Here is a 57671-nt window from a genome sequence, read left to right on the forward strand (position 1 = left end):
GCCCGTGCCCGCGTACAGCATCTTGTCCGGGCCGAACGCGATCCGGCCGCCGTTGTGGTTGGAGCCCTTGGGGATGCCCCGGAACACCGTGTCGGGCGCGCCCAGTTGCTGCCCGGCGGGGCGCTTCTCGTCGTACGTCATACGGGCGATGCGGTTGTCGGACGCGGTGGTGAAGTAGGCGTAGACCTGGTGGTCCTTGGCGTACGAGGGGGACAGGGCCAGGCCCATCAGGCCGCCCTCGCCGCCGGGGGACGCGCCGGCCACCCGGCCGACCGGGGTGAGCCTGCCGGTCCCGGCGTCGACGCGGGTGACGGTGCCCTCGTCGCGGGAGGAGACCAGGACGTCGCCGTCGGGGAGGGCGGCCAGGCCCCAGGGGGACTTCAGGCCCTTCGCCAGCGTGCCGGTCACGGTGGCGGCACCCTTGGCGGGAGCGCCCTGGGCGGTGGGGGAGGGGCTCGCGCCCGGCCCCGGCCGGGTGGCGGAACCGCCCTGCGGGGAGGGGGGCCGGGGGGACTCGCCGGAGCAGCCCGTCGCCAGCAGGAGGGCCGCGCCGGCGAGAGCGGTGGTGGTCACTGCGGGGCGTCGCACGATCGGGTGTCCCTCCGTCGGTGAAGACTGCTACTCGTTCATACACCGCCCACCCCCCTTCCGGATCCCGTCCGCCCCCCTTTCGGGCCCCGTCCGCCCCCCTTCCGCGCCCCGGCAGCCGCTCCGTACGCCCGGCTCAGTCCCAGGAGCCCAGGGCCGCCGGCAGGGCCGAGATCTCGGCCAGGTCCGCCGCCGAGAGGGTGAGGGCGGCGGCGGCCGCGTTCTCCTCCACCCAGCGGGCCCGCTTCGCACCCGGCACCGGGATCACGTGGCGGCCCTGGGCGAGCGTCCAGGCCAGGGCCGTCTGGGCCGGGGTCGCCGCCGGGCCGTGGCGGGCCGCCACCCGGCGCAGGCCCGCCACCACCGGCTGGTTCGCGGCCATCATCTCCGCCGTGAAGCGGGGGTGCCGGGCGCGGACGTCGTCCGGTTCGAAGCCCGAGCCGGGCGTGAGCGTGCCCGTGAGGAAGCCGTTGCCCAGCGGCATCGCGGCCAGGAAGCCCACGCCGCGCGCCTCGCACCAGGGCAGCAGGTCCGCCAGCGCCTCGGGGGACCAGACGGACAGCTCCGCCTGGACCGCCGCCACCGGGAACACCTGCTGCACGCGCTCCAGTTGGCGGACCGTCCCCTCGTGCAGGCCCCCGGCGACCGGACGCCCCACCCCGGTGCCCGAGCGGCGCGACGCCCGGGCGCCCACCGCGCACAGCCCCAGGGCCCGCACCTTTCCGGCCCGTACCAGGTCCGCCATCGCCCCCCAGGTCTCCTCGATCGGGATCTCCGGGTCGGCGCGGTGCAGTTGGTAGAGGTCGATGACGTCCGTCTGCAGGCGGCGCAGCGAGGCGTCGCACGCCCTGCGGATGTACGAGGGACGGCCGTTGGCGACGATGTGCTGGTCGCCGACGAGCAGTCCTGCCTTGGTGGAGACGAAGGCCTCCGCCCGGCGCTCCCGCAGGACGCGGCCGATGAGGAGTTCATTGGTGAAGGGGCCGTACATGTCGGCCGTGTCCAGCAGGTTGGCGCCCAGGTCCAGCGCCCGGTGCAGGGCCCGGACCGACTCCTCGCCGCGCTGGCGCGAACTCGTGTAGGCCCAGCTCATCGGCATGCATCCGAGCCCGACGGCCCCCGTTTCGAGCGCTGTCGCCCCGATTGTCCTGCGCTCCACCGTGCCGCACCCCTCCGTCTTGCCGCGCCCCCAAACTAACCGTTGCAGGTCAGGCGAGTTCGCATAGCCTCCAGGGCATGAATGCGTACGACATCCCCCACCGCCCCGCCGACGTCTGGCTGCCGTTCGACCCGGCCGGGATCGACGGACTTCCCGACCCTTCGGCGCACGGCCTCGCCTACCGCGTGTGGGACGGGGAGGAGGAGTTCCCCGCCGATCCCGCCGACTGCGCGTTCTACGTCGTGCCGTACATGAAGGGGACCGCGGTCTCCCTGCGGCCGGTCGGGCAGATGACCTCCCTGAGGGTCATGCAGACCCTCACCGCCGGCGTCGACGACGTCCGCGCCGGGGTGCCGCGGGGGGTGCGGCTGTGCAACGCCCGAGGGGTGCACGAGGCGAGCACCGCCGAGCTGGCGCTCACCCTCGTCCTCGCCTCGCTGCGCGGAATTCCCGGATTCGTCGAGGGGCAGCGGCGCCAGGAGTGGCGGTCGGGGTTCTATCCCGCGCTCGCCGACAAGTCGGTGCTCATCGTCGGGCACGGGTCGGTGGGCGCCGCCGTCGAGGACCGGCTCGCCCCCTTCGAGTGCGCGCGGGTGGTGCGCGTCGCGCGCTCCGCCCGCACCACGGAGCGCGGCGACGTGCACGCGTTCACCGAACTTCCCCGGCTCCTGCCGCAGGCGGACGTGGTGATCCTGTCCGTGCCGCTCACCGAGGACACCGCCGGCCTGGTGGACGCCGCGTTCCTGGGGCGGATGCGGGACGGGGCGCTCCTGGTGAACGTGGCGCGCGGGCCCGTCGTCGACACCGGGGCCCTCCTCGCCGAGCTCGCCTCCGGGCGGCTGCGCGCCGCGCTCGACGTCACGGACCCGGAGCCGCTGCCCGCCGGGCACCCCTTGTGGGACGCCCCGAACACCTTGATCAGCCCGCACGTCGGGGGCAGCTCCTCCGCCTTCCTGCCCCGCGCCAAGCGGTTGATCGCACGGCAGCTCAGCCGGTTCGCGGCCGGGGAGGCGCTCGACAACGTGGTCGCGGGCCCGCGCTGACACCCTGCCCCGGCCGCCCGAAAAGTCCGCCCGTGAACACGCTCCGGAGCCGGGTAGGCGCACCCAGTTCCCGTAACGCCGCTGGTAGTTACGGAGCGTAGAGGAACTATGTCCCTGAGTGACGGGACTGGTGTATCGTCCCGACCTAGGGGCTGCGCCACGCACCACACCCACGGCGCTGGGGAGCACGACGGACACGGCAAGGGGGGCGACGGGCCATGCACTGCCAATGGAGAGACGATCCGACGCGGTGGAGTCGACCGGGCCACCGGCAGCGGACCGGCAGGCCCGGCCGCCACGGGGTGTCCGGCAGGCCCGGCCGCCCGAAGCCGCCCGCCCGCCGCACGGGGGCGAGGACGCCGGGCGGGACCGGCCGCCCGAGGTCCCCCCGCCACCCGGAACCGCCGTGCCGGGAGGCCCGATGAGCGCCCCGGGGGCCGTACTGGCCCAGCATCCGACCTCCGGCCGCGGCGGGACGGGGCTGCTGCCCCAGCTCCTGCTGGCGCTCGTCTGCGGCGGCTACGCGGCGGGCTCCGCGCTCGGCTGGGGGTCCCGGCAGCTCGCGCTGTTCATGGGCGACTTCGGACTCGCCGTCGCCGCGTTCATCGCCGCCGTCTCCTGTTACTTCTACGCGCGGACGCGGGAGAGCGGCTTCCGGCCCGCCTGGCTGCTGTTCTCCCTCTCCTCGCTGATGGCGGCGGGCGGGAACGCGGTCTGGGGCTGGTACGAGGTGGTGCTGCGGCGCCCGGTGCCGGCCCCTTCGCTTGCCGACTTCTTCTTCCTCTGCTTCGGGCCGCCCGCCATCATCGGCCTGCTGGTCCTCGCTAAACGGCCCGTCACCCGGGCCGGCTGGGTGTGCCTGGTGCTCGACGCGTGGCTGATCGCCGGCTCGCTGCTCACCCTCTCCTGGAGCCTGGCGCTCGCCCACACCACGGAACTCAAGGGCACGAGCACGGCGCACGCCGCGCTCTCGCTCGCCTACCCGCTGCTCGACATCGCGCTCGTCAGCATGGTCCTGGCCCTGCACTTCCGCCGCTCGTCGGCCAACCGGGCCGCGATCAACACCGCGATCGCGGCCCTCGCCATGACCGTCCTGTGCGACGCGCTGTTCACCTCGCCGCTGCTGCGGGACAACTACCACTCCGGGCAGATCCTCGACGCGGGCTGGTTCGCCGGCTCGCTGCTCCTCGCGTACGCGCCCTGGGGGGTGAGCCGGGCCTCGCAACGGGCTCCGCACGGACTGCCGCAGGGGGCCCCGCCCCAGCCCCCCGGGCGCAGCGGGCCGCAGGCGCGCGCCCTCCGGGCGGGCTCCAGCCGGCCGATCGCCGGCTCGCTGGCCGCCCTCACCCCGTACCTCGCGGCCGCCGTCTGCGTGCTCGGCATCCTCTACAACGTCATGGACGGCCACACGCTGGACCGGGTGGTCCTCACCACCGGCTGCACGGTCGTGCTGGCCCTGGTCGTGCGCCAGGGCATCATGCTGGTCGACAACATCTCCCTCACCCAGGAACTGGCCCAGAAGGAGAACCACTTCCGCTCCCTGGTGCAGGGCTCCAGCGACGTCATCATGATCGCCGCCCCCACCGGGATACTGCGCTACGTCAGCCCCGCCGCGTCCGGCGTCTACGGGCGCGACGCGGAGGAACTGGTCGGCTCCGAGCTGGCCTCGATCATCCACCCCGCCGACCTCGGTGCGGTCGTCCACGAGGTGCGGCGCTTCCTCGCCGCGTCCCCGCAGGAGGAGCCGACCACCCGCATCGAGTGCCGTTTCAAATCCGGGACGGGGGACTGGCTCAACGTCGAGTCCACCGTCAACCGCCACCAGGGCGGCCTGATCTTCAACAGCCGCGACGTCACCGAACGGGTCCGGCTCCAGGCCCAGTTGCAGCACAACGCCGAACACGACCCGCTCACCGAACTGCCCAACCGCGCCCTGTTCACCAAGCGGGTGCGCCAGGCCCTCGCCGGACGCCGGACCACCGACCTCGGCACCGCCGTCCTCTTCATCGACCTGGACGGCTTCAAGGCGGTCAACGACCGCCTCGGCCACCAGGCGGGCGACGAACTGCTCGTCCAGGCCGCCCGCCGCCTCCAGGACTCCGTCCGGGTCGGCGACACCGCCGCCCGCCTCGGCGGCGACGAGTTCGCCGCCCTCATCCTCGGCGACGGCACCCGCGACCGGGCCGCCCGCGAGTATCAGGTCCGCGAGATCGCCGACCGGCTCCGCCTCACCCTCTCCCAGCCGTACACCGTGGACGGCAACGATGTCCGTGTCGCCGCCTCCATCGGCGTCGCCTTCGCCGAACCCGGCATCACCCCCACCGACCTCATGCGCAACGCCGACCTCGCCATGTACCGGGCCAAGGCCGCCGGCAAGGACCGCGTCGAGCTGTACGCCCCGCAGATGCAGGCCGAGGTCGTCCGCCGCACCGAACTGGCCACCCGGCTGCGCACCGCCCTGCACGACGGCGAGTTCGCCCTGCTGCACCAGCCGGTGGTCGACCTCACCACCGGCCGGGTCGCCGCCGTCGCCGCCCAGGCCCGCTGGCGCTCCGCGCAGGGCATCCTCTTCACCCCGGCCGAGTTCCTGCGGGTCGCCGACGACAGCGACCGCACCGCCGAACTGGGCCGCTGGCTCCTGCAGGAGGCCGTCGAGCAGGCCGCCGAACGCGGCAGGGCTGGGCACGCCGTCCCCGTCACCGTCCGCCTCACCGCCCGCCGCCTCCTCGACCGGTCCCTGCCGCTCGGCTCCGTGGAGGCCCTCCTGACCCGGCACGGGCTGCCGTCCGGAGCGCTCGTCATCGAGATGGCCGACAGCGACCCCCGGGTCTCCTACGACGACCTGGAGCAGCGCCTGACCGCGCTGCGCCGGCTCGGCGTACGGATCGCCCTCGACGGCTTCGGCAGCGGCCACGCGGCGATCAACGCGCTGCGCCGGCTCCCGGTGGACGTGCTGAAGCTGGACCGCGGGCTCGTCGAGGGCGTCGTCGAGTCCCCCCGGCTGTACAAGATCACCAGCGGGCTGCTCAGGATCGCCACCGACCTCGGCATGCAGTCCGTGGCCGACGGCGTCGACCTGCCCGAGCAGGTGCAGGCCCTGCGCGCGATGGGCTGCACGCACGGACTCGGCATGGCCTTCTCCGGGCCGCTGGACGAGTACCGGCTGCGCCGCGCGCTGGTGCGCGGGGACTACCCGGTGCCCGGTGGAACGGGCGGCGCGCTGCCCGTCCTGGCCGGGGGCCCGCCGGGCGGGCCCCTTCCCGTACGGCACCCGAACTCACCTGCGACGGACTCGTTCACGCATCCACCGCTGCGCTCACATACTGAGACGTCCATCCCACCCACTTGACACACCCAGTGGGCCGGAGGGAGGGTCAGTGCCATGCGCACCCGAATTCTCGTACTTGGAAAGCGCGTCGGCTGAAGCACGGTTCACCGCTGAACCTGCTTGTCTCCCCCCGACGCGCTCCCCTCGCTTGCCTGACGGCACGGGGGGTTTTTTGTTGCACCGGCACGTTGCAGAACCACACGAAACCCTCAGCTCACACCCTCAGCTCCGAGAAGAGAACGCCGATGACCGAGCAGGCCACCGGGGCCCACCATCCGCAGCCCCGGCCCCGTCACCACGGATCCCCGTCCAGCGCGATCGAGCACGTCACGGGCGCGCAGTCGCTCATCCGGGCGCTCGAAGAGGTCGGGGCCGACACGGTGTTCGGCATTCCCGGTGGCACGATCCTGCCGGCGTACGACCCGATGATGGACTCCACCCGGGTGCGCCACGTCCTGGTCCGCCACGAGCAGGGCGCGGGCCACGCGGCCACCGGTTACGCCCAGGCCACCGGCAAGGTCGGGGTGTGCATGGCGACCAGCGGCCCCGGTGCGACGAACCTGGTCACCCCGATCGCGGACGCGATGATGGACTCGGTGCCGCTGGTGGCGATCACCGGCCAGGTCGTCTCCAAGGCGATCGGCACGGACGCCTTCCAGGAGGCGGACATCTGCGGCATCACGATGCCGATCACCAAGCACAACTTCCTGGTCACCGACCCGGCCGACATCCCGCGCGCCATCGCCGAGGCCTTCCACATCGCCTCCACCGGCCGCCCGGGCCCCGTCCTCGTCGACATCCCCAAGGACCTGCTCCAGGCGCAGACCACCTTCTCCTGGCCGCCCACCAACGACCTGCCCGGCTACCGGCCCGTCACCAAGCCGCACGCCAAGCAGATCCGCGAGGCCGCCAAGCTGATCACCGCCGCCAGGCGGCCCGTCCTGTACGTCGGCGGCGGCGTCCTCAAGGCACGCGCCACCGCCGAGCTGAAGGTCCTCGCGGAACTCACCGGAGCGCCCGTCACCACCACCCTGATGGCGCTCGGCGCATTCCCCGACAGCCACCCGCTGCACGTCGGAATGCCGGGCATGCACGGTGCGGTCACCGCCGTCACCGCGCTCCAGAAGGCCGACCTGATCGTCGCCCTCGGCGCCCGCTTCGACGACCGCGTCACCGGCAAGCTGGACAGCTTCGCCCCCTTCGCGAAGATCGTCCACGCCGACATCGACCCCGCCGAGATCGGCAAGAACCGCGCCGCCGACGTGCCCATCGTCGGGGACGCCCGCGAGGTCATCGCCGACTTGGTGCAGGCCGTCCAGGCCGAGCACACCGAGGGCAACAAGGGCGACTACAGCGCCTGGTGGAAGGACCTCAGCCGCTGGCGCGAGACCTACCCGCTGGGCTACGACCTCCCCGACGACGGCTCGCTCTCCCCCCAGCAGGTCATCCAGCGCATCGGCGAACTCGCCCCCGAGGACACCATCTACGCGGCGGGCGTCGGCCAGCACCAGATGTGGGCCTCGCACTTCATCCAGTACGAGAAGCCCGCCACCTGGCTCAACTCCGGCGGCGCCGGGACGATGGGCTACGCGGTCCCCGCCGCGATGGGCGCCAAGGCCGGCATGCCGGACCGCACCGTCTGGGCGATCGACGGCGACGGCTGCTTCCAGATGACCAACCAGGAACTCACCACCTGCGCCCTGAACAACATCCCGATCAAGGTCGCCATCATCAACAACGGCGCCCTCGGCATGGTCCGCCAGTGGCAGACGCTGTTCTACAACCAGCGCTACTCCAACACCGTCCTGCACAGCGGCCAGGACTGCGAGGGCAACGAGGCCAAGGGCACCCGCGTCCCCGACTTCGTGAAGCTCTCCGAGGCGATGGGCTGCCACGCGATCCGCTGCGAGCGCCCCGAGGACCTCGACAAGTGCATCGAGGAGGCCAACGCCGTCAACGACCGTCCGGTCGTCGTCGACTTCATCGTCCACGAGGACGCCATGGTGTGGCCGATGGTGGCCGCCGGCACCTCCAACGACGAGGTCATGGCCGCCCGGGGCGTCCGCCCCGACTTCGGCGACAACGAAGACGACTAGAGCCAGACAAGAGCAGAGAGAGAATCATGTCCAAGCACACGCTCTCCGTCCTGGTGGAGAACAAGCCCGGCGTCCTCGCCCGCATCACCGCCCTCTTCTCCCGGCGCGGCTTCAACATCGACTCGCTCGCCGTGGGGACCACCGAGCACCCCGAGATCTCGCGCATCACCATCGTGGTGAACGTGATCGAGGCCCTGCCGCTGGAGCAGGTGACGAAACAGCTCAACAAGCTGGTCAACGTCCTGAAGATCGTCGAACTGGAGCCCGCCGCCGCGATCGCGCGCGAGCTGGTGCTGGTGAAGGTCCGCGCCGACAACGAGACCCGCTCCCAGATCGTCGAGATCGTCCAGCTGTTCCGCGCCAAGACCGTGGACGTCTCGCCGGACGCCGTGACCATCGAGGCCACCGGCGGCGCGGACAAGCTGGAAGCGATGCTCAAGATGCTGGAGCAGTTCGGCATCAAGGAGCTCGTGCAGTCCGGCACGATCGCCATAGGGCGGGGCGCGCGGTCCATCACGGACCGTTCGCTGCGGGCCCTGGACCGCAGCGCGTAGCACGCCGTCCGCAGAGCAAGACCCGAGAACGCATCCCTTCACGCCCGCCGTACGGTGGGTCGCACAACCCGCACACATAGGAGAAACCCAGTGGCCGAGCTGTTCTACGACGCCGACGCAGACCTTTCCGTCATCCAGGGCCGCAAGGTCGCGGTTCTCGGTTACGGCAGCCAGGGCCACGCCCACGCGCTGTCGCTCCGTGACTCGGGCGTCGACGTGCGCGTCGGTCTGCACGAGGGTTCGAAGTCCAAGGCCAAGGCCGAGGAGCAGGGCCTGCGCGTCGTCACCCCCGCCGAGGCGGCGGCCGAGGCCGACGTCATCATGATCCTCGTCCCGGACCCGATCCAGGCGAAGGTCTACGAGGAGTCCGTCAAGGACAACCTCAAGGACGGCGACGCCCTCTTCTTCGGCCACGGCCTGAACATCCGCTACGGCTTCATCAAGCCGCCGGCCGGTGTCGACGTCGCCATGGTCGCCCCCAAGGGCCCGGGCCACCTGGTCCGCCGTCAGTACGAGGAGGGACGCGGCGTCCCCTGCATCGCGGCCGTCGAGCAGGACGCCACGGGCAAGGGCTTCGAGCTGGCCCTGTCGTACGCCAAGGCCATCGGCGGCACCCGGGCCGGCGTCATCAAGACGACCTTCACCGAGGAGACCGAGACCGACCTGTTCGGTGAGCAGGCCGTCCTCTGCGGTGGCACCGCCGCCCTGGTCAAGGCCGGTTTCGAGACGCTGACCGAGGCCGGCTACCAGCCGGAGATCGCCTACTTCGAGTGCCTCCACGAGCTGAAGCTCATCGTCGACCTGATGTACGAGGGCGGCCTGGAGAAGATGCGCTGGTCGGTCTCCGAGACCGCCGAGTGGGGCGACTACATCACCGGCCCCCGCATCATCACCGACGCCACCAAGGCCGAGATGAAGAAGGTCCTGGCCGAGATCCAGGACGGCACCTTCGCCCAGCAGTGGATGGACGAGTACCACGGCGGCCTGAAGAAGTACAACGAGTACAAGAAGGCCGACGAGAACCACCTGCTGGAGACCACCGGCAAGGAGCTCCGCAAGCTCATGAGCTGGGTGAACGACGACGAGGCGTAAGCCGCGAGGAGTGAGGGGCCGCAGCCGCGGGCTGCGGCCCCTCACTTGCACACTCCGGGACTCGACACAACGTCCAGCCACGGACGGGTGATCCTGCCGAACGGGCGAAGAATCACCCGGTCGGCACCACTACACTTCAGAACCACATCTACGCGTCAGGCCCACAGCGTCGTGCGTCTTCCACGCGGCAAGCCCCTCCACCGCCTGCGGCCGTCGGGACGGCCGTCCGCAAAGGACCAGTGAGGACTCACGTGAGCACTGCCAAGCCTGTCGTACTCATCGCTGAAGAGCTGTCGCCCGCCACCGTCGACGCCCTGGGGCCGGACTTCGAGATCCGGCACTGCAACGGAGCCGACCGCGCGGAACTCCTGCCCGCCATTGCCGACGTGGACGCGATCCTCGTGCGCTCGGCGACCAAGGTCGACGCGGAGGCCATCGCCGCCGCGAAGAAACTGCGGGTCGTCGCCCGCGCCGGCGTCGGTCTCGACAACGTCGACGTCTCCGCCGCCACCAAGTCGGGCGTGATGGTCGTCAACGCGCCGACCTCCAACATCGTGACCGCCGCCGAGCTCGCCTGCGGCCTCATCCTCGCCACCGCCCGCAACATCCCGCAGGCCAACTCCGCCCTGAAGAACGGCGAGTGGAAGCGCTCCAAGTACAGCGGCGTCGAGCTGGCCGAGAAGACCCTCGGCGTCGTCGGCCTCGGCCGCATCGGCGCGCTGGTCGCCCAGCGGATGTCGGCCTTCGGCATGAAGGTCGTCGCGTACGACCCGTACGTGCAGCCCGCGCGGGCCGCCCAGATGGGCGTGAAGGTCCTCACCCTGGACGAACTGCTCGAGGTCTCGGACTTCATCACCGTCCACCTCCCCAAGACCCCGGAGACGCTCGGCCTGATCGGCGACGAGGCCCTGCACAAGGTCAAGCCCGCCGTGCGGATCGTCAACGCGGCCCGCGGCGGCATCGTCGACGAGGCCGCGCTGTACTCGGCGCTCAAGGAGGGCCGCGTCGCGGGCGCCGGCCTGGACGTCTACGCCAAGGAGCCGTGCACGGACTCCCCGCTCTTCGAGCTCGACCAGGTCGTCTGCACCCCGCACCTGGGCGCCTCGACCGACGAGGCCCAGGAGAAGGCCGGCATCGCCGTCGCCAAGTCGGTGCGGCTCGCGCTCGCCGGTGAGCTGGTCCCCGACGCGGTCAACGTCCAGGGCGGCGTCATCGCCGAGGACGTCCGTCCGGGCCTGCCGCTCGCCGAGAAGCTCGGCCGGATCTTCACCGCGCTCGCGGGCGAGGTCGCGGCCCGGCTCGACGTCGAGGTGTACGGCGAGATCACCCAGCACGACGTGAAGGTGCTCGAACTGTCCGCGCTCAAGGGCGTGTTCGAGGACGTCGTGGACGAGACCGTCAGTTACGTCAACGCCCCGCTGTTCGCGCAGGAGCGCGGCGTCGAGGTCCGGCTCACCACCTCGTCCGAGTCGCCCGAGCACCGCAACGTGGTGACCGTGCGCGGCACCCTCACCGGCGGCGAGGAGGTCTCGGTCTCCGGCACGCTGGCCGGCCCGAAGAACCTCAAGAAGATCGTCGCCATCGGCGAGTACGACGTGGACCTCGCGCTCGCCGACCACATGGTCGTCCTGCGCTACCAGGACCGTCCGGGCGTCGTCGGCACGGTGGGCCGCGTGCTGGGCGAGGCCGGGCTGAACATCGCGGGCATGCAGGTCGCCCGCGCCGACGCCGGCGGCGAGGCCCTCGCGGTCCTCACCGTCGACGACACGGTCCCGCAGTCGGTGCTGACCGAGCTGGCGGAGGAGATCGGCGCGGCGTCGGCCCGGTCGGTCAACCTGGCCGACTAGCAGGCCCGTCGGGTCTCACGCACCCCCGTTCCCGGCGTTCGTCCTCCACGAGCGCCGGGGGCGGGGGTCCGTCGTGTCCGGGGCCGGTCCGGGCGCCGGCCGGGTACGGCGGGGTGGGCCCGGAGTGGGGTCCTGGGGCCCATGACGGGCCGGGCGGGCCCACCTAGCGTGGGCCACCCGCCCCGCGCCGCGTTCCGCTTGCGGGGCAAGGCAGTCGGGGTGACGCATGACGGCGCACGGAGGCATACCCGCGGAGCCGGTTCCGGTACGCGCCGGGCCGGCCCCTTCCCCGCCTCCGCTGCCGTTTCCCGTGGCGGCGGTGCGGGCGCTGGCACACCTCCTCTTCGCGTGCAGTCTGCTCGGCGGGCTCGGGCTGCTCGGGTCCGGGCTCGCGGTGGACGGGCCGTTGGCCGCGCTCTTCGGACTGGTGCTGTACGGGGCCGCGCCCGGGGTGGCGGGGATGCTGCTGGCGCGCCGGGTGCGCACCGGCGGGCGGCGGGTGCGGGGCGGGCTGGTCGCCGTACAGCTGTGGCTGGTCGTGGGGGCCGTCGGCAATGCGGGGGGCGGGTCGGGGCGCGGGTTCGCGCAGTTGGTGCTGCCGCTGTTGACGCTGTGGTTCCTGACGCGGGCGGAGAGCCGGGAGTGGTTCCGGCGGCCGGGGCGCGGGGAGGTACGGCGGCCTCGGGGGTGGCGGTTCTCGCTGCCCCGGATGATCCGGTGGCGGCGGGACCGGGGGCAGTCGACCGTCGAGTACGCCGGGCTGGTCGTCGTCATCGCGGGCATCGTGCTCGCCCTCACCCTGACCGGCTTCGGCGGCCGGATCGTGGACGGGCTCCGTACGGCCGTCTGCTCCATCACGAGCGGCGCCGACTGCGGGGGCGGCGGGGGCGGCGATGTGCCACAGGCCCGGCCGCCCCGGGGCGGCGCGGCCGGCGGCTCGGGCGGGGCGGACGCGTGGGGTGCGGTGGGCGGGGCCGGGGCCGGGGGCGGTGGTCCCGGGGGCGGTGCGGGTGGCATCGGGGGCACGGGTGGTGCCGGGGAGACCGGGGGTGCGGGCGGCGTCGATGAGGACGTGGCGCCCGTCGACGGTCTCGGACCGGAGGGCGGGGAGAGCGGGGAGGGCGCTCCGGGCGAGGAGCAGGAGCCCGAGGCCCGGTACGACGTGCCCGAGGCCGATCCGGACGACCCCCAGCAGCAGGTCGACGACAAGCAGCCGCAGGAGGAACCCGAGAAGGAACAGAAGGAACAGAAGGAAGAAGAGGAGGACTGCTCCGGGTGGGGCGTGCTCGGGTGCGCCGCCGACAAGGTCGGGCAGGTCTTCCAGGGCGTCGTCGTCGACGGGATCGGCGGTGACGTCAGCGGCTTCTTCGGACTGTTCAGCGCCGACACCTGGACGGGCATCGGCGAGTGGGGCGAGCAGATCGGCGGCGAATGGGCCGAGAACGCCAAGGACGCGCCGGGGAAGTGGGCGGACGGCGACTACCTGGGAGCCGTGGGGGACTGGGCCGGGGCCACCGGTGAGTCCGCCCTGGGGATCGCCGACGACCTCTTCGTCGGCGACGAGGTCCGCGAGCGCTGGAACAACGGCCAAAAGACGCGCGCCGTCGCCAACGTCGCCTGGAACATCGGCTCGCTCTTCATCCCCGGTTACGACGTCGCCAAGGTCGCCGGGAAGTTCACCCACCTGGGCAGGGCCGCCAAGGGCGCCGCCGAGGCGGCGGAGGCGGCCGGGGACGCCGGCGCCGCCGCCCAGCGGGCCCGCAGGGCGGCCGAGGCGGGTGACGTGGAGGGGGCGCGGAAGGCCGCCAGGGAGGCCGACGAGGCGGCCGACAGGGCGGAGGACCGGGCACGGCGGACGGGCTGCCCGATCGCCCTGCCGTACGCCCCCGGCGTGTCCGGCATGTCCGGCGTGCCCGGCTCCGGTACGGGCCTCGTCGCGGCCGCAGCCGCGCCCCGCGTCCGCCACCTCGCCGACGAGGGCTGCGACACGGCCGCCAGGAAGCAGGCGGAGGAGGCCCGCAAGCAGGAGCGGGCCGCCTACCTGGCGCAGAAGCGCGCGGAGGAGCCGGCCCGTGCGGCCCAGGCGGTGAAGGACGCGAAGAAGTGGCCCGAGCCGAAGCACGGGGACAAGAAGGACCCCCGCAACTATCAGCCGGGCGCCTTCGCCAAGAACCTGAAGACGCCTGCTTTCGGTGATGCCGACCTCGGCGACGGCTACTGGGCCGGCCGGGACCGCAACCCCGCGCCCACCTTCAAGAACGAGTCCTGGCTCCGCTATCAGGAGCAGATCACGGGCACCGTGCGGGGCCGGGAGTACGTCGTACCGCATCCGGAGAAGGGCAAGAGGGCGGTGGAGTTCGACGGCTGGGACTCCGGGCGTCAGGTGTTCCTGGAGGCCAAGAACGGATACGACAGCTACCTCTCCCGGCCCGGCAAGAAGAAGCTCACCACATCCGGCGCGGACAAGTTCGTGGCCGAGGCGCAGGGGCAGCTCGCCGCCGCGAACGGCAAGACCGTCGAGTGGCACTTCTCCAACAAGGAAGTGGCCGCCGCCGCCCGGAAGTTGTTCGCGAGCAAGGACATGCCGATCGTGGTGAAGACCACCAAGCGGGAGCCCGGAGGTCCCAGGAAGCCGGACGCCTTTGACTAACCTTCCCCGGAGACGGGTGACGTGGGGCGGCGCACGGCGTGCGCGGGAGCTGATGGAGGCCGGAGATGGAATGCACGGTGCGGGGTCTGTGGGGGCCCCGGAAGGAATCGGCGGAAGCCCTGGCGTCCCGCTGGAAGGCGACGCTGGACAGACTTGCCGAACTGCTTCCCGAGGCCGTGCCGGGCGGCGGGGAGGGCTGGCACCGCATCCGTGCGAACGGGCCCGCGCTGCCCGTGCGCCCCGATGTGCCCTCGCTCCTGGCCGTCCTCGAGGAAGAGCTGGCGGAGGACGACTGGTCGGACCAGACCGGCGTCGCGCCCCACCTCGTGTGCGAAGGGGCGCCGGGCCGGGAGGTCTCGGTGTCCGGCCGGACCGGCGGTGTCTCCGGGCACCTGACGCAAGCGGTCTTCGTCACCGTCGAGTGGCCGGACGGAAGTGAACTCCCGGAAGCCGGACTCCTCGCAGCGCTCGCCGAGCTGTGGGACCCGGACTACGGGAACGTGGTCGACCACGACCTTCTGGACGCGCTGGGCGAGGCAGGGGCCCGGGTCGGTGAACCCGGTGTCGGCCGCCTGAGCTACCTCTCCCCGGCCCGCGCCGCCCTCGTCCCCGACGACCTGGAGGCCGTCCGCACCCCGCTCTCCACCGGCGGCGTCCTCCTGGACATCGCCCCGCCCGGCGAACACGAAGCCGTACTCGCCGCCTATCTGCGCCTGCGCGAGTCCGGCGCGCTCCAGCCGCTGCCCAAGCCGATGGACCGGAGCAAGCTGTGAACGCGCGCGGCGGCGAGACCTTCGAGGCCGCGCGGGCCCGGGCCGAGATCGAGGCGCTCCTCGCCGGAGAGGTCCCGGCGTCCGGGCCGACCACGGACGAGCGGCAGAAGTACACCGGGAACTGGCTGTCCTCCCGGGGCGAGGGCTTCGTGATCGCCGAACTCTGGGCGGGGGAGGACCTGCACGGGGTGCACGGCCGGGAATGGGACGCCGCCGAGGAGCAGGCGTCCGGTCATCTCGACGCGCTGGCGGCGGAGTTGGACGCCCGCTGGGGCGGGCACGAGGAGGTCGGCATGGCGGTCGCCGTCTTCCGGGCGACGGCCGACGAGCCCGTGCCGCCGCTGTACACCGAGCTGCGCCGCCTCGACGCCTTCGGGGACCTGCGGGTCTGGGGCCCGGTGCGGGCGCCCGACGGCGACGCCGACCGCTGGGTCGGGATCTCCGCCAACCAGATCGACGGCGACACCGCGCACTTCCTGATCGCCGTGGTGACGGACCGGCCGATCAGGGAACTGGAGGAGTAGGCGCCCGCAGCGCGCTCCGAGCGGGGCCCGTTCAGAGCCTGGCGGCCTTCAGGGACATGTGCAGCAGGAGGCGGTCCTCGCCCTCGTGCAGGTCCAGGCCGGTGAGCTGCTCGACCCGGGAGAGCCGGTAGTAGAGGGTCTGGCGGTGGATGTTGAGGGCGGTCGCGGTGCGGCCCGCCTGGCCCGCGCAGTCGAGGAACACCTCGGCGGTGCGGGCGAGTTCGGCGTGCGCGGGGGCGAGGAGGGGGCTCACCGCGGGGTCCACCGGGTGGCCGGGGCCGCTGTCCGGGAGCGCGGCGAGCAGGCGGTAGGGGCCGATCGCCGACCACTCCGCCACCGGGCCCAGGTGCGGGCGGGCCAGTGCCGCCCGCGCGGCGGCGGACGCCTCGCGCCAGGCGGCGGGCAGGTCGGCCAGGCTGCGCACCGGAGTGCTGAGGCCCGCGGCCCGGAGCGGGGCCGCGCCCGCCCCGCCGCCCGGCCCCGTGCCCAGCAGCGCCCGCGCCGCCCCGTGCGCCGGGCCGAGCTCGCCGCCCGCGCTCAGCCGGACCAGGACCGCCAGCCGCGGCCCGGACGCGCCCGGCACCGGCACCAGGGTCAGCACGGACGCGCCCGGCACCGTACGCACGCCCGGGACCGGGGCCTGCCACGGGGCGACGCACACCAGCCCGTACGGGCCGCCCCCGCCCAGCGGGGCGGAGAGCGTGGCCAGGGCCGAGGCGCGGCGTTCGTCGGAGTCGGAGGTCAGGAGCGTGTTGAGGCGGGGGCCGAGGTCGGCGCGGGCCCGCGCCTCGTCGGCGAGCTGGGTGCCGATCCGGCCGCACACCGCCATCGCCGCGTCGAGCGCCGGCTCGGGGAGAGCGGGCACCGAGTCGTCGGCGGCCAGCAGCCAGACGTACCCGTAGACGGTGCCCCTGTGGCGTACGGGAAGGCAGAGGCGGCCGCGCAGGACGCCCGCCGCCGGGTCCGCCGGGATGCGGACCGGGCCCGCGGCGGTCGTGATGCCGAAGCGTTCGAACCAGGCGCGGACCTCGGTGGTGGAGCGCCGGGTCAGGATCGAGCGGGTGCGGACCGGGTCCATCGCCCCGGCGTCCTCGCTGTCGTGCGCGCCGAAGGCGATCAGCCGGAAATCCCGGTCCTCAAGGGTGGCGGGGGCGCCCAGCAGGGCGGAGATCTCATCGACCAGGTCCTGGTAATCGGCATTCACGCCCCCATTCTCGCACCGGCGTACGGCATCTTCAGACATCTGTATGAGGTGGCGGCCCGGGATGCGTGACAGCTGTCGATAGTCCAGGCTCGGCGCGCTCCCTAGATTTCACCGTGGTTATCCGTGCCGTCCCAGTTCTGTCACAAAAGACCTGGTAGGCGGCCCCTTCGACACTTACTCGTGGAGGTGCCCCGTGCTGGGTCCCGTGATCCTCGCCGCATCGCGCAGCGACCAGATGCGCCGTTTCGTCTCGGCTGCCCCGGGCACCAAACAGGTCGTGAGCCGCTTCATCGCGGGCGAGACCGTCGACCAGGTGGTCCCGATCGTCAAGGACGCCGCCGCCAAGGGCCTCGAAGTGACCCTGGACGTCGTCGGCGAGGACATCACGACCCGCGAGCAGTCGTACGCCGCCCGTGACGCGTACCTCGACCTGATCGCGCACCTCGAGGACCTGGGCCTGGGCGAGCGCGCCGAGATGTCCGTGAAGCTGTCCATGTTCGGCCAGGCGCTGGAGGGCGGCCACGAGCTGGCCCTCGCGAACGTCCGTCCCGTCGTCGAGGCCGCCGCCGCGATCGGCACCACGGTCACCCTGGACGCCGAGGACCACACCACGCTCGACTCGATGTTCGCCATCCACGAGGAGCTGCGGAAGGACTTCCCGCAGACCGGCTGCGTCATCCAGGCCTACCTCTTCCGCACCGAGGACGACGCCCGCCGGCTGGCCGCCGCCGGCAGCCGCGTGCGCATCGTAAAGGGCGCCTACAAGGAGCCCTCCTCCGTCGCGTACCAGGACAAGGCCGAGATCGACAAGGCGTACGTCCGGATCACGAAGATCCTGATGGAGGGCGACGGCTACCCGATGATCGGGTCCCACGACCCGCGCCTGATCGCCATCTCCCAGGAGCTGGCCCGGCGCGCCGGGCGCAAGCTGGACGAGTACGAGTTCCAGATGCTGTACGGCATCCGCAGCGAGGAGCACGTCCGGCTCGCCGCCGAGGGCCACCGGATGCGCGTCTACACGGCGTACGGCACCGACTGGTACGGCTACTTCATGCGCCGCCTCGCCGAGAAGCCCGCGAACCTGCTCTTCTTCGGCCGCTCCGTCATCACCAAGAACTGACCTCCGGCAGCCCCCGGACACCCCTCCCCGACGACACCCCGACGCAAGGAGCCACGGAACACATGGACGCAGTGACCCAGGTCCCCGCCCCGGTCAACGAGCCGGTGCACTCCTACGCCCCCGGCTCGCCGGAGCGCGCCCGCCTGGAGGCCAAGCTCAAGGAGCTGGCCGAGAACCCGATCGACCTGCCGTGCACCATCGGCGGCGTCAAGCGGATGGGCGGCGGCGAGCGCTTCGACGTCCGTCAGCCGCACAACCACAAGTCGGTCATCGGCACCTACGCCAACGCCACCACGCAGGACGCCCAGGACGCGATCGACGCCGCCCTGGCCGCCGCCCCGGCGTGGCGCGCGATGTCCTTCGACGACCGCGCCGCGATCATCCTGCGCGCCGCCGAGCTGCTGAGCGGCCCATGGCGCGAGACCCTGGCCGCCTCCACCATGCTCGGCCAGTCCAAGACCGCCCAGCAGGCCGAGATCGACACCCCGTGCGAGCTCGTCGACTTCTGGCGCTTCAACGTCAAGTACGCCCGCGACATCCTCTCCGAGCAGCCCCCGGCGAACGCGCCCGGCGTGTGGAACCGCATGGACCACCGCCCGCTCGAGGGCTTCGTCTACGCGATCACGCCGTTCAACTTCACGGCCATCGCGGGCAACCTGCCCACCGCCCCGGCCCTGATGGGCAATGTCGTCGTGTGGAAGCCGTCCCCGACGCAGACCCACGCCGCCGTGCTGCTCATGCAGCTCCTGGAGGAGGCCGGGCTGCCCAAGGGCGTCATCAACCTGGTCACCGGCGACGGCATCGCCGTCTCCGAGGTCGCCCTCAACCACCGCGACCTGGCCGGCATCCACTTCACCGGCTCCACCCCGACCTTCCAGTACCTGTGGAAGACGGTCGGCGAGAACATCGCCAAGTACCGCACGTACCCGCGTCTCGTCGGCGAGACCGGCGGCAAGGACTTCGTCGTCGCGCACCCCAGCGCCGACCGCGCCGTCCTGAAGACCGCGCTGACCCGCGGCTCCTTCGAGTACCAGGGCCAGAAGTGCTCGGCCTCCTCGCGCGCCTACGTTCCGGCCTCCATCTGGAACGACGGCTTCAAGGAGGAGTTCGCGGCCGAGGTCGACGGCATCACCATGGGTGACGTCACCGACCTGGACAACTTCATCGGCGCCGTCATCGACGAGCGTTCCTTCGCGAAGAACAAGGCCGCGATCGACCGGGCCAAGGAGGACTCCTCCTGCACGATCGTCGCGGGCGGCACCTACGACGACTCGGTCGGCTACTTCGTGCGCCCGACCGTCATCGAGTGCTCGGACCCGGCCAACGAGGTCTTCACGACCGAGTACTTCGGCCCGATCCTGGCCGTCCACGTCTACGAGGACGACCAGTACGACGCGATGCTGGAGCAGATGGAGTCGGTCTCCGACTACGCCCTGACCGGCGCCGTCATCGCCAACGACCGCGCCGCGGCCGCCCACACGATGGAGAAGCTGCGCTACGCCGCGGGCAACTTCTACATCAACGACAAGTCGACGGGCGCCGTCGTCGGCCAGCAGCCGTTCGGCGGAGGCCGCGCCTCCGGTACGAACGACAAGGCCGGCGCCCCCCAGAACCTCCAGCGCTGGACCCTGACCCGGGCCATCAAGGAGACCCTGGTCCCGCCGACCGACTACCGCTACCCGCACCAGGGCTGAGCCCCTGGGCCGCGCCGGCAGCCCCTGATCCCCGCCCCCGTCCGACCCCACATCGGACGGGGGCGGTGTCGTGTCCGGCCCCCGTCCGGTGCGGGCGGGCGTCAGAGCTTGCGCCAGCGGGCCATCGCGAAGGAGAACACGCCGAACAGCATCAGGCCGACCGCCAGCAGCACCAGCAGCCAGGGGCCCACCGGGGTCTCCCGGAAGCTGCGGATCGTGTCGTCCATGCCCTTGGCCTTGTTCGGGTCGAACGCCACCGCCGCCGCCACCGCGAAGCCGCCCGCGACCACGAAGACCAGGCCGCGCGCCACCCCGCCGCCGACCCCGGTGACGTCCACGAACTGCCGGGTCCGGCGGGACATCTCGCCCCTCTTCATTTCCTTGTGGTACTTGCGCCGGATCGCCTGGACGGCGATGCCCACGCCGATCCCGACGACCACCAGCGCCGCCACGCCGACCAGCCACCGTCCGGCCGGAAGCTCCATCACCTTCGCGGTGACGTCCTGCGACTCCTTGTCGCTGGCGCCGTCGCCGCTGCCCTTGCTGCCGACCGCGAAGGCCAGCACCGAGTACGAGACGAAGCCGTAGAAGACGAACATACCGGCGGCCAGCAGCCGCTTCTTCGGCTTGTCGCCGTCCGGGCCCACCGAGCCGAACAGTGCTTCCGTGAGCTGCCACAGGGACATCGCGAGCAAGCCGATGCCCAGGGCCCACAGCAGCACCTTCCCGAACGGCTTCTCGGCTATCTCCGCCAGTGCCCCGCCCTGGTCGGCGGACTTGCCGCCGCCGCCCAGGGCGATCTGCAGGGCGAGCGCCCCGATGAGCAGGTGGATCACTCCGCGCGCGGCGAATCCCGCACGGGCCGCGTACTTCATGGTGTCGCTGCGGGCCGCCCGCCTCGCCGTTCCGGTCGCACTCGTGGCGTTCATACGGGTTCGCCTCCAGCCTTTCTCGTCGGCTGGCGTGTGCCCCGGGCGGGGATGCGGAAACGAACGCGCGCACGGGGCGGGCGCCGGTCGCCGACCTGCGAGAGTGCTGGGCATGACCGAGTACACCGCGCCGCGCCTCGCCCATACCGCCCACCTCGACCCCGCCGACCTCGCCGGCGTCCGCACCCTCCTCGACGCCGCGTTCGACGGCGACTTCACGGACGAGGACTGGGACCACGCGCTGGGCGGCATGCACGCCCTGGTCACCGACCCGCGTGACGGGGCGGTCCTCGCGCACGGGAGCCTCGTCCCGCGCCGCGTCCTGCACCGCGGCCGCTCGCTGCGCGTCGGTTACGTCGAAGCCGTGGCCGTACGGGCCGACCGCCGCCGGGAGGGGCTGGCCGGGCGGATCATGGCCGCCCTGGAGGAGATCGCCGACCGCGCGTACGTCCTCGGCGCCCTGTCCGCGTCCGACGCGGGGGCCGCGCTCTACGCGGGCCGGGGCTGGCAGGTGTGGCCCGGCGGCCTGGCCGCGTTGGGCCCGAGCGGCGTCGTACCCCTGCCGGACGAGGAGGGCACGACGTACGTACGGCCCGCCCCGGGGCAGCCCCTCCCCGACCCGGAGGCGACGCTCTTCTTCGACTGGCGGGACGGCGACGTGCTGTGACGGCGGCTCCGTTCCGCCGTGGCCCGCCTCCCCGGGCCCGCCACGCCCCCGCGGGCGTCCCGCTTCGGCGCCGGGGCGGCCGAGCCCCCGCCCACGGCCGGATGCGACCGGCAGGACGTACCGGACAGACGTCCGTCCGATGGGGCGGGGCCGTGCGTCCGTCCATGATCGCGTCTCAGATAGTAGGAAGTCCGACTAATTGTGGAGACAGTCGCGCGGACCTGTCCTAGCTTTGTAGGAGCCGAACGTCTCGCTCCATCAGCGACTGGCGGCCGCGGGCCGGTGCCCCGAAGCAGGCAACCCCTGCCGCACCCGCCCCCCGCCGCATTCCGGCGCCTCACAGATGCAGCAGTCCCCTCATGCACGTCCATGCCTCTGAAGGAGTCGATCCCCCGTGTCCGAGACCTCGATCACCCTGCACTCCGCCACCGCCCGCCGCGTCCGCCACGCCTCCCGCTCCGTCGAGGCCGCCGACCGCAAGCAGGCGGCCGCCGCCCTCCAGCGCGCCCTGGACCGCCGTGACAACGGCGGCGAGACGGGGCACTGAGCCGCCGCCCGCCGCAGGGTGACCGTCGCGTCCACATGGCGGACGCGACGTGTCATCCCCTGGGACGCGGAGTAGGGTCCGAGCATGTCTCGCAGCATCAATCTCGCAGTGATCCCCGGTGACGGCATCGGCCGGGAGGTCGTGGCCCAGGGCCTGAAGGTCCTCAACTCCGTCCTTCCGCAGGACGTGAAGCTGGAGACCAAGGAGTACGACCTCGGCGCCCGGCGCTGGCACCGCACGGGAGAGACCCTCCCCGACGCGGAGATGGCCGCCCTGCGGCAGCACGACGCGATCCTCCTCGGCGCGATCGGCGACCCCTCGGTCCCGTCCGGCGTCCTGGAGCGCGGACTGCTCCTCAAGCTGCGCTTCGCCTTCGACCACTACATCAACCTGCGTCCGTCGAAGCTGTTCCCGAACACCTCGACGCCGCTCGCGGGCCGCCCCGAGATCGACTTCGTCGTCGTACGCGAAGGCACCGAGGGCCCCTACACCGGCAACGGCGGCAGCCTGCGCACCGGCACGCCCGCCGAGGTGGCCACCGAGGTCAGCCTCAACACGGCGTACGGCGTGGAGCGCGTGGTCCGCGACGCCTTCGAGCGCGCGGCGGCCCGCCCCCGCAAGAAGCTGACGCTGGTGCACAAGAACAACGTGCTCGTCTACGCCGGCCACCTGTGGAAGAACACCTTCGACCGCGTCGCCGCCGAGTACCCGTCCGTCACCACGGACTACCTGCACGTCGACGCCGCGACGATCTTCTTCGTCACGCAGCCGGAGCGCTTCGACGTCATCGTCACCGACAACCTCTTCGGCGACATCCTCACCGACCTCGCCGCCGCCGTCTCCGGCGGAATCGGCCTGGCCGCCTCCGGCAACATCAACCCGACGGGCGAGTTCCCGTCGATGTTCGAGCCCGTGCACGGCTCCGCGCCCGACATCGCGGGCCAGGGCAAGGCCGACCCGACGGCCACGGTCCTCTCCGTCGCGCTCCTGCTCCGCCACCTCGGGCACGAGTCCGAGGCCGCCCGCATCGAAGCGGCGGTCTCCGCCGACCTCGCCGAGCGCACCGCCTCCGCCGTCCGCACCACGGACGAGATCGGCGACGCGCTCGCGGCCCGAGTAGCGGGCTGACCCGCCTGTCGTTCCGCAGTGACAGCCGCCGGGTCCCGACACCCGGCGGCTGTTCCTTTTCCGGCCCCGGGTGCGACCATCGATCCCTGGGCCGCACCCCACGTCAAAGACCCCGTTTCGTACCGGTCCCTGCGCGCGCGATAATCGAACGCAGGGTCGCGGTACGAGAGGAAGCTCGGACGTCCTCCATGTGACTGACATGTGGCGGAAGGCGTGACGCGGCCCTCTCCCAACACACCGGTGAAGGACACGCACTCATGACGACGCCCACGACGATCGAGCTCAAGCCCTCTTCCACGCCGCTGTCCGAAGCGGAGCGCGAGGCGATCCTCGCCAACCCCGGGTTCGGCCGCCACTTCACCGACCACATGGTCACCATCCGCTGGACGGAGGGCCGCGGCTGGCACGACGCGCAGCTCGTGCCGTACGCCCCGCTCTCCATCGACCCGGCGAACATGACCCTGCACTACGCGCAGGAGATCTTCGAGGGCCTGAAGGCCTACCGCCGCCCCGACGGCTCGGTCGCCACCTTCCGGCCGGAGGCCAACGCCAAGCGCTTCCAGTCCTCCGCGCACCGCCTGGCCATGCCGGAGCTGCCGGTCGAGACCTTCATCGCGGCGTGCGACGCGCTGGTCAAGCAGGACGCGGCCTGGGTCCCGCCGCACGGCGGCGAGGAGTCCCTCTACCTGCGCCCCTTCATGATCGCCACGGAGGTCGGGCTGGGCGTGCGCCCGGCCAACGAGTACCTCTTCATCGTGATCGCCTCCCCGGCGGGCGCCTACTTCCCGGGCGGCGTGAAGCCGGTCTCGGTCTGGCTCTCGGAGAACTACGTCCGCGCCGTGCCGGGCGGCATGGGGTACGCCAAGACCGGCGGCAACTACGCGGCGTCGCTGCTGGCCCAGGCCGAGGCCGCCGAGAAGGGCTGCGACCAGGTGGTCTGGCTGGACGCGCTCGACCACAAGTGGGTCGAGGAGATGGGCGGCATGAACCTGTACTTCGTGTACGGCGACAGGATCGTCACCCCGGAGCTGACGGGCTCCCTCCTCGCGGGCGTGACCCGCGACACGCTCCTCCAGCTCGCGGGCGACCTGGGCTACACCTCGGAGGAGGGCCGCGTCTCCACCGACCAGTGGCGTGCGGACGCCGAGTCCGGGGCACTCACCGAGGTCTTCGCGTGCGGTACGGCGGCGGTGATCACGCCGGTCGGCCACGTGAAGTCCGCCGCGGCGGAGTGGACGACGGCGGACGGCGAGCCGGGCCGGGTGACGATGGCTCTGCGCAAGGCGCTGCTGGAGATCCAGACGGGGAAGGCGCGGGATGCGCACGGCTGGATGCACGAGCTGGCGTAACGGACCCGGGCCCCGGCGCTGTGCCCCGTCCAGGGGCGCGGGGAACTGCGCGACCGGCCACGACGCATCCGCAGTGAACCCTGGGCAGCCGCGCGGCGAGCGCTTTAGGTGGAGGGGCGGGTCCGGGGCCTCTCCTGCCCGAGCGGACGAGGCTGGGTGTCCCGGTGCGGGGGCTCAGCTCTCGGCCTTGGCGGAGGAGCGTGCCCGGCGCAGGCGCTCGGGCAGGGGCGGCACCCGGGTGGGCCGGGAGCGGGAGGGGCCGCCCCCTTGCCCGCCCTCCCCCAAGCTCTCGGCTTCGCTCGAGCAGGGGGTGCCCCCCCTCGCCCCCTTGGGGCGGCCCCGTCGCCCAAGGGAGCGGGGGTGGCAGGGCGGCTGCGACGTCCAAGGGGGCGGGGGGAGTGGGGGGAGGGAGCCCGGCAGGGGTGCAGGGGCTGGGTGACCAGTCGCGGTGGGGTCGGGTGGAGCGCTCCGCCCGACCCCGGGGCGGCAGCGTGGAGGGTGGTCTAGAGGTCCCGCAGGACTTCCGCCAAGCCCGCCGACCAGGCGAGGAGCGCCTCGTCCCGGCCCGCCCCCGCCACGCACTGCACCCCCAGCGGCAGCCCGTTCCCCGCCCGGCCCGCCGGGAGGCACACCGACGGCAGCCCCGCGTGGCTCCACGGCAGGGACATCACCGAGCTCCCGGTCGTGGACAGCGACGCCGGCGCCGGGCCGGTGGCCGCCGGGGTCACCCACACGTCGACCCCCGCCGCGTGCGCCGCCCCCGCCAGCCGCTCCCGGAAGACCTCCCGGGCGGCGCGGGCCGCCCCGTACGCCGCGTCCGTGATCCCCTCGCCCTCGCGCAGGACCGCCACGGTCTCCTCCCGGTACAGGTGCCCGTACTTCCCGAACCACGGCGCGTGTGAGCGCACCGCCTCGTACCGGTTCATGGTGAACAGTTGCCGCCGCACCTCCTCGAAGTCCGCCATCACCCGCACCCGCCGCACCTCGTACCCGGCGTCCCGCAGTGCCCGTACGTGACCTGCGAAGGCATCCCGCGCCTCCGCCGACGCCTGCTCCAGGTACGGCCCTTCGGGTACGCCGAGGACCGGCGGGGCCGGCGGGCCGGGGTTTGTCCAGCCGTCGCACACCACGCCCGCCGCGACCGCGACCCCGGCCACGTCGGCCGCGTACAGGCCCAGCGTGTCGAACGAGGGCGCGTTCGGAAGGACCCCGTCCACCGGAATCCGCCCGAACGTCGGCTTGAAGCCGACCACCCCGCAGTACGCCGCCGGACGGATCATCGAGCCGACCGTCTGCGTGCCCACGGCCAGCGGCACCAGGCCCGCCGCGACCGCCGCCGCCGAGCCGCTGCTCGAACCCCCGGGCGTGTGCGCCGGGTTGTGCGGGTTGCGGGTCGGGCCCGGCGCCAGGATCGCGAACTCCGCGGTCACCGTCTTGCCCGCCACGTACGCCCCCGCCGCCAGCAGCCTGCGGACCACGGTCGCCTGCGGCCCGGCAAGGGCCTCGGGCGGGAGCGTGGAGCCGCCGCCGGTCGGCATCCCGTCCACCCGGACGATGTCCTTCACGCCGACCGCGACCCCGCTCAGCGGCCCCGCCGAGAACTCCGGCGGCGGATCGGCGTACGTCACGAACGCCTGTGTCCCCGCGTCCCGTCCGGCCAGCTCGGCCGCCCTCATCGCGGCTCTCCCGTCGCCAGGTCCACCCGTACACCCGCGTGGTCGGACGGCCACACCCCGTCCACCGCCCCGTGCCCGAAGCGGGCCACCGACTCCACCGCGCCCAGCCCGCCGGGGCCCGGCACGCCCAGGAACACGTAGTCGATCCGGGTGCTCGGGCCGGGGGAGTGGTATCCGTTCCCGGCGTCCCAGGTGGCGTACGGGGCGCCGGGCTCCGCGTACTCCCACGCGTCCACGAAGACCTGCCCGGCCACCGGCGGCGCGGTCTTGTACCCGCCCATGAGCCGGATCTCGTCCGCGTCCGGCCAGGCGTTGAAGTCCCCGGCGACCACGGGCGGGAACGGCCCGTCGCCCCGGTGCTCCGCCACGAACCGGTGCAGGGCGCCCACCTGCGCACAGCGCGCGGCGGAGTCGTGCACGGCCGAGTTCAGGTGGGTGGTGAACACCGGCACCGGCCCGAAGGGCGCGTCCACCCGCGCGTACAGCGCCATCCGCCCGTTGTCGACGGCCCCGCCGGCGGGCAGCCGCACCGCGGCCTCCTCGCCGATCGGCCACCGGCTGAGGACCGCCACCCCGATGTCGGAGGCGTCCTGGTCGGTCCGCCGCCGCCAGTGGTGCGGCTCCGCGAACCGCACCCACGTCCAGTGCCCGAGCCCCAGCTCCCCGGCGAGCCAACCGGCCAGGTTCTCCCGCTCGTCGGCCCAGACCTCCTGAAGCACCAGGACGTCCGCCCGCTGGTCCCGCAACACGTCGAGGATCGCTCTTCGGCGGGCGTCCCACGGACCGAACCGCCACCACAGGTTCCACGTCACTACGCGCATGCGCCGAACCTATAGCCCGGCGCACGCCCGGCGCGCACCCGGCGGGCTCCTCGGGAGGGCGCTGAACCGGCGCACGGGGCGGGGCGGCACCGGCCCGACGTCCTTCCCATCCGTGCCCGTCCCGGTGAACCAAGCCGTCGCGGACGTCGTCCCTTCTACTGACGGGCCGTCCCAGCAGGCCCGTCAACCACCTTGCCAACACGGGGAGTTACACCATGCACGCAGCAACACGCACCGCACTGGGCGCGGCCGTCGTCGCCGCCCTGACGGCCCTGACCCTGCCGTCCGCCACCGCCGCCCCGGCCCCCGCGCCCCGCACCGAGAAGGCCAGCGTCTCCTCCGGCGGGGCCGAGGCGGCCAAGGGGGCCTCGGACGCGGAGATCAGCCGCGACGGCCGGTACGTCGTCTTCCGGTCCGAGGCCGCCAACCTCGTCCCGGGCGACACGAACAACGCGTCGGACGTCTTCCTGCGCGACTTGGCCGAGGGCACCACGGTCCGGGTCTCCACCGCCGCGAACGGCGCCCAGGCCGACGGCCCGGCCGACGGTCCGACGATCAGCGCCGACGGCACCCACGTCGCCTTCGTCTCGGCCGCGACCAACCTCGCCCCCGGCGACACCGGCGGACAGGTCCACGCGTACGTCAAGAACCTCCGTACCGGAGCCGTCGAACGCGTCAAGGACGCCGTCGCGCCGGGCTACGACACCTCGGGCGGCGTGCGGCTGAGCGCCGACGGCCGGTACGTGGCCTTCACGGCGTCGCGCTCGGAGCACTCCTTCGAGCCCGACCAGCACACCCGCGCCTACCGGCTCGACCGCGGCACCGGCCGGACGGTACGGATCAGCGAGCCCTCGACCACCGAGCGGCCCCGCTCGGCCACGTCCCTGTCCATCAGCGGTGACGGACAGCGGGTGGCGTACCAGTTCTTCTCCCCGCAGCCCTCGCGCGGCGACTGGAGCGACATCCACGTCCGCGACGTGCGCACCGGAAAGCTGTACGAGGCGGACAAGCCGCCCGCCGGGGCCGTCTCCGACGGGCAGTCCGAGCAGACGCGGCTCAGCGCCGACGGCCGGTACGTGGCGTTCAGCTCGCTGGACTCCCGGCTCACCCCGGGCGACACCAACGGCGCGCACAACGTGCACGTCCGGGACCTGGAGACCGGTTCGGTACGGCGCGTCGACGGCGTGCGCAAGGCCGACCACACGAGCTTCGGCGCGCTGAGCGCGGACGGCCGCCACCTGGCGTTCGTCAGCGCGGACGCGAACGACCCGAACCGCACGGACCGGGTGTACCTGCGCGACCTGCGGACCGGCGCCACCCGACTGGTCAGCGCCGACACCGCGGGCAGGCCGAGCAAGGACGGCGCGCACGACCCGGCCGTCGACGGCGGGGGCTCCCGCGTCGTCTTCGGCTCCTCCTCCCCGGACCTGGTGCCGGGCGACACGCAGGACGACCACCACGTCTACGTCCGCCACCTGAAGTAGCCGCCTCCTCCGGGCCGGCCCGGGGGACCGCATCCTGAGACGCCGTGAGACACGGGGGCAGCCGTGTGCCAGACTGCCTCCGTGTCCTCGTTCGCCATGATTATCGGCAGCAGGCGCGCCGGTCCGCAGTAACCGTCCCGTACGCCCACCGGCCCGTACGGCGCGGCCACCGAGCTCCAGACCCGCGCGCAGACCTCTCGCACCCGCGAGGGGTTTTTTCGTTTTCCGGCCCCACAAGGGCCCGGGGCGAGGCGCACGCGAAGATGGGGGCAAGTGGAGCAAGCCATTCCGCAGCCTGGGAGCCCCTCCCAGGACCCGACAGGAGTCAGACAGCATGACGACCGCAGGCAGTGCAGACAGCACGGGCACCACAGAGAGCCCCGACGGCGGCGTGGGTCCCGGCGACGGCTTCCACGTCTTCGACACCACGCTGCGCGACGGCGCCCAGCGTGAGGGGATCAACCTGACCGTCGCGGACAAGCTGGCCATCGCCCGTCATCTGGACGACTTCGGGGTGGGCTTCATCGAGGGCGGCTGGCCGGGCGCCAACCCCCGCGACACCGAGTTCTTCGCCCGCGCGCGCCAGGAGATCACCTTCCGCAACGCCCGACTGGTCGCCTTCGGCGCGACCCGCCGCCCGGGGGCCAGGGCCTGCGACGACCCGCAGGTCAGGGCGCTGGTCGAGTCCGGCGCGCCCGTGGTCACCCTGGTCGCCAAGTCCCACGACCGGCACGTCGAACTGGCGCTGCGCACCACGCTCGACGAGAACGTGGCGATGGTCCGGGACACCGTGTCCTACCTGCGGGAGCAGGGGCTGCGCGTCTTCGTCGACTGCGAGCACTTCTTCGACGGCTACCGGGCCAACCCCGAGTACGCGAAGGCCGTCGTGCGGGCCGCCGCCGAGGCCGGCGCCGACGTCGTGGTCCTCTGCGACACCAACGGCGGCATGCTCCCCGCCCAGATCCAGGCCGTCACGGCGACCGTCCTGGCCGACACCGGAGCGCGCCTGGGCATCCACGCCCAGGACGACACCGGCTGCGCCGTGGCCAACACCCTGGCCGCCGTCGACGCGGGCGCCACCCACGTCCAGTGCACCGCCAACGGCTACGGCGAGCGCGTCGGCAACGCCAACCTCTTCCCGGTGGTCGCCGCCCTGGAGCTCAAGTACGGCAAGAAGGTCCTGCCCGAGGGCTCCCTGCGCGAGATGACCCGGATCTCGCACGCCATCGCCGAGGTCGTCAACCTCACGCCCAGCACGCACCAGCCGTACGTGGGCGTCTCGGCCTTCGCGCACAAGGCGGGCCTGCACGCCTCCGCGATCAAGGTCGATCCCGACCTGTACCAGCACATCGACCCCGACCTCGTCGGCAACCGCATCCGGATGCTGGTCTCCGACATGGCCGGCCGCGCCTCCATCGAGCTCAAGGGCAAGGAGCTCGGCGTCGAGCTCGGCGGCGACCGCGAGCTGGTAGGCCGGGTCGTGGACCGGGTCAAGGAGCGCGAGCTCAAGGGCTACACCTACGAGGCCGCCGACGCCTCGTTCGAGCTGCTGCTGCGCGAGGAGGCGGAGGGGCGGGCCCGCAGGTACTTCCGCGTCGAGTCCTGGCGGGCCATCGTCGAGGACCGCCCGGACGGCACGCACGCCAACGAGGCGACCGTGAAGCTGTGGGCCAAGGGCGAGCGGATCGTCGCCACGGCCGAGGGGAACGGCCCGGTCAACGCCCTGGACCGGGCGCTGCGGGTGGGCCTGGAGCGGATCTACCCCCAGCTCGCCAAGCTGGAGCTGGTGGACTACAAGGTGCGCATCCTGGAGGGCACCCACGGCACCGAGTCCACCACCCGCGTCCTCATCACCACCGGCGACGGCGGCGGCTCGGGCGACGACTGGTCGACGGTCGGCGTCGCCGAGAACGTCATCGCGGCGTCCTGGCAGGCGCTGGAGGACGCGTACACGTACGGACTGCTGCGGGCGGGCGTCGAACCGACCGAATGAGACGTCCGGCCCGCCCTCCCGTTCAATGAGCAACTAGTAAGCGCTCGTTCACCCTGCGTCAAGAGGGGTGAACCCGTCACGTGTGCAGGTGATCAAGCCACTTCCGGAGTCCGGGGGTGCACAGGAGTACGAGTAGCGGATCAACTGTCCCCGGCCGTCACGGAGTCCACACGGTTCCCACCGTGCACATCCGCAACAGTCGCTTTCTTACTCGGTGCACCCCTACTTAACGGAGAGGACGTGACGACGATGAAGAAGACCTACGTCAAGCCGTCGCTGTTCAACCAGGGCGACTTCAGCAAGAAGACCGCGGGCATGTTCTATGCCTCGTGCAAGGAGTTCTGGTCCCGTCGGCTCTGTATCTGAGCTGCGGAAACCGGTAACTGAGTGATGGAGATGCCCGGCCGCGAGAGCCTGCGTGACTTCTTTGTCGTCCTTCCGGACACCGACGAAGGCGAGGCGGCGGCCGGGCATCTGCGCTCGGCGGCCCCCGAGGGCGCCTTCGAGACCGTCGCCCATCCGTCGGGCCGCCCGTGGGTCCTCGCACGGCTGCTCGTACGGAACCTGGTCCAGGTCACCCGGGGCACCGACGCCCTGGTGCTGATCGGCCCGAACACGACCCCCGCCGCGCGCCTGGACGCCGTGCTCGGCCCGGCCCGCGACACCCTCGACCTGCACCGCCGGCTCACCGAACTGCCGGGTCTCGGCCACGTGGTGAGCCGGATCGGCGACGAGACCTGCGTGCGCGGCACCGCGTCCGGCCACCGCCGCGTCTACCACGCCGCCCACCCGGGGGGCCGGATCGCCTCCGACCGCCCCGCGCCCCTCGCCCGCCTGACCGGCGCGGCCCTCGACGACGGCGCGCTCGCCCTGCGGCTGCTGGACTTCGTGCCGCACCCGCTGCGGGAGCGGCCGGTCTGGCAGGGCGTGGAGGAGATCGACCCGGCGTACGCGCTGGTGCTTCCCGGCCCGGGCCCGCGCTACTCGGTACGACGCTGGTGGCGGCCCCCGGTGCCCCGCCTCTCCCTGGCGGAGGGCGCCCCGCTGGTCGCCGCCGCGCTGGCCGCCTCCGTCGCCGCGCACCTCCAGGGGCGCACCCGCGTCAGCGGTGAACTCTCCGGCGGCATGGACTCCACCTCGGTGACCTTCCTGGCCCAGCGGGCGGGAGCGCGGGACACCACGCTGCTCACCGTCGCCGCCCGCGACGACCGCTCGGAGGACCAGTTCTGGGCGGAGAAGGGGGTCGCGGCGGCGCGCGGGGCCGCGGCCCGGTCGGGCGGCGGGCGGAAGATCGAGCACACCCTGGTGCCCGCCGACGACGCCCCCCTCTTCTACGCCGACCTGCGCGCCACCGCCGGGGAACTCCTCGACGAGCCCTTCCCGGTGGCCCCCGCGCGCGCCCGCGCCGCGATGCTGCTGGGACGGGCCGCGGCCACCGGCTCCGAGTACCACCTCACCGGCTACGGCGGCGACGAACTCTTCAACGGCCTGGCCTCCGCCTGCCAGGACCTCCTGCCCGGCAAGCCCCTCAAGGCGTGGAACCGCATCAGCGCCCTGCGCCACCAGTCCGGCTGGCCGCTGCTGCCGACCCTGCGCGGCATGCTCTTCCCGCCGTCCTTCGGCGCCTGGCTGGCCGGCTCCCTCATCGACACCGCGACCGCCGACTCCCGTACCCCACAGGTGAGCTGGGGGATGCGGCAGGCGATGCGGCCCTGGTTCACGGACAAGGCCCGCGGGCTGATCCGGGAGGAGTTCCGGGCGGCCGCGCGACGGGCGCAGCCCATCGCACCGCGCCCCGGCCGGCACATGGACCTGGACACCGTCCGGCTCGGCGCGCGCTGCTTCCAGGCCATGGAGGACCTCGGCGCGGGCCTCGGCCTGCCGGTCGCCGCGCCCTTCTTCGACGACCGGGTCGTCGAGGCGGTCCTGTCGGTACGGGTGGAGGACCGCGTCGTCCCCTGGCGGTACAAGCCGCTCCTGGTGGAGGCGATGCGCGGGGTGGTCCCGGACGAGCTCCTGGCCCGCACCACCAAGGACCACATGTCCGCCGACGACATCCAGGGCCTGCGGGAACACGCCGCCTCCCTGCGGGAGCTGTGGACGGACTCCCTCCTCGCCGAGCGCGGCCTGATCGACGCCGGTCAGCTCCGCCGCCTCGCCGACGACCCCTACTCACCGCTCCTCCAGCAGCATCCCATCGACTCCACGGTGTCCTGCGAGACCTGGCTGCGCACGGCGCAGGACGCCTGGGCCCCCACCACGAACAGCGAGGCACGCACATGAGCGAGTGGCAGCTCCGCAAGGGCATCGCCGTCACCACCACCGAGTACGGCGGCGTCCTGCTGGACGAGAAGGACGGCACGTACTGGCAGCTCAACGAGTGCGGCACGCTCGTGGTGACCGCCATCTCCGAGGGCCGCTCGCCGTCCGACGCCGTCGAGCAGCTCCTCGCGGAGTACGAGGTGGAGCGGGCGGAGGCCGAGGCGGACGTCGCGGAGCTGACCGACCAGCTCCTCAGGGCGAAGATCGTCACCCGGACCGGGGCCGCCCGATGACCACCGAGATGACGATGCCCCGCCGGGGCGCGGGCCCGGGCGGGGTGCGCCTGCGCGCGGCCGTGGCCGCGGCGCTGCTGCTCGCCAGGCTCAAGCCCGGCCGCCTGCGCGGGGTCCTGACGGTGCTGAGCCGCGGGGCGCGCCCGGCCACCTACGACGACACCCTCGAAACGTACGAGCGGGTGGTGGCGACGAGCCGCAAGTGCGCGGGCTGGTACGGGTGCCTGCCGCGCTCGATCGCGATCTCCCTGCTCTGCCGGATGTCCGGCACCTTCCCCGACTGGCACGCGGGCGTCCGCAACGCGCCGCCCTTCCAGCCGCACGCGTGGGTCGAGGCGGAGGGCCGCACGGTCGGCGAACAGAACGTCACGGACTTCCGCCCGCTGCTGAAGGTCACCCCGCGTGGCCGCTGAGGCCTCCGGCGGGGGCGCCGGTCCGGCGGGGCAGGGGGCGGGCGCCGGTCCCACGGAGCAGGGGGCGGGTGCCGTTCCCCAGGGGGCTGTTCCTCAGGGGGCTGCGCCCCCCGCCCCCGGCACGGGTTCCGCCCGCGCGTCCTCGAACGCCGGGCGGGCCGAAAACGCCCCCGCCCCCCTCGCCCTCCTCCTCGCCCACGCCCGGCCCCACCGCCGCCTCCTCCTCACCGGCGTCCTGCTCTCCCTCCTCGGCTCCGGGGCCGGCCTCGCCATGCCCCTGGCCGCCAAGTACGCCGTCGAAGCGTTCGGGGGCGGGGGCGGGGGCGGGGCCTCCCCCCGGGGCCCCCTGCTCGCCCTGCTCGGCGTCGTCGTCACCGGGGCGCTCCTCGCCGCCACCGGCCACTACCTCCTCGCCCGCACCGGTGAAGCCGTCGTCCTGCGGGCCCGCCGCCGCCTCGTCACCCACCTGCTGCGCCTCCGGGTCGCCGCCGCCGACCGCCTCACCCCCGGCGACCTCCTCTCCCGCGCCACCAGCGACACGACCCTCCTGCACACCGTCCTCTCCCGCAGCGTCGTCGAGGCCGCGTCCGGCGCGCTCACCCTGGTCGGCACGATCGTCCTGATGGCCGTGGTGGACGCCCTCCTGCTGTCCGTCACCGCCCTCGTCCTCCTCCTCTCCGGCGCCGTCCTGGCCCTCCTCATGCCGCGCATCCAGCGCGCCCAGCTCCAGGCCCAGCAGGCCGTCGGCGAGATGGGCTCGCTGCTCGACCGCTCCCTCCAGGCGTTCCGCACGGTCAAGGCCAGCGGCATCGAGGACCGCGAGGCCGCCGCCGTCGCGGGGGCCGCCAGGACCGCGCACGACCGGGGCGTCACCGTCGCCCGCTGGACCTCCGCCTCCGAGGTCGCGATGTTCCTGGCCACCCAGCTCGCCTTCCTCGCCGTGCTCGGCGTCGGCGGCGCACGGGTGGCAGCCGGCACGATGGAGGTCTCCTCCCTCGTCGCGTTCCTCCTGTACGTCTTCGGGCTGCTCGCCCCGCTCAGCCAGCTCACCGAGGGCTGGACCGGCCTGAACACGGGCCTGGCCGCCGTCCGCCGGATCGACGAGATCGAGTCCCTGCCGGGCGAGAGCGCCGTGCGCGCGACGAGGACGGAACGCCGGACCGCCCCCCTCGGCGTCGAGTTCCGGGACGTCGCCTTCGCCTACGCCGGCACCCGCGCCCCCGCCCACCACGGCATCACCTTCACCGTGCCCCCCGGCGGCCTCACCGCCCTCGTGGGCCCCTCCGGCGCGGGCAAGACCACCGTCTTCGCCCTCCTGGAACGCTTCTACGACCACGACGCGGGCACCCTCACCGTCGGCGGCCGCGACATCCGCGACTGGCCGCTGGCCGAACTCCGCGCCGCCCTCGCCTACGTCGAACAGGACGCGCCCGTCCTCGCGGGCACCCTCCGCGACAACCTCCTGCTCGCCGCCCCGGACGCCACCGGAGCCGAACTCGCCGCCGTCCTCACCCGCACCCGCCTCGACGGCCTGGTCGCCCGCCTCCCCGAAGGACTCGACACCCAGGTCGGCCACCGCGGCACCACCCTCTCCGGCGGCGAACGCCAGCGCGTCGCCCTGGCCCGCGCGCTGCTCCGCAAGCCGGCCCTGCTCCTCCTCGACGAGGTGACCTCGCAGCTCGACGCCGTCAACGAGGAACACCTGCGCGAGGTCGTCCTCGAACTCGCCGCCGACACCACGGTCCTGGTCATCGCCCACCGGCTGTCCACCGTCGTACGGGCCGACCGCATCGTCGTCATGGAGGCGGGCCGGGTCCGCGCGGTCGGGACGCACACCGAGCTGGTGGAGTCGGACGCGCTGTACGGGGAGTTGGCGGCGACGCAGTTCGCCACGGAGCACGCGCTGCCCCGGGGCTGACCGCCCGCCGCCCGCCGTGTTCGACCCGCATCGGGTAAGTTCGAACATATGAGGAACCGGCCGCTTTCCGTCATATCCGCCCTCTGCGCCCTGGTGGGAGCGCTGCTCCTGCTGCTCCCGTTCGCGTCGGCCGCCGCTGCCGCGACCGGTACGACGGAGGCGGGCGAAGCCCTGAAGCAGGGCCCGGTGTACGTCGCCCCGGGGGCCAGGGCCCAGCTCTCCCGGGCCGACCAGGACGCGCTCGCGCAGAAGATAAAGTCGGCGGACAAGCCGCTGTTCGTGGCGGTCCTGCCCCGCACCCCCGAGTTCCCGCCCGGCACGGTCCGCGCCAACCTCCGCACCGCCACCGGAGTGACGGGCGTGTACGCGGTCCGGCTGGGCGACGGTTTCGAAGCGGGCGCGGACCGGCGCGCCCTGCCGTACGCCTCGGTCCGCAACCTGGTCACGGCGGCGAAGACCCCCGCGGGACTGGACGCGGCCACCCAGCTCAACACCTTCGTCGACCAGGCCCTCCCGCAGATCCGGGGGCACGCCCCGGCCTCCTGGGACGGCGGCTCGGACGACGGCGTGAGCACGGGCGCCCTGGTCGGGGTGGGCGCGGTGGTCGTCGTGGCGGGCGCGGGCGCGGTCGCCCTGGCCCGCCGCAGCAGCAAGCGCAAGGAGGAGGAACGCCTCGCGGCCCTGCGCAGGCTGACGGTCGTCGTGGACGAGGACATCACGGCGTACGGCGAGGAACTCGACCGGCTGGACTTCCACCCCGCCGAGCCCGGCGCCACGGACGCGATGCGCGCGGACTACCAGCGCGCCCTCGACCTCTACGAGACGGCCAAGTCCCGCATGGCGGCGGTCCGCGAACCCAACGACGTGCGCGGGGTGACCGAGGCCCTCGACGACGGCCGCCACTGCCTCGCGGTCCTGGACGCGCGCCGCACGGGCCGGCCGCTCCCCGAACGCCGCTCGCCCTGCTTCTTCGACCCCCGCCACGGCCCCTCCGTCACGGACGCCGTCTGGTCGCCCGCGGGCGGTGCGCCCCGCGAGGTCCCGGTCTGCGCGGCCGACGCGGCCCGCCTCGCGGACGGCCTGGACCCGGCGGTCCGCACGGTCGACACCCCGGACGGCCGCCGCCCCTACTACGACGCGGGCCCGGCGTACGGCCCGTGGGCGGGCGGCTACTTCGGCGGCGGCATCCTGCCCGGCCTGCTGATGGGCACCATGCTCGGCTCGATGCTCGCCACCCCGGCCTACGCGTCCGCCTACGGCGCGGGCACCGGGTTCGACGACCCGGGCGCGGGCTTCGAGGGCGGCGACGTCTCGGGCTCCGACTTCGACCCCACGTCCTTCGGCGGAGGCGACTTCGGGGGCGGCGGCGACTTCGGCGGGGGAGGGGACTTCGGGGGCGGCGGCGACTTCGGCGGCGGCAACTTCTGACCCCGTCAGGCGGCGGGCCGGGAAAGGACGACCGGCCCGCCGCCGGGGTGCGGGTCCGGGGCCAGGCGGGGTGCGGGTCCGGGGTCAGGCCGTCTGCTTGATCGCCGAGATGTCGAAGTTCAGCTTGATCTTGTCGCTGACCAGCACGCCGCCGGCCTCCAGCGCCGCGTTCCAGGTCAGGCCCCAGTCGGAGCGCTTGATGGTCGCCGAGCCCTCGAAGCCCACCCGCTCGTTGCCGAACGGGTCGGTGGCCGAGCCGTTGAACTCCAGGTCGATGGAGAGCGGGCGGGTGATGTCCTTGATGGTCAGATCGCCCGTGATCCGGTAGTCCGAGCCGCCGAGCTGCTCCGCCCCGGTGGAGCGGAAGGTCATCTCCGGGTAGGTCTCCACGTCGAAGAAGTCGGCGCTGCGGAGGTGGTTGTCACGGTCCGGGGCGCCGGTGTCGATGCTGGCCATGCGGACGGTGATGGAGGCCCCGGAGGCCGCCGGGTTCGAGCCGTCCAGCGTGAGGGTGCCCTCGTGGTCGGTGAAGGCGCCGCGGACGTTCGTCACCATCGCGTGGCGGGCGGTGAAGCCGATGCTGCTGTGGCTGGCGTCGACCGTGTACGTGCCGGTCAGGGCGGCCAGCGACGGGTCCACGGCGGTGGCGGTGGCGGGGGTGCTGCTGTTGTTGCGGCCGAAGATGCCCATGACGTTCCTCCTGGGAAAAGGTTTGTTGAACCTTCAACGTGTTTCGATGTACCCGACCATAGGGCAATGAAGTTCGGTTTTCAACCTTTACGCGCGAGGAGCCGGACGGATTCAGCCGTTCGGCCCAGCCGCGGCCCGCTTGGACTTCCGGAGCGGGGTTGTTGGACTGCCGGGACCCAGGGGGTCCGTTTCCGTTGACGGGGCCCCTGGGGCCGGGCTTACTCAGGCCCCATGTCGCTGAGATTCCGTGCGTCGTGCGCCGTCGCCGCCGCCTCGTCCGTCGTGTTCACGCTGGCAGGACCGGCGCTGCCCACGGCGGGCGCGGTACCGGCCGCCCCGGCCCCCGCCGCCGACACCGCCGTCATCCAGTCCCCGCAGCTCACCGTCACCGTGGCCGAGGACTTCCCCCGGGTCCTGTCGTACACCGAGCGCGCGGGCGGGGCCCGGCTGCTCGGCAGCACGCGGCCGGTCACCGAAATCGTCCTGAACGGCGCCGCCCGGCCGGTGCGGGTCGCCGCCGCTCCCCGGGTGCGGGGCGACTCGGCCTCGTACACCCTGCTGGTGCCCTCCCTCCCGGGAGTGGAGATCGACGCCGTGCTGTCCGTGCGCGGCCGCGCCACCACCTTCCGGGTGACGGCGATCCGCGACACGGCGGCCTTCCGGGTCGGGACGCTCGACATACCCGGGCACGACCTGGTGTCCGTCGGCAGCGGCGAGGACGGGGCCGAGACCGCGTTCACCCGGCTCGACCCCGACTCCACCCGCACCGCCGACGTCTTCGGGAAGGTGACCGCGGCGACCCCCGTGGACGCCGCCCCGGTCGGCGCCTCGTACGGGATCGTGAACACCGGCGCCCTCGCCGCGGCCGTCGAGTCCAACTCCTCGTACGACAAACCCGCAGGCGCCAGCGCGCGCGACGGGGCCCGGCTGTGGCACCGGGCGACCCGGGGCGAGGACGGCGGCGTCCGCGTCGGCCTCTGGTCGGGCCAGTGGACGTACCGCGGGGAGGGAGCGCCCCGCCCGGAGAGCGGCGAGGACCTGCCCTGGGCGAAGGTCGTCGTGACGCCCGACGCCAACGCGGACGGGAAGGTCGACTGGCAGGACGGCGCGATCGCCTTCCGCTCCGTCGGGATCGAGGCCCCGGGCTCGAAGGAGACCCCCGACCGGGTCGTCACCCACATCCCGTTCAACTTCGCCAGCCAGGCCACCCACCCCTTCCTGCGCACCCTCGACGACGTCAAGAGGATCAGCCGGGCCACCGACGGGCTCGGACAGCTCGCCGTCCTCAAGGGGTACGGGTCCGAGGGCCACGACTCCGCCCACCCCGACTACGGCGGCAACTACAACAAGCGGGCCGGCGGCCTCACCGACCTCAACAAGCTGCTGAAGGCGGGCAGGAAATGGGGCGCCGCCTTCGGCGTCCACGTCAACGCCACCGAGTCCTACCCCGAGGCCAGGAACTTCAGCGAGACCCTCGTCGACAAGACCCGGCCCGGCTGGAACTGGCTCAACCAGAGCTACTACATCGACCAGCGCCGCGACGTGAACAGCGGCGACCTCGCCAGACGCTTCCAGCAGCTCCGCGACGAGACCGACCAGAATCTGAACTTCCTCTACATCGACGTCTACTACACCCACGGCTGGATCGCCGACAAGACCCTCCGGGCCGTCCAGAAGCAGGGCTGGACCGTCGGCACCGAGTGGTCGGAGAAGTTCGAGCACGCCTCCCTCTGGTCGCACTGGGCGAACGACCTCGACTACGGCGGCAAGACCAACAAGGGCCTCAACTCCCAGATCATCCGCTTCATCCGCAACGGCGAGAAGGACGTCTGGAACGACCACCCGATCCTCGGCCAGACCGCCGTCGAGGAGTTCGAGGGCTGGACCGGCGAGAGCGACTGGAACGCCTTCTACCGCAACATCTGGGAGCGCAACCTGCCCGCGAAGTTCCTCCAGCAGGAGAAGATCCAGCACTGGGGCAAGGACCGCATCGACTTCACCGGCGGCGTGCGCGGCGCCGTCGAGAACGGCAAGCGCGCCTACTACGTCGGCGACGCCAAGGTCCTCGACGGGTCGGACTACCTCCTCCCGTGGGACGACGGGAAGAAGCTCTACCACTACAACAAGGCCGGCGGCACGACCACCTGGACCGTCCCCGCCGCTCTGCGGGGCGCCGGCTCCCTCACCGTCAGCAAGCTCACCGACAACGGCCGTGTGAAGACCGCCGTCGTCCCCGTCGAGGACGGCCGGGTCACCCTCCGGGCCGAAGCCGGCCAGCCGTACGTCCTGTACCCGGCCGGCCGCACCCCCGCCGCCCGTGACGCGAACTGGGGCGAGGGCGGCAAGGTCGCCGACCCCGGCTTCAACGACGCCGAGCTCGGTAACTGGCGCACCACGGGCACGGTCGCCCGCGACACCGACGACCGGGGCCGCAACAGCGCCGTCCTCTCCGGGACCGCCCCCGCCGCCCTCTCCCAGCGCATCACCGGCCTGACGGCGGGCCGGCGCTACACCGCCTCCGCGTGGATCGAGGTCCAGCCCGGGTCCACCCGGCGCACGACCCTGGGCATCGGCGGCAAGGAGGTCGTCGTCGAACGCTCCACCGCCGAGGAGCGGACCGCCGCCAACGACTGGCACGGCACCTACTTCCAGCGCGCCAAGGTCAACTTCACCGCGCCGCCCGGCGGTTCGGCGACGCTCGGCATCCGTGCGGACAGGGCCGCGTCGGACGTACGGGTCCGGATCGACGACGTGCGCCTCGTCGCCAACGCCCCCACGGCCAAGCAGGGCGCCCTCGTCCACGAGGACTTCGAGGACGTCGACCAGGGCTGGGGCCCCTTCCTCAAGGGGGACGCGGGCGGCGACACCGACCCGCGCACCCACATCGCCCAGAAGCACGCCCCGTACACCCAGGCCGGCTGGAACGGCAAGCGCGTCGACGACGTCCTCGGCGGGGCCGAATCCCTGAAGTCGCACGAGGAGAACGACGGGCTCGTCTACCGCACCGCCCCCTGGACCGTCCCGCTGAAGGACGGCCACCGGTACCGGGTCGCGTTCGACCGGCAGACCAGCCACGCCGACTCCTACGAGTGGGTGACCGGCTACGACCGCGTCGGCGCCGACGGCGAACCCGCCTCCGTGGAGACCCGCCGCACCCCGCTGCCCGAACAGCGCACCACCGCCCGCTTCTCCGAGACCGTCACCGCGGGCTGCGGCGACACCTGGGTGGGCCTGCGCAAGAAGGCGGGCGCACCCGACGGGGCCGACTTCGTCCTCGACGGCTTCACCGTCACCGACCTGGGTCCGGCCCCCGAGCGCGCCGCCTGCGGCACCCTCGCCCTGACCCCGGCGCCGGGCGCCTTCGAGCCCGGCCGCCAGCACCGGGTCGCGGCGGCCTTCACCAACAACGAGGCCGCCGCCGCCACCGGCGTCGAGCTCACCCTCGGCCTCCCCGACGGCTGGACCGCCGAGCCCGCCGGACCGGTCGCGTTCCCGTCCGTCGCGGCGGGCGCGAAGGTCACGGGAACCTGGCAGGTCACCCCGCCGGCGGACGCCGCGTACCGGCCGTACGAGCTGACGTCGGCCGCCTCCTACACGGTCGGCGGCACGCCCCGCACCCTCGCCGCCACCGCGCCCGTGCGCACCCTTCCGCCGCCGCCGGTCCGGGACGCGTACGCCAGTGACCTGGACTGGACGGCGATGGACAACGGCTGGGGTCCCGCGGAGAAGGACATGTCCAACGGCGAGACCGCCCCCGGCGACGGCAAGCCGATCACCCTCGGCGGCGTGGTCCACGCCAAGGGCCTCGGCACCGCGTCGCCCGGCACGGTCCGCTACTACCTGGGCGGCGCGTGCACCTCCTTCACCGCCTCGGTCGGACTCGACGACGTGCAGAGCGCGCGGGGCAGCGTGCAGTTCACCGTCCTCGCCGACGGTGCGCGCAGGGCGCAGTCCCCGGTGCTGCGCGGGGCCGACCCCGGCTGGGCGCTCACCGCCGACGTCACCGGCGCGAAGTACGTCGACCTGGTGACCGGGGACGGTGGCGACGGGCCGGGGAACGATCACGCGGACTGGGGGAGTGCGCGTTTTCTGTGTGGTAAATGACCTTTCGTGAGCGGTAGTTGACACAAAAGCGATACGAAGCCCCCTGTGGTCGGCGCAACCGCTGGGGGCTTCCCCCTGCCCGGCGTATCCTCCCCGTGCATGGGGGAGTTGAGCGGGGAGAGCCGCAGACATCGCTTCTACGCGGACTGGAGACTCCGGCTCCGGCGCGAGGACGCGCACGGGGACGTGTGCGGCGCGGGCATCCTGATCACCATGCGCCACGTGCTCACCTGTGCGCACGTCGTCGGCGGCCCGGACGAGAAGATCTGGGTCGAGTTCCTGGAGAGCCCGCTGATCGAAGGGGTCGGGGCCACCGTCGTACCGGGGCCCGGGAGCTGGCATCCGCCCGGACGGGAGGAACACGGGCTCGACGTGGCCCTGCTGGTGCTGGAGACCCCGCGGCCGCGCGCCAGGCCCGCCCTGCTCAGCACCGACCTGCACGCCGGTGAGGAGGTGATGAGCACCGGCTACCCCGACTACCACGAGTCCGGGCTGACCCTGAAGGCCCGCCTGGTGGGGCCGCACGCCAACTGGGCCCAGTTGGACTCCGCCAACGACGCCGTCCGGCGCGGCTTCAGCGGCGGCGCCGTCTTCACCGTCCCGCGCGACGACCGGCCCACCCGCGTGGTCGGCATGACCGTCGGGCGGCGCGAGGACGATCCCGCCCTGCCCAACGGCGAGCAGCACTCCCGGTCGTACATGATCCCCATCGGCAAGATCGCCGAACAGGTGCCCCTGGTACGGGAACTGAGCCAGCCCGGCGCCTGGGACCCGGGCTTCCGCAAACGCCTGACCGCCTGGTTCACCGGGCGCTGGCAGCCCGGGGTGAAGATCTGCGCCGTCGCCGAGGGCGGCGGCCGGGACCGGACGCTGCGGCACGAGCTGTACCGGGCGCACGTGCACTACGCCGGAGGGCGCACCGACCGGGGTGAGTTCGCGGAACAGCTCGCGGCCCTGATCGTGCCGGAGAGCGGGCGGCTGGAGGCCCTGCAGCGGTGGCTGACGACCGGCGACGACCCGCCCGCCGTCGCTCGGATGCGGCCGGTGCGCGGCATGACCGTGGCCGTCACCGCCCTCGACCGCGACCGGGACCCCGACGGCCTGATCCAACTGCTCGGCCGGCTGCGCGGACTGGGCTTCCGCCTCCTGCTGACCTTCCGCGAGGGCGGCGGCGAGGCGTGGCACCGGGCCCGCTGCGGGCTGCTGGACGAGGCGCTCGACGACTGCGCCCGGGCCGGGGCGGACCGGCTGGCCGAGCTGGCCGAGCGGCAGCGGCTGACCACCTCCGAGCCCGGCGCCGAGCACGGCCCCGGCGAGCGCACCGCCCGGCGGCACGCCGAGATCCTGCGGCGCATCCGGCGCGAGACGCCGCCGGGGGACCACACGTGCTGCGACCGCAGGATCGCCCGGCTGCTGAAACTGGTCGCGGACCTCCAGCGGGACCTGGACCTGTGGGAGAAGTGGTGGCGATGACGACGACCGTGACGGCCCCCTGCCCGCACCGGCGGGTCACCGGCGCCCCCTGCCCCGGGCGCGTCCTGTTCACCGGCTACTGCGGCACCTGCGGGCGGCACGAGGAGGCGCAGCCGCTGCCGCCGCTCGCCCCGCACCCCGCCGGAAACGGTCCGGCGGGCTTCCTGGAACTGCCCCTCCAGCGGCCCAGCAGCCCGGCCGACCGCAAGAAGGACCCCGGGCTGCCCGCCGTCATGCGGTGCTCGTCGCAGAAGTGCGGCATCCGCTTCTTCCCGCCGTACGTCTCCGGACCCGTACCGCCCAAGGGGCACTGCCCGCGCTGCAACACCCCGTACTTCTACGAGCCCGACGAGTTCGACGAGAACACCCCGCCCCTCGACGGGCAGTACCGCTTCCAGTTCGTCATCGCCCGCGGCGGCCAGGGCTGGGTCTACCTCGCCCACGACCTGCACCTCGACGAGACCGTCGCGATCAAGGGACTGCTCAACCGGTACGAGGAGAACGGCCCCGCCCAGGCCGACAAGGAGCGCCGCAACCTCACCGCCATCCGCCACCAGCGCATCGTGCGCATCCGCAACTTCATCCGCCGCTTCGACCCCGCCGACCCCGCCAAGCTCACCGGGGCGTACATCGTGATGGACGACGTCGGCGACCGCACCCTGGAGGCGATGATCGACGCCACCCGGCGCGGCGAGTTCGTCCTCGACGTCGAGCACGTCATCACGTACGGCGTGCGCATCCTCGACGCCCTGCAGCACCTGCACGACATGGGCTCCGCCTACCTGGACATGAAGCCCTCCAACGTCGTCCACCACGAACGGGACATCAAGGTCATCGACCTCGGCGCGCTGCGCGACCTGGGCGTGCCGCAGAAGGAGATCACCCGCACCGACCGCTACACCTCGCCGGAGATCGACACCACCCTCGTGCCGACCGCCGCGCACGACATCCACACCGTCGGCGTCACCCTCCGGGAACTGGCCGAGTGGGCCGTCGGCGACGACGTGCCGGGCCTCGGCACCGCCTCCTTCGCGGCCATCGTGCGCCGGGCCACCGACCCCGACCCGGACGCCAGGTTCGCCACCGCCAAGGAGATGGAGGACCAACTGCTCGGCGCCCTGCGGGAGATCAGGGCACTGCGCGGCAAACGCGACCAGCCGCGGCCCTCGCCCTGCTTCACCCCGGCCACCCGGCTGCTCGGGGCCCGGCTCGGGTCCGTGCCGCCGCCGGAGCACTGGACCGCCCGGCCCCTGCACGAGCGCGCCCGCGTCGCGCAGGCCCCGCCGCTGGACCTCGGGACGCCGACGCCGGTGGAGATCGCGCGCGGTCTGCCGGTGCCGATACCGCACGAGGACGACCCGCAGAAGGAGTGGTTCTCCACCACGCTGTACGACCCGGCGCGCTACCGCGCCGAGCAGCCCGACCCCGCCGACCCCTCCGGCGAGATCCACCTGCACAACGTGCGCGTACGGGTCGCCGAGGCCACCCCCGCCGCGCTCGCCGACGCGCGCGAGCAGCTCGACCTGGCGGCCGGCATCCCGGGCAGGCGGGCCGGGCTGCGCTGGCGGCTGGAGTGGCACCGCGGGCTCGTGGAGCTGGCCGCCGGGCAGGTGGGCCGGGCCCTGGACCACTTCGCCGAGGTGCACCGGGCGCTGCCCGGCGAGTACGCCACCAAGCTCGCCCTCGCGCACTGCGCCGAACTCCTCGGCCCCCACGCGCCGACCTCGCCGCCCACCCCCGCGGAGCCCGCCGCGCCGCTCGCGTACCGGCACTACCAGGCGGTGCACCTGCGCAACCCCTCGCACGGCGGTTCCGCCCTGGGCCTGGCCCGGCTGGCGCTCGCCGAGGGGGACCGGCGGGGGGCGCTGGAGGTGCTGGGCAGGGTGCCGCCGTCGTCCCGGGACTGGCCGGTCGTCCAGATCGCCGTCTGGCGGATCACCGCGGGACGGCTGGCGGGGGACCGGGAGGGGCTGCCCACTCCCGAGCGGTCGGCGGAGGTCCTGGCCGAGATCGAGCACACCGCGCCCGACGCGCTGCCCCGGCTGTCGGACGACGACGTACTGCGGCTGCGCACCGAACTGCTGGAGTGGCGGCTGGACACCCTGCGCGCCTGGAACGACGCGTCCGACGGCCCGTGGTGGAAGCGGATGTCCGCCGAGGAGCGGACCGTCCGCGAACAACTGGAGGGGAACTACCGGATGTTGGCCCAGCAGCGACCGGACCGGGCGGAGTTCGAGCACCTGATCGACCTGTCCCACACCGTCCGGCCGGGGAGCCGGTTCTGATGGCCGCGCCGGCCGGCGGGTTCGCGTCCCCGCGGGGCACCGCCTTCGACCTCGGCGTCCAGGTCTGGCGGGAGCAGAGCCCGCGGGCCAACGTCACCCTGGAGGTGAGCGCCCGGATCACGGTGCGGGAGGACGGCGCCCGGACCGGGAACGCGGCCGGGGCCCGCCACGGCGACCTGGCCGTCGCCGTCGCCGTGGACCTCGACGCCGACCGGGACGCCGCCGCCCGGGAGGCCCTGGCCGAGACCCTGGGCGCCCTGCCGCCGGGCTGCGCCTACGCGCTCATCGGCGCGGACGGCCGCACCGTCTACCCCTTCGACGGGGGCTGGGCCACCGCCTCCGCCGCCTCGCTGCGCGACGCCGGGTTCACCACGGGCACCCGGCAGGTGTACGTCGACCGCAAGGCGTGGGGCCCCGGTACGGGCGGCGCGGGGGTGGCGGGGCTGCTGGCCGCCGCTCGCGCGCAGTTCGACCGGGGCGGGGACCGGGTGCCGCCCGTACGGCATCTGCTGCTGGTCACGGACGGCAGCGGCGGCCTGGGGCACGGACCGGTGCCGGGCCCGGCGGGCGGGGCGGGCAGGGGCGGGCAGGGGGCCGGCCTCGCCGCCGTCGACGCCGAACTCGACCGCTGTGCGGGCCGGTTCACCTGTGACGTGCTCGCCCTCGACGGCCCCTGGGAGCCCGCCGCGCTGCTCGCGGTCGCCGAGCGGCTGCACGGGCGGGCGACACCGGTGGCCGACCGGTTCGCCGCGGCGGCGGAGGAGGCGGTCGCGGCCCGGCACGGCAGCGCCCCCGAACTGCCGCTGGAGATCGTGCTGCGCCACGGCGTGCGCCTGGTCGGCCTCGAGGAGACCTCCCCGGGCAGCCACCCGCTGCCCGCCCGCGAGGTCCAGGGCCGGCCCGGAGTGCTGCGCACCCAGGCGCTCCCGTGGCGGCCCGGCACCTCCACGTACCGGCTGAAGCTGGGCCTGGACGCCACCGGCGACCCGCTGGCCACCGATCTGCAGCTCGCGGCGCTGTCCGTCGGCGACAGCCACGCCCCTGTCGTGGTCCGCTGGGAGACCCGGCCCAGGCCTCGGCCGACCCCGCCCCGGGCGCGGCCCCACGGCGGCCTGGGGGCACGGGAGCCGGAGGACGCGTCCGCCACGCCGGCGGAAGGGGGCCTCGCCTACGGCGCGGAGGAGAACACGGTCGTGGTCGCCGGCGCCGTCGAGCTGATGCGCAAGGAGCTCAAGCGGGGAAAGATCGCCCTGCACGACCGCAGGCACGAGGAGGCCGAACGCCGGCTGGGCGCCGCCGCCCAGCTCGCCCACCAACTGGGCGTCGAGTGGGCGCTGGAGGAGGTCGGCCGGGTCGCCGAGGTCGTGGACGCGCGGCTGGGCGTGGTCCGGGTGCACGAGGCGGTCGACCGGGAGGAGCTGAAGCGGTCCATCCTGCACCGCGAGGGCGGCACGAGCACGGCGCCGGAGGCGATGGCGGTGGAGCCGACCGCCTTCATCACCTTCGACTGCCACCGCTGCGGCCGGACGGCAGGCGCGACGGCCCAGTACTGCATCGTCTGCGGTACGGCCCTGACGGGAGCCCGACGATGAGCGCGGCGGGGACGGGAGCCGGAACGGGAACCGGAGCGGGCGGAGGACCGGGACCGGGACCGGGGACGTCGGGCGTGCCGTCGGCGGCCCGGGGCACGGAAGCAGTCCCGGGCCCCCGCACCGGTGCGGCAGCGCCCCCGCGAACCGGTGCGGCAGCACCCCCGCGCACCGCCGTCCGGAGGCCGGTCGCCCCCGCCGCCGTGAGCACCCTGCGCCTCATCCTGCGCACCTGGTGGCGGCACCGGCGCACCGGCTCCGCCACCCGCCGCCTGCTGGAGCGGCACCTCGCGGTCGCCCTGCTGCTGGGCGTCCTCGGCACGGCCTCGATGCTGCTCTCGTACGAGAGGGCCGACCAGTCGTCCGCGCAGCTCCGCACCGCCTCCGTGTCCGCCGTACGGCAGCTCGCCGCGATCCGGCTGTCGTTGCTGCGCGCCCACGAGGAGGTGCGGTACACCAAGGAGAAGGGCCTCAGCGGCGTGGTCGGCACCGGTGAGCCGCACCGCACCGCCTTCTCCTCCGCCGACCAGACCCTCACCGAGCTGCGTTCGGTGCAGGTCGACGGCGAGCGGGGCCGCGCCCTGCTGTCCATCGTCAACGGGCTGATGACGGTCTACCGGGAGTCCGTCACCGACGCCGCGGTCCGGTACGAGGGCGCCTCGCCCATGTGGGAGCAGAAGTTCGGCGAGGCGAGCTCCGTCCTGTGGCGTGCCAGGGTCGGCCTGATCCCCCGGCTCGACGCGCTCCAGCGCGACCAGTTGGACCGGATCAGGACCGGCACCGAACTGGGCCCGCTCCAGATCGCCGGCTGGACCGTCGCCGAAGTCGCCCTGACCGGACTCGCGTTGACGATCCTGTCCGCGTTGCGGGTGCTGCGCCGCCGCTGCGGCCGGCGTTACGACGGCTGGCTGGTCGCCGCCCTGCTGCTCGCCGTGGCGCTGGCCGTGCTGCCGCTCTGGGCGACGGCGGTCACCCAGAACCGGGTGGACGGCTCCCGCGCCGAACTCGCCCGGCACGTCACCCGCGCGGGGGACGACACCCGCCCGGTGGCGGTGCGGCAGCAGGAGCAGGCCCAGCCCGCCCCGGACATGGACCTCGCCTCGGGGCACTGGCGGCCCGAGGTCTTCCCCGCCTTCGTCATGGGCGGAATCCTGGTGTGCGTGCTGCCCGTGGTGGGGTGCGCGCGACGGCTCAACGCCGACTACTGGAGGGCGAGTTCATGATCCCCCACCCGCGCGGGACCCGCGTCCGCCCCCGCTTGCACGCCCGCCTCCGCGTCCGGGCCGCCGCTCTCCTGCTGGGGCTGGGCCTGCTCACGACCGCCGCGTGCACCCTCACCGTCCCCGACGGGGCGTCGGACGAGGAACCCGTCACCGTCCTCGGCCCGTGGACGGAGGGCCAGGAGGCACGCTTCACGAAGCTGCTGGACGGCTTCGGCATCCCGTACACCTACCAGGGCACCGCCGCCCAGCGCGAGGTCCTGCTCGCCCAGGTGCAGGCCGGCACGGCGCCGGACGTGGCGATCATGCCGGGGGTGGGGGAGCTGGCCGACTACGCCAAGCAGAAGCAGCTCAAGCCCCTGAACTGGCTCGCCGACCGGGACCTGGAGAAGTACGACGACCTGTGGCTGTCCCGCGACGGCGACCGGCCCTTCCACTGGGTCCCCGTCAAGGCCGACCTCAAGAGCATCGTCTGGCACCGCGCGGACCGCCGCCCGCCCGCCGGCCCCCCGCCGGCCGCCGCCTGGTGCGTGGGGATGGGCGACGACGGGGCGTCCGGCTGGCCCGGCAGCGACTGGATCGAGGACCTCGTCCTCCAGTCGCAGGGGCCCCGGGTGTACGAGGACTGGGCGACCGGCGACGTGGCGTGGACCGACCCGCGGATCGCCGGGGCCTGGCGGGCGTGGGGCGCGCTGATGGCCAAGGACGCGAAGGCCGCGCGGAAGGCACTGCTCACCGACCACCGGGGCCCCGCCAAGAAGGGCGGCGGGCTGCTGTTCGGCGGCGGCTGCACCCTGGAGCACCAGGGTTCCTTCGCCCCTCTGTTCTACCGGCGGGACCAGGACCCGGCCGCGTTCGTCGACTCCGCGGCGCTGCTGCCCGGCGGCCCCTACCCGCAGCGGGGCCACGAGGTGTCGGCGGACTTCGCGGTGCTGTTCAACGACACCCCCGAGGCCCGTCGGCTGCTGGCCGCCCTGGTGTCGTACGAGGGCCAGAAGCGCTGGACGCAGGACGGCGAGGTGTTCTCCGCCCGCTCCGACATCCTCACCGGGGGAGCGCGGCCGGGGGACGCGGTGAACAGCGGCATCGCCCGGCGGCTCACCGGCCGCCCGCCGGGAGCCGTCGGGGCGGCGTCGCCCCGCTGCCTGGACGCGTCCGACGTGATGTCCCCCGCCGTCCGGGACGCCTTCTACGAGGCGGTGCTCCTCCAGCTCGCCGAGCCCGGCAGCGATCCGATGCCCCGGCTCCGGGGCATCCAGAAAGTGCAGAAGGCCCAGGGCGCGCCCGCCGCGGTCAGGCGGGTGTGCAGCACGCCACACTGAGCCTCTTTGTGACCTCTTTACAAACGCCCCCCGCGCCCAGCAGGGATTTCCTCCGTATCCGGACATGGTTCTGTCCGGCCCCCACAGGGATCGGGCCCGGAGACTGTGCAGAGTCGACGGACCGTTTTCTTGGCGTTCTTCGTAGGGTCGACACATGACCGTTTTGGATACTCCGGGCGCCCCGGGCGAGCCCACCGACTCCCGCGGCCGGGTGGCCGAGCTGCACGCGCTGCGTGAGCAGGCCGTACAGGGCCCGAGCGAGCGGGCCACCCAGGCGCAGCACGCCAAGGGCAAGCTGACCGCGCGCGAGCGCATCGAGCTGCTGCTGGACCCGGGTTCCTTCCAGGAGGTCGAGCAGCTCCGCCGGCACCGGGCGACCGGTTTCGGCCTGGAGAACAAGAAGCCCTACACCGACGGCGTCATCACCGGCTGGGGCACGGTCGAGGGCCGCACGGTCTTCGTGTACGCGCACGACTTCCGCATCTTCGGCGGCGCGCTGGGCGAGGCCCACGCCACGAAGATCCACAAGATCATGGACATGGCCATCTCGGCCGGCGCGCCCCTGGTCTCCCTGAACGACGGCGCGGGCGCCCGCATCCAGGAGGGCGTCTCCGCGCTCGCCGGATACGGCGGCATCTTCCAGCGCAACACCCGGGCCTCGGGCGTCATCCCGCAGATCTCCGTGATGCTCGGCCCGTGCGCGGGCGGCGCGGCCTACAGCCCCGCCCTCACGGACTTCGTGTTCATGGTCCGCGAGACCTCGCAGATGTTCATCACCGGTCCGGACGTGGTCCGCGCGGTGACCGGCGAGGAGATCACCCAGAACGGTCTCGGCGGGGCCGACGTCCACGCCGAGACCTCGGGCGTCGCGCACTTCGCGTACGACGACGAGGAGACCTGCATCGCCGAGGTCCGCTACCTGATCTCGCTGCTGCCCTCCAACAACCGCGAGAACCCGCCGACCGTGGTCTCCGAGGACCCGGCCGACCGGCGCGGCGACGTGCTGCTCGACCTGGTCCCGGCCGACGGCAACCGGCCCTACGACATGCGCAAGGTCATCGAGGAGCTCGTCGACGACGGCGACTACCTGGAGATCCACGAGCGCTGGGCCACCAACATCCTGTGCGCCCTGGCCCGGCTCGACGGCCAGGTCGTGGGCATCGTCGCCAACCAGCCCCAGTCCCTGGCCGGGGTCCTGGACATCGAGGCCAGCGAGAAGGCTGCGCGCTTCGTCCAGATGTGCGACGCTTTCAACATCCCCATCGTGACGCTGCTCGACGTGCCCGGCTTCCTGCCGGGCGTCGACCAGGAGCACGGCGGCATCATCCGCCACGGCGCGAAGCTCCTGTACGCGTACTGCAACGCCACGGTGCCCCGGATCTCCCTGATCCTGCGCAAGGCGTACGGCGGCGCGTACATCGTCATGGACTCCCAGTCCATCGGCGCCGACCTCACCTACGCCTGGCCGACGAACGAGATCGCCGTGATGGGCGCCGAGGGCGCCGCCAACGTGATCTTCCGCAAGCAGATCGCGGAGGCCGAGGACCCCGAGGCGATGCGCGCGCGCATGGTCAAGGAGTACAAGGCCGAGCTGATGCACCCGTACTACGCGGCCGAGCGCGGCCTCGTGGACGACGTGATCGACCCGGCCGAGACCCGCCAGGTCCTCATCTCCTCCCTCGCGATGCTGCGCAACAAGCACGCGGACCTGCCGTCGCGCAAGCACGGCAACCCGCCCCAGTGAATTCCCGCACCCGCTGTGCGTACGACGACGAGACGACGGAGACGACACCACACATGACCACCCCCGCCGACACGAAGAACCTCCTGCGCGTCGAGAAGGGCGAGGCCGCCCCCGAGGAACTGGCCGCCATCACCGCGGTCCTCCTGGCCCGCGCCGCCGCCCGCCCCGCCGAGGTCTCGGCCCCCCACCCGCGCAGCTCCTCCGCGGGCTGGCGCCGCCTGGAGCGCACCCCCGGCTTCCGCGCGCCGCACAGCTGGCAGGGCTGAGCCCTCCCGCCCCGAAGGCCCGGCCCCCGTTCTCGCGGGGCCGGGCCTTCGCCGTGCGCGGACGGCCGGCCCCCGGCCCGCCGCCCCTCCCGAAGACGCCGAAGGGCCCGTGCCCCCCGGACAGGCCGAGAAGGGGGCACGGGCCCGAACCCGTGTGGCACGGGAGCGCTTAGCGCAGCCGCGCCATCAGCGCGTGCTCGACCAGGGTGATCAGGGCGCTCTTGGCGTCCGCGCGGTGCCGGGCGTCGGTGGTGATGATCGGGGTGTCGGGCCCGATCTGGAGCGCCTCGCGGACCTCCTCCGGGTTGTACGGCTGGTGGCCGTCGAAGCCGTTGAGGGCGATGACGAACGGCAGGCCGCTGTTCTCGAAGTAGTCGACCGCCGGGAAGCAGTCGGCCAGGCGCCGGGTGTCGACCAGCACGACCGCGCCGATCGCGCCGCGCACCAGGTCGTCCCACATGAACCAGAAGCGATCCTGGCCCGGCGTACCGAAGAGGTACAGGATCAGGTCCTGGTCCAGGGTGATGCGGCCGAAGTCCATGGCGACCGTCGTGGTCGTCTTGTCACCGGTGTGGGTGAGGTCGTCGATCCCCGCGGAGGCGGAGGTCATGACGGCCTCGGTGCGCAGCGGGTTGATCTCCGACACGGCTCCGACGAACGTCGTCTTGCCGACGCCGAAGCCGCCCGCCACCACGATCTTCGCGGAGGTTGTGGAGCGGGCTGCTCCGCTGCTAGAGCTTGCGAAGTCCACTGAGCACCCTTTCGAGCAGTGTCACATCTGGCTGACCGCCCGCGGCTTCGTCGCCGCCGGGCTGGTGAATGGCGACGAGTCCGGCCTCTGCCAGGTCGGCGACGAGGATCCGGGCTACGCCGAGGGGGATGGAGAGGAGTGCCGAGATCTCGGCGACCGACTTGATCTCACGGCACAGCTGGCAGATCCGCTGGTGCTCGGGCAACTGCCCGTGCAGCCTGCTGGGATCCGCCGTGGTGTGCACCAGCGCCTCGATGGCGAGCTGGTAGCGGGGCCTGGTACGGCCGCCCGTCATGGCGTACGGACGCACCAGGGGGTTGTGACCGCCGCTTCCGGAGGACCCGGAATAACCCGAGGAACCAGAGGAACCCGGGGAAGGGACGGACGGGGACCCCGCGCGGCCCGGCTGCTGGCGGGCCGACGCCGGCGGGATGCCGGAGGGCTGCCCGTGGCGCGGGGGCTGCGGGGGCTGCTGCTGGTAGGGGCGCTGCTCGTAGGACTGCTGGTACCCGGCGGACGGCCCGTCCTGCGGACGACCCGCGGAGTGCTGTCCGCCCCGCGGGGAACGGCTGGGCGCAGAGGGGAAGTTGAACCGGTTCTGCGAGGGGTCGCTTTGACCACCCTGGCCCTGACCCGGGCCGCGGCCATAGGGCCAGTCGGCCGACGAACCGTTTGGGGGCGTTGCCACGTTCTCCTCCTCCGACTGCACTGCGGGCACCATCACCTGTGGAGCCACATCCCCGAACCCTAAAGCCCGGGGATGCCACTGCGCACGGGGTGTCTGCCAGTTGAACAGACTTCGTCAAGAACCCTCAGCGGAGGAACACGCCCTCCGCCGGGGGATTCAGTTCAGCAGACTCCCCTGGAGCTCGGCCCGCAGATCCGGGGTCAGCACCGTGCCGGCCCGGTCCACCAGCAGTGCCATCTCGTACCCCACGAGGCCGATGTCGGCGTCGGGGTGCGCGAGGACGGCGAGGGAGGAACCGTCGGAGATGGACATGATGAAAAGGAATCCTCGCTCCATCTCCACCACGGTCTGGTTGACGGCGCCGCCCTCGAAGATCCGAGAGGCGCCCGCCGTCAGCGACGTCAGACCGGAGGCCACGGCCGCCAGTTGATCGGCGCGGTCACGGGGGAATCCTTCGGACATCGCCAGCAGGAGTCCGTCGGCGGAGACCACCACCGTGTGGGAAACACCGGGGGTGTTGTCCACGAAGTTGGTGATCAACCAGTTCAGATTCTGCGCCGCCTGGCTCATCGGGCTCACACTAACGCTCCTGGTTGTAGGTACTACCCGGTCCACTGTGCTGATCGTAAGTGGCCGCTTGGTTCTGGTCGGTCCCCGCGCTGCGCCCCCGCTGGACGCCCCGGCGCAGGTTGCTCAGCCTGCCCCGCACGTCCTCGGGTGCGCGAGAGACCTGGGGGCCGCTCGACGGGCTCTGCTCCGCGGTTCCCTCGACCAGGTTGGCCTTGGGCACCCGCTTGGGGAGGCCGGAGGGAGTGATCCCGCCCGCCTTGGGGTCCTTGAGCTTCTCGGCCCGCTGCCAGCGCTCGTCGTTCGACGTGCGCCAGTTGCTGTCGGCCGGGGGCTCCTGCCGCGCCGGGGCGGACCGCTGCGGCTGCTCGGGAACCGAAGTCACCGAACTCACCGGCGGCTGCTGCGGCTTGCGGGTCGGCAGGGCCGCCTGCGGCCGCTGCTCCTCCCGGGGGGAGGACTGCTGCCCGTCGCGGCCCGACTTGCTGTGCCGGCTGAGCATGCTCTCCTGGCCGGGCTGGCTGCCGCGGCGCGGAAGACCCGCGTCCGTCAGTGCGTGACCTTCGCGCGGTGCGTCCGGAGCAGTGCCCGGACCCTCGAAGCCTACGGGTTCGTCGGCCGCCGGGGGAGCCTCCTGCGAAGACTGTCCGGAAGATGCGGTTCCGGATGTCGTTCCGGATTCCGTTGCGGCCGGGTGCGCGGGGTCGTAGCCGGCCGGCAGTCCGTTCGGGTCCTGCCACGATGTCTGCTGCGGCTGCTCCCCGTACCCCTGGTACCCGGGTTCCGCATAGCCCTGCTGCTGCGGGACCTGCTGGGCCGGGAAGGGCTCCGTGGAGCCGAAGGAGTCGCGCGGGCCGAAGCCGTCGAACCCGCCGGGGGCGGGCTGCTCCTGGTAGCCGTTCGGGTCGTAGGCCTGCTGCTCTCCGTAGGCGGGCTGCTGGAAGCCCTGCTGCTGCGGGTCGTAGGCGTTCGGGTCGTACCCCTGCGGGGCCGGCTGGCCCTCGTAACCCTGGGGGGCCGGCTGCTGGTTCTCGTAGCCCTGCTCGTACGAGGTCTGCTGCGGCTCCTGCACCTCGTCGCGGAAGAGCGGGCGGTCGTCGCCCTGCGCGGCACGGCCTTCCAGGGCCGCCCGGCGCTCCTCGCGGAGCAGCGAGCGGTTCACCGGATCGAGCGGCGTGCGCTCGCCCGGCCGGCCGTGTCCCGCCTCGTAGCGCGAGTCGTCGAAGCCGAGCTCGGCGGCGGTGCGCAGCGGGGCGGCCTCGAACGAGGGCTGCTCCGGCGTCTGCTGTTCCGCCATGATCGAGGAGACGGTGAAGTCGCCCTGCGGCTGGTTCTCGCCACCGCCACCGTGGGTGATCGCGTCCGGGAGCATGACCAGCGAGGTCGTGCCCGCCTGCTCGCCCGAGGGGCGGAGCTGGACCCGGATGCCGTGCCGGTCGGCGAGGCGGCCGACCACGAACAGGCCCATGCGCTGCGAGACGGCGGCGTCCACCGTCGGCGGGTTGGCCAGCTTGTGGTTGATGTCCGCGAAGTCCTCGGGGGTGAGCCCGATGCCCTTGTCGTGGATCTCGACCATCACCCGGCCGTCGGGCAGCCGGGTGGCGTTGACGCGGACCTTGGTCTGGGGGGAGGAGAAGGTGGTGGCGTTCTCCAGGAGCTCCGCCAGCAGGTGCACGAGGTCGGTCACGGCCTGGCCGTGGATCTCCGACTCCGGCACGCCGGTCAGCTCGATGCGCTCGTAGCTCTCCACCTCGGAGGAGGCGGCGCGCAGGACGTCGACGAGCGGCACCGGCTGGTTCCAGCGGCGGCCCGGCTCCTCGCCCGCGAGGACCAGGAGGTTCTCGCCGTTGCGGCGCATGCGGGTGGCCAGGTGGTCCAGCCGGAAGAGGCTTTCGAGCTGGTCCGGGTCGGCCTCGTTGTTCTCCAGGTCGGTGATGAGGGTCAGCTGGCCCTCGATCAGGGACTGGTTGCGGCGCGAGAGGTTGGTGAAGATCGCGTTGACGTTGCCCCGGAGCATGGCCTGCTCGGCGGCGAGCCGCACCGCCTCGCGGTGCACCTGGTCGAAGGCGCGGGCGACTTCGCCGATCTCGTCGTGCGAGGTGATCGGGATCGGCTGCACCCGGGTGTCCACGCGGCCGGGCTCCGTACGGGAGAGCTGGTCGACCAGCATCGGCAGCCGCTGCTCGGCGATGCCGAAGGCGGCGGTGCGCAGGCGCTTCATCGAGCGGCTCATCTGGCGGGCGACCGCACCGGCCAGCACGAAGGCGGCGAGCACGGCGACAACCACGATGGCGCCGTTGATGAGGGCGTCGTTGCGGGAGTCGGCGGAGATCTGCGCGGCGTCCGTCACGGCCTTGGTGACGAGCTCGTTCTCGATCTCGGTGTAGCCGTCGAACTTGGCGGTCGCCGCGGCCTGCCAGGTCAGCGGGACGATGCCCTTGGCGGCGAGCGTGCTCTGCTTCTGGCCCTTGCAGATCTCGGCGGCCATCCCGTCGAAGACCGAGCCGTTCCTGGCCGGCGGCGTGGCGAGGGTCTTGCCCTGGGCCTTGGCCGCCGCCTGCGCCTCGGCGAGCTTCCGGCCGCCCTCCTCGGCCTTGCCCTTCATCACGTCGCTGAGCCGGTCCACGTCCTGCTGGGTGCCGCCGGAGACGTACTCGCCGAGCGCGATGGTCTCCAGGTAGTTGTACGAGCAGAACGCCTTGACCTGGCCCTCGAAGATCTCGTCCTCGCCGTTGGGCCGGATCAGCAGGTGCAGGCCGATGGAGCGCTGCAGGGACCCCGCGGCCTTCGCCAGCTCCACGGCGTACACCGTCCGGCCGTAGGAGGTGATGTTGCCGGAGCCCAGGCTCAGTTCGTTCGACACCTCCATCAGGAAGTGCTGGACGTCGCGGTAGCCCTCCTCGGTGGCGACCGGGTTCTTGCTCTCGACGCCCGCGGTGTACGCGGTCCCGCGCAGGGCGGGCAGCTTCGGCTCGGCCTGCCGGATGCGGTTGAGGCGGTTCTTCAGGCCCTGGTTGTCGGGGGCGCCCGCGACGGCGGCGTCGAACTTCTTCTTCGCGTCGTCGGTCGCCTTCCTGGCGTCCCCGACGGCCGGCGCGGTGCGCCTGCCGGTGAGCAGCGGCTGCGCCGTGAGGTCGCGTTCGTTGAGCAGCGCGTGCCCGTACTCGGCGGCGGCGCGCACGATGAGTGCGGTCTTCTCCGCGTCCTGCGCGTCGCGCCAGGCCTTGACGGAGCCGTTGACCTGGAAGCCGCCCATGACGAGGGCGACCAGGACGGGTATGAGGAGAATGGCGTTCAGCCGGGTGGCCACGCGCCAGTTGCGCGGAGACATCCGGCTGGAACTGCCGCCCGCTGCGTCGCCCGCCGGGGGCGCCTCGGCGGCAGGCGGCGCCGCAGTGCGCGACGGCGGGGTGAAGTTGCCCCGTGTCTGCTGCTCTGCGGAGCTCTTCTTGCTTCGCCTCACTCGACCAACAACCTCTCGGCGTCGGCACCTGTGCTGTGCCGTGTTTCGTTCGGGGCCGTACTGCTGTGCTTCTGTGCACTCACGCTCGGAGCCCACGTACTTACTCAGGAGTTTCGCCGAATTCCAGCACGGCCGACGGTTCTGGACCAAACAGCCGGAAGAAGTCCTTCCTAGTGGCCCATCCCTCAGATAAAACGGGCATAAAGAACGAGCCCCGCCAAAAGGCGGGGCTCGTGTGAGCACAGCGGCACCGGATGAACGCGCCGGGTTGCCGCGCTCGGCGAATTCTCCTTCGAAACGTTATGAACTCCACCGCGGAGCCGGGGCGGAGAGTGTCGTACGACACAGCCCGCCCCTGTGGGACTACGACAACTTCCGTATCCCCGCCCCTACTTGCGGATGACGTGCGACCTACTTCAACCGGGCCATCAACGCGTGCTCGACCAGCGTGATCAGGCCGCTCTTGGCGTCCGCGCGGTGCCGGGCGTCGGTGGTGATGATCGGGGTGTCGGGCCCGATCTGGAGCGCCTCGCGGACCTCCTCCGGCGTGTACGGCTGGTGGCCGTCGAAGCCGTTGAGGGCGATGACGAACGGCAGGCCGCTGTTCTCGAAGTAGTCGACCGCCGGGAAGCAGTCGGCCAGACGCCGGGTGTCCACGAGCACGACCGCCCCGATCGCGCCGCGCACCAGGTCGTCCCACATGAACCAGAAGCGGTCCTGACCGGGCGTGCCGAAGAGGTACAGGATCAGGTCCTGGTCCAGCGTGATGCGGCCGAAGTCCATCGCCACCGTGGTGGTCGTCTTGTCACCGGTGTGGGTCAGGTCGTCGATCCCCGCCGAGGCGGAGGTCATGACGGCCTCCGTGCGCAGCGGGTTGATCTCCGAGACGGCGCCCACGAACGTGGTCTTGCCGACGCCGAAGCCGCCCG

General features: G+C 73.0%; 43 protein-coding genes (2 of these 43 only partly in view). 31 read left to right on the plus strand and 12 right to left on the minus strand.

The window, feature by feature from the left end; translation table 11 throughout:
* Both ACIP93_RS25945 and ACIP93_RS25950 read right to left on the minus strand, forming a co-directional pair.
* Window positions 1-588, minus strand: the 5' portion of a protein-coding gene (locus tag ACIP93_RS25945) for a PQQ-dependent sugar dehydrogenase (protein WP_401762111.1). It extends 570 nt beyond the left edge of the window; only the first 588 of its 1158 coding nucleotides appear in the window; the start codon lies at window positions 586-588; the stop codon falls past the left edge of the window.
* A 136-nt stretch (window positions 589-724) separates the two neighbouring features.
* On the minus strand, window positions 725-1747 hold the full coding sequence (locus ACIP93_RS25950) for an aldo/keto reductase (protein ID WP_345228261.1): 1023 nt from the start codon (window positions 1745-1747) through the stop codon (window positions 725-727).
* Window positions 1748-1824: 77 nt separating this feature from the next.
* On the opposite strand from ACIP93_RS25950, the gene ACIP93_RS25955 reads away from it, so the two are divergent.
* The 9 genes from ACIP93_RS25955 (at window position 1825) to ACIP93_RS25995 (ending at window position 15654) form a co-directional block, all read left to right on the plus strand.
* On the plus strand, window positions 1825-2790 hold the full coding sequence (locus tag ACIP93_RS25955; protein ID WP_401762113.1) for a 2-hydroxyacid dehydrogenase: 966 nt from the start codon (window positions 1825-1827) through the stop codon (window positions 2788-2790).
* A 421-nt stretch (window positions 2791-3211) separates the two neighbouring features.
* On the plus strand, window positions 3212-6139 hold the full coding sequence (locus tag ACIP93_RS25960; protein ID WP_401762115.1) for a putative bifunctional diguanylate cyclase/phosphodiesterase: 2928 nt from the start codon (window positions 3212-3214) through the stop codon (window positions 6137-6139).
* A gap of 224 nt (window positions 6140-6363) precedes the next feature.
* On the plus strand, window positions 6364-8214 hold the full coding sequence (locus ACIP93_RS25965) for an acetolactate synthase large subunit (RefSeq protein ID WP_345228256.1): 1851 nt from the start codon (window positions 6364-6366) through the stop codon (window positions 8212-8214).
* A gap of 26 nt (window positions 8215-8240) precedes the next feature.
* Window positions 8241-8768: an acetolactate synthase small subunit gene (gene ilvN / locus ACIP93_RS25970; RefSeq protein WP_345228254.1), complete on the plus strand. Its 528-nt coding sequence runs from the start codon at window positions 8241-8243 to the stop codon at window positions 8766-8768.
* A 90-nt stretch (window positions 8769-8858) separates the two neighbouring features.
* Entirely contained in the window at window positions 8859-9860 is a 1002-nt protein-coding gene (gene ilvC / locus ACIP93_RS25975) for a ketol-acid reductoisomerase (protein ID WP_345228251.1), read from the plus strand.
* Window positions 9861-10111: 251 nt separating this feature from the next.
* On the plus strand, window positions 10112-11707 hold the full coding sequence (gene serA / locus ACIP93_RS25980; RefSeq protein WP_345228250.1) for a phosphoglycerate dehydrogenase: 1596 nt from the start codon (window positions 10112-10114) through the stop codon (window positions 11705-11707).
* A gap of 226 nt (window positions 11708-11933) precedes the next feature.
* On the plus strand, window positions 11934-14357 hold the full coding sequence (locus ACIP93_RS25985) for a Tox-REase-5 domain-containing protein (RefSeq protein ID WP_401762120.1): 2424 nt from the start codon (window positions 11934-11936) through the stop codon (window positions 14355-14357).
* A 65-nt stretch (window positions 14358-14422) separates the two neighbouring features.
* Entirely contained in the window at window positions 14423-15130 is a 708-nt protein-coding gene (locus tag ACIP93_RS25990) for a hypothetical protein (protein ID WP_401762123.1), read from the plus strand.
* The gene (locus ACIP93_RS25995) at window positions 15127-15654 is read left to right on the plus strand and encodes a hypothetical protein (protein ID WP_401762125.1); all 528 of its coding nucleotides are present in this window, start codon (window positions 15127-15129) and stop codon (window positions 15652-15654) included. Before ACIP93_RS25990 ends, ACIP93_RS25995 begins: the two co-directional genes overlap by 4 nt.
* Before the next feature lie 31 nt (window positions 15655-15685).
* Here ACIP93_RS25995 and ACIP93_RS26000 read toward each other — a convergent pair whose 3' ends face one another.
* The gene (locus tag ACIP93_RS26000) at window positions 15686-16858 is read right to left on the minus strand and encodes a PucR family transcriptional regulator (protein WP_401762128.1); all 1173 of its coding nucleotides are present in this window, start codon (window positions 16856-16858) and stop codon (window positions 15686-15688) included.
* Between the two features lie 193 nt (window positions 16859-17051).
* On the opposite strand from ACIP93_RS26000, the gene ACIP93_RS26005 reads away from it, so the two are divergent.
* Together ACIP93_RS26005 and pruA are read left to right on the plus strand one after the other, a co-directional pair.
* Window positions 17052-17978, plus strand: a complete 927-nt coding sequence (locus tag ACIP93_RS26005; RefSeq protein WP_345228238.1) for a proline dehydrogenase family protein — start codon at window positions 17052-17054, stop codon at window positions 17976-17978.
* A gap of 62 nt (window positions 17979-18040) precedes the next feature.
* Window positions 18041-19672: an L-glutamate gamma-semialdehyde dehydrogenase gene (pruA, locus tag ACIP93_RS26010; RefSeq protein WP_401762132.1), complete on the plus strand. Its 1632-nt coding sequence runs from the start codon at window positions 18041-18043 to the stop codon at window positions 19670-19672.
* Window positions 19673-19773: 101 nt separating this feature from the next.
* Here pruA and ACIP93_RS26015 read toward each other — a convergent pair whose 3' ends face one another.
* Window positions 19774-20601 carry a DUF1206 domain-containing protein gene (locus ACIP93_RS26015; protein ID WP_345228234.1) on the minus strand — a complete coding sequence of 276 codons (828 nt, stop codon included), beginning with the start codon at window positions 20599-20601 and terminating at the stop codon, window positions 19774-19776.
* Between the two features lie 112 nt (window positions 20602-20713).
* Between ACIP93_RS26015 and ACIP93_RS26020 the strand changes: the two genes are divergently transcribed.
* The 4 genes from ACIP93_RS26020 to ACIP93_RS26035 all read left to right on the plus strand — a co-directional run bounded on the left by ACIP93_RS26020 (window position 20714) and on the right by ACIP93_RS26035 (window position 24292).
* A complete protein-coding gene (locus ACIP93_RS26020) occupies window positions 20714-21268 on the plus strand; it encodes a GNAT family N-acetyltransferase (protein WP_345228232.1) in 555 nt (184 codons plus the stop codon).
* 394 nt (window positions 21269-21662) lie between these two features.
* A complete protein-coding gene (locus ACIP93_RS26025; protein WP_345229192.1) occupies window positions 21663-21815 on the plus strand; it encodes a hypothetical protein in 153 nt (50 codons plus the stop codon).
* Window positions 21816-21899: 84 nt separating this feature from the next.
* Window positions 21900-22943 (plus strand): 3-isopropylmalate dehydrogenase, encoded by a 1044-nt coding sequence (locus tag ACIP93_RS26030; protein ID WP_401762135.1) that lies wholly within the window; start codon window positions 21900-21902, stop codon window positions 22941-22943.
* A gap of 257 nt (window positions 22944-23200) precedes the next feature.
* Entirely contained in the window at window positions 23201-24292 is a 1092-nt protein-coding gene (locus ACIP93_RS26035; protein WP_345228227.1) for a branched-chain amino acid aminotransferase, read from the plus strand.
* A gap of 503 nt (window positions 24293-24795) precedes the next feature.
* On the opposite strand, the gene ACIP93_RS26040 is transcribed toward ACIP93_RS26035, so the two are convergent.
* Window positions 24796-25968 (minus strand): amidase family protein, encoded by a 1173-nt coding sequence (locus ACIP93_RS26040; protein WP_401762137.1) that lies wholly within the window; start codon window positions 25966-25968, stop codon window positions 24796-24798.
* A complete protein-coding gene (locus ACIP93_RS26045; RefSeq protein ID WP_401762139.1) occupies window positions 25965-26789 on the minus strand; it encodes an endonuclease/exonuclease/phosphatase family protein in 825 nt (274 codons plus the stop codon). The genes ACIP93_RS26040 and ACIP93_RS26045 overlap by 4 nt, the downstream gene beginning before the upstream one ends.
* Window positions 26790-27004: 215 nt before the next feature.
* On the opposite strand from ACIP93_RS26045, the gene ACIP93_RS26050 reads away from it, so the two are divergent.
* The 8 genes from ACIP93_RS26050 (at window position 27005) to ACIP93_RS26085 (ending at window position 36580) form a co-directional block, all read left to right on the plus strand.
* The gene (locus ACIP93_RS26050; protein ID WP_401762141.1) at window positions 27005-28273 is read left to right on the plus strand and encodes a TolB family protein; all 1269 of its coding nucleotides are present in this window, start codon (window positions 27005-27007) and stop codon (window positions 28271-28273) included.
* Window positions 28274-28607: 334 nt separating this feature from the next.
* The gene (cimA, locus tag ACIP93_RS26055) at window positions 28608-30266 is read left to right on the plus strand and encodes a citramalate synthase (protein ID WP_345228219.1); all 1659 of its coding nucleotides are present in this window, start codon (window positions 28608-28610) and stop codon (window positions 30264-30266) included.
* Window positions 30267-30515: 249 nt separating this feature from the next.
* On the plus strand, window positions 30516-30632 hold the full coding sequence (locus ACIP93_RS26060) for a keywimysin-related RiPP (RefSeq protein WP_380837121.1): 117 nt from the start codon (window positions 30516-30518) through the stop codon (window positions 30630-30632).
* Window positions 30633-30656: 24 nt separating this feature from the next.
* The gene (locus ACIP93_RS26065; protein WP_401762144.1) at window positions 30657-32549 is read left to right on the plus strand and encodes an asparagine synthase-related protein; all 1893 of its coding nucleotides are present in this window, start codon (window positions 30657-30659) and stop codon (window positions 32547-32549) included.
* Window positions 32546-32821: a lasso peptide biosynthesis PqqD family chaperone gene (locus ACIP93_RS26070; protein ID WP_345228213.1), complete on the plus strand. Its 276-nt coding sequence runs from the start codon at window positions 32546-32548 to the stop codon at window positions 32819-32821. Before ACIP93_RS26065 ends, ACIP93_RS26070 begins: the two co-directional genes overlap by 4 nt.
* Window positions 32818-33234: a lasso peptide biosynthesis B2 protein gene (locus ACIP93_RS26075; RefSeq protein ID WP_345228211.1), complete on the plus strand. Its 417-nt coding sequence runs from the start codon at window positions 32818-32820 to the stop codon at window positions 33232-33234. The genes ACIP93_RS26070 and ACIP93_RS26075 overlap by 4 nt, the downstream gene beginning before the upstream one ends.
* Window positions 33224-35152 carry an ABC transporter ATP-binding protein gene (locus ACIP93_RS26080; protein WP_401762149.1) on the plus strand — a complete coding sequence of 643 codons (1929 nt, stop codon included), beginning with the start codon at window positions 33224-33226 and terminating at the stop codon, window positions 35150-35152. Before ACIP93_RS26075 ends, ACIP93_RS26080 begins: the two co-directional genes overlap by 11 nt.
* Window positions 35153-35200: 48 nt before the next feature.
* A complete protein-coding gene (locus tag ACIP93_RS26085; RefSeq protein ID WP_401762152.1) occupies window positions 35201-36580 on the plus strand; it encodes a hypothetical protein in 1380 nt (459 codons plus the stop codon).
* Between the two features lie 84 nt (window positions 36581-36664).
* Here ACIP93_RS26085 and ACIP93_RS26090 read toward each other — a convergent pair whose 3' ends face one another.
* Window positions 36665-37270 (minus strand): YceI family protein, encoded by a 606-nt coding sequence (locus ACIP93_RS26090; protein WP_345228208.1) that lies wholly within the window; start codon window positions 37268-37270, stop codon window positions 36665-36667.
* A 231-nt stretch (window positions 37271-37501) separates the two neighbouring features.
* Between ACIP93_RS26090 and ACIP93_RS26095 the strand changes: the two genes are divergently transcribed.
* The 8 genes from ACIP93_RS26095 to ACIP93_RS26130 all read left to right on the plus strand — a co-directional run bounded on the left by ACIP93_RS26095 (window position 37502) and on the right by ACIP93_RS26130 (window position 51273).
* Window positions 37502-41374, plus strand: a complete 3873-nt coding sequence (locus ACIP93_RS26095) for an endo-alpha-N-acetylgalactosaminidase family protein (protein WP_401762155.1) — start codon at window positions 37502-37504, stop codon at window positions 41372-41374.
* Between the two features lie 99 nt (window positions 41375-41473).
* Window positions 41474-42847, plus strand: coding sequence for a serine protease (locus tag ACIP93_RS26100; RefSeq protein ID WP_345228202.1), 1374 nt, complete (start codon window positions 41474-41476; stop codon window positions 42845-42847).
* Window positions 42844-45132: a tetratricopeptide repeat protein gene (locus tag ACIP93_RS26105; protein ID WP_345228200.1), complete on the plus strand. Its 2289-nt coding sequence runs from the start codon at window positions 42844-42846 to the stop codon at window positions 45130-45132. Before ACIP93_RS26100 ends, ACIP93_RS26105 begins: the two co-directional genes overlap by 4 nt.
* Window positions 45132-46724: a hypothetical protein gene (locus ACIP93_RS26110; RefSeq protein ID WP_401762159.1), complete on the plus strand. Its 1593-nt coding sequence runs from the start codon at window positions 45132-45134 to the stop codon at window positions 46722-46724. Before ACIP93_RS26105 ends, ACIP93_RS26110 begins: the two co-directional genes overlap by 1 nt.
* A gap of 200 nt (window positions 46725-46924) precedes the next feature.
* A complete protein-coding gene (locus ACIP93_RS26115; protein ID WP_345228194.1) occupies window positions 46925-47944 on the plus strand; it encodes a hypothetical protein in 1020 nt (339 codons plus the stop codon).
* The gene (locus tag ACIP93_RS26120) at window positions 47941-49263 is read left to right on the plus strand and encodes an extracellular solute-binding protein (RefSeq protein ID WP_345228192.1); all 1323 of its coding nucleotides are present in this window, start codon (window positions 47941-47943) and stop codon (window positions 49261-49263) included. Before ACIP93_RS26115 ends, ACIP93_RS26120 begins: the two co-directional genes overlap by 4 nt.
* 154 nt (window positions 49264-49417) lie before the next feature.
* Window positions 49418-51007 (plus strand): acyl-CoA carboxylase subunit beta, encoded by a 1590-nt coding sequence (locus ACIP93_RS26125; protein WP_401762162.1) that lies wholly within the window; start codon window positions 49418-49420, stop codon window positions 51005-51007.
* Between the two features lie 53 nt (window positions 51008-51060).
* The gene (locus ACIP93_RS26130; RefSeq protein ID WP_345228188.1) at window positions 51061-51273 is read left to right on the plus strand and encodes an acyl-CoA carboxylase subunit epsilon; all 213 of its coding nucleotides are present in this window, start codon (window positions 51061-51063) and stop codon (window positions 51271-51273) included.
* Window positions 51274-51442: 169 nt separating this feature from the next.
* Here ACIP93_RS26130 and ACIP93_RS26135 read toward each other — a convergent pair whose 3' ends face one another.
* From ACIP93_RS26135 to ACIP93_RS26155, 5 genes are all read right to left on the minus strand, one after another.
* Window positions 51443-52024, minus strand: coding sequence for an ATP/GTP-binding protein (locus tag ACIP93_RS26135; RefSeq protein WP_185034326.1), 582 nt, complete (start codon window positions 52022-52024; stop codon window positions 51443-51445).
* On the minus strand, window positions 52005-52712 hold the full coding sequence (locus ACIP93_RS26140) for a DUF742 domain-containing protein (protein WP_401762413.1): 708 nt from the start codon (window positions 52710-52712) through the stop codon (window positions 52005-52007). The genes ACIP93_RS26135 and ACIP93_RS26140 overlap by 20 nt, the downstream gene beginning before the upstream one ends.
* Window positions 52713-52868: 156 nt before the next feature.
* Entirely contained in the window at window positions 52869-53282 is a 414-nt protein-coding gene (locus tag ACIP93_RS26145; RefSeq protein ID WP_030980891.1) for a roadblock/LC7 domain-containing protein, read from the minus strand.
* Between the two features lie 10 nt (window positions 53283-53292).
* Window positions 53293-56742 carry a nitrate- and nitrite sensing domain-containing protein gene (locus ACIP93_RS26150; RefSeq protein ID WP_401762165.1) on the minus strand — a complete coding sequence of 1150 codons (3450 nt, stop codon included), beginning with the start codon at window positions 56740-56742 and terminating at the stop codon, window positions 53293-53295.
* 411 nt (window positions 56743-57153) lie between these two features.
* Window positions 57154-57671, minus strand: the 3' portion of a protein-coding gene (locus ACIP93_RS26155) for a GTP-binding protein (protein ID WP_401762168.1). It continues 70 nt past the right edge of the window; 518 of the gene's 588 nt are visible here — the last part of the coding sequence; its start codon lies off the right edge, out of view — the gene reads right to left on this strand; it ends in the stop codon at window positions 57154-57156.

This window comes from Streptomyces sp. NPDC088745, assembly GCF_044751045.1.
Lineage (GTDB): Bacteria > Actinomycetota > Actinomycetes > Streptomycetales > Streptomycetaceae > Streptomyces > Streptomyces cremeus.

Bases quoted from the DNA above. Each gene is read 5' to 3' on its own strand.
- ACIP93_RS25955 (WP_401762113.1), top strand. From the start codon at position 1,825: ATGAATGCGTACGACATCCCCCACCGCCCCGCCGACGTCTGGCTGCCG.
- ACIP93_RS25960 (WP_401762115.1), top strand. From the start codon at position 3,212: ATGAGCGCCCCGGGGGCCGTACTGGCCCAGCATCCGACCTCCGGCCGC.
- ACIP93_RS25965 (WP_345228256.1), top strand. From the start codon at position 6,364: ATGACCGAGCAGGCCACCGGGGCCCACCATCCGCAGCCCCGGCCCCGT.
- ilvN (WP_345228254.1), top strand. From the start codon at position 8,241: ATGTCCAAGCACACGCTCTCCGTCCTGGTGGAGAACAAGCCCGGCGTC.
- ACIP93_RS25985 (WP_401762120.1), top strand. From the start codon at position 11,934: ATGACGGCGCACGGAGGCATACCCGCGGAGCCGGTTCCGGTACGCGCC.
- ACIP93_RS25990 (WP_401762123.1), top strand. From the start codon at position 14,423: ATGGAATGCACGGTGCGGGGTCTGTGGGGGCCCCGGAAGGAATCGGCG.
- pruA (WP_401762132.1), top strand. From the start codon at position 18,041: ATGGACGCAGTGACCCAGGTCCCCGCCCCGGTCAACGAGCCGGTGCAC.
- ACIP93_RS26015 (WP_345228234.1), bottom strand. From the start codon at position 20,601: ATGAACGCCACGAGTGCGACCGGAACGGCGAGGCGGGCGGCCCGCAGC.
- ACIP93_RS26020 (WP_345228232.1), top strand. From the start codon at position 20,714: ATGACCGAGTACACCGCGCCGCGCCTCGCCCATACCGCCCACCTCGAC.
- ACIP93_RS26030 (WP_401762135.1), top strand. From the start codon at position 21,900: ATGTCTCGCAGCATCAATCTCGCAGTGATCCCCGGTGACGGCATCGGC.
- ACIP93_RS26035 (WP_345228227.1), top strand. From the start codon at position 23,201: ATGACGACGCCCACGACGATCGAGCTCAAGCCCTCTTCCACGCCGCTG.
- ACIP93_RS26040 (WP_401762137.1), bottom strand. From the start codon at position 25,968: ATGAGGGCGGCCGAGCTGGCCGGACGGGACGCGGGGACACAGGCGTTC.
- ACIP93_RS26045 (WP_401762139.1), bottom strand. From the start codon at position 26,789: ATGCGCGTAGTGACGTGGAACCTGTGGTGGCGGTTCGGTCCGTGGGAC.
- ACIP93_RS26050 (WP_401762141.1), top strand. From the start codon at position 27,005: ATGCACGCAGCAACACGCACCGCACTGGGCGCGGCCGTCGTCGCCGCC.
- cimA (WP_345228219.1), top strand. From the start codon at position 28,608: ATGACGACCGCAGGCAGTGCAGACAGCACGGGCACCACAGAGAGCCCC.
- ACIP93_RS26060 (WP_380837121.1), top strand. From the start codon at position 30,516: ATGAAGAAGACCTACGTCAAGCCGTCGCTGTTCAACCAGGGCGACTTC.
- ACIP93_RS26065 (WP_401762144.1), top strand. From the start codon at position 30,657: ATGGAGATGCCCGGCCGCGAGAGCCTGCGTGACTTCTTTGTCGTCCTT.
- ACIP93_RS26070 (WP_345228213.1), top strand. From the start codon at position 32,546: ATGAGCGAGTGGCAGCTCCGCAAGGGCATCGCCGTCACCACCACCGAG.
- ACIP93_RS26075 (WP_345228211.1), top strand. From the start codon at position 32,818: ATGACCACCGAGATGACGATGCCCCGCCGGGGCGCGGGCCCGGGCGGG.
- ACIP93_RS26085 (WP_401762152.1), top strand. From the start codon at position 35,201: ATGAGGAACCGGCCGCTTTCCGTCATATCCGCCCTCTGCGCCCTGGTG.
- ACIP93_RS26090 (WP_345228208.1), bottom strand. From the start codon at position 37,270: ATGGGCATCTTCGGCCGCAACAACAGCAGCACCCCCGCCACCGCCACC.
- ACIP93_RS26095 (WP_401762155.1), top strand. From the start codon at position 37,502: ATGTCGCTGAGATTCCGTGCGTCGTGCGCCGTCGCCGCCGCCTCGTCC.
- ACIP93_RS26100 (WP_345228202.1), top strand. From the start codon at position 41,474: ATGGGGGAGTTGAGCGGGGAGAGCCGCAGACATCGCTTCTACGCGGAC.
- ACIP93_RS26105 (WP_345228200.1), top strand. From the start codon at position 42,844: ATGACGACGACCGTGACGGCCCCCTGCCCGCACCGGCGGGTCACCGGC.
- ACIP93_RS26110 (WP_401762159.1), top strand. From the start codon at position 45,132: ATGGCCGCGCCGGCCGGCGGGTTCGCGTCCCCGCGGGGCACCGCCTTC.
- ACIP93_RS26120 (WP_345228192.1), top strand. From the start codon at position 47,941: ATGATCCCCCACCCGCGCGGGACCCGCGTCCGCCCCCGCTTGCACGCC.
- ACIP93_RS26125 (WP_401762162.1), top strand. From the start codon at position 49,418: ATGACCGTTTTGGATACTCCGGGCGCCCCGGGCGAGCCCACCGACTCC.
- ACIP93_RS26130 (WP_345228188.1), top strand. From the start codon at position 51,061: ATGACCACCCCCGCCGACACGAAGAACCTCCTGCGCGTCGAGAAGGGC.
- ACIP93_RS26145 (WP_030980891.1), bottom strand. From the start codon at position 53,282: ATGAGCCAGGCGGCGCAGAATCTGAACTGGTTGATCACCAACTTCGTG.